Annotated in this window: 53 protein-coding genes (1 of these 53 only partly in view); 20 read left to right on the forward strand and 33 right to left on the reverse strand. The window is 45.0% G+C overall.

The annotated features are described in order from the left end of the window. The 4 genes from N482_RS12305 to N482_RS12320 all read right to left on the reverse strand — a co-directional run. Positions 1-1,519, reverse strand: the 5' portion of a protein-coding gene (locus tag N482_RS12305) for a type I polyketide synthase (RefSeq protein ID WP_063377316.1). 2,855 nt of this gene lie to the left of the window's left edge; 1,519 of the gene's 4,374 nt are visible here — the first part of the coding sequence; it begins with the start codon at positions 1,517-1,519; its stop codon lies beyond the left edge, outside the window. 2 nt (positions 1,520-1,521) lie between these two features. After that, complete coding sequence (locus N482_RS12310) at positions 1,522-6,777, reverse strand: non-ribosomal peptide synthetase (RefSeq protein WP_063377317.1); 5,256 nt, start codon at positions 6,775-6,777, stop codon at positions 1,522-1,524. A 172-nt stretch (positions 6,778-6,949) separates the two neighbouring features. After that, positions 6,950-7,162 carry an MbtH family protein gene (locus tag N482_RS12315; protein ID WP_063377318.1) on the reverse strand — a complete coding sequence of 71 codons (213 nt, stop codon included), beginning with the start codon at positions 7,160-7,162 and terminating at the stop codon, positions 6,950-6,952. Between the two features lie 56 nt (positions 7,163-7,218). Continuing rightward, complete coding sequence (locus tag N482_RS12320; RefSeq protein WP_063377319.1) at positions 7,219-9,651, reverse strand: penicillin acylase family protein; 2,433 nt, start codon at positions 9,649-9,651, stop codon at positions 7,219-7,221. 281 nt (positions 9,652-9,932) lie between these two features. Here N482_RS12320 and N482_RS12325 point away from each other — a divergent pair, with 281 nt between their 5' ends. Continuing rightward, positions 9,933-10,457: an RNA polymerase sigma factor gene (locus N482_RS12325; RefSeq protein ID WP_063377320.1), complete on the forward strand. Its 525-nt coding sequence runs from the start codon at positions 9,933-9,935 to the stop codon at positions 10,455-10,457. A gap of 7 nt (positions 10,458-10,464) precedes the next feature. Here the strand turns inward: N482_RS12325 and N482_RS12330 are convergent, their stop codons facing one another. Beyond that, on the reverse strand, positions 10,465-10,923 hold the full coding sequence (locus N482_RS12330) for a TerB family tellurite resistance protein (RefSeq protein WP_063377321.1): 459 nt from the start codon (positions 10,921-10,923) through the stop codon (positions 10,465-10,467). 83 nt (positions 10,924-11,006) lie between these two features. On the opposite strand from N482_RS12330, the gene N482_RS12335 reads away from it, so the two are divergent. Continuing rightward, on the forward strand, positions 11,007-11,372 hold the full coding sequence (locus tag N482_RS12335; RefSeq protein ID WP_063377322.1) for a hypothetical protein: 366 nt from the start codon (positions 11,007-11,009) through the stop codon (positions 11,370-11,372). A 52-nt stretch (positions 11,373-11,424) separates the two neighbouring features. Here the strand turns inward: N482_RS12335 and N482_RS12340 are convergent, their stop codons facing one another. The 6 genes from N482_RS12340 to fabR all read right to left on the reverse strand — a co-directional run bounded on the left by N482_RS12340 (position 11,425) and on the right by fabR (position 17,816). Next, positions 11,425-12,027, reverse strand: coding sequence for a hypothetical protein (locus tag N482_RS12340; RefSeq protein ID WP_063372447.1), 603 nt, complete (start codon positions 12,025-12,027; stop codon positions 11,425-11,427). A gap of 88 nt (positions 12,028-12,115) precedes the next feature. Further along, positions 12,116-12,715 (reverse strand): 3-isopropylmalate dehydratase small subunit, encoded by a 600-nt coding sequence (gene leuD / locus N482_RS12345; protein ID WP_063377323.1) that lies wholly within the window; start codon positions 12,713-12,715, stop codon positions 12,116-12,118. Further along, entirely contained in the window at positions 12,712-14,115 is a 1,404-nt protein-coding gene (leuC, locus tag N482_RS12350; protein WP_063377324.1) for a 3-isopropylmalate dehydratase large subunit, read from the reverse strand. The genes leuD and leuC overlap by 4 nt, the downstream gene beginning before the upstream one ends. 49 nt (positions 14,116-14,164) lie before the next feature. Then, positions 14,165-15,241, reverse strand: coding sequence for a 3-isopropylmalate dehydrogenase (gene leuB, locus N482_RS12355; protein ID WP_063377325.1), 1,077 nt, complete (start codon positions 15,239-15,241; stop codon positions 14,165-14,167). Then, positions 15,238-16,785 carry a 2-isopropylmalate synthase gene (leuA, locus tag N482_RS12360; RefSeq protein ID WP_063377326.1) on the reverse strand — a complete coding sequence of 516 codons (1,548 nt, stop codon included), beginning with the start codon at positions 16,783-16,785 and terminating at the stop codon, positions 15,238-15,240. The genes leuB and leuA overlap by 4 nt, the downstream gene beginning before the upstream one ends. 410 nt (positions 16,786-17,195) lie before the next feature. After that, positions 17,196-17,816: an HTH-type transcriptional repressor FabR gene (gene fabR, locus N482_RS12365; RefSeq protein WP_063377327.1), complete on the reverse strand. Its 621-nt coding sequence runs from the start codon at positions 17,814-17,816 to the stop codon at positions 17,196-17,198. A gap of 111 nt (positions 17,817-17,927) precedes the next feature. Between fabR and N482_RS12370 the strand changes: the two genes are divergently transcribed. Beyond that, a complete protein-coding gene (locus N482_RS12370; RefSeq protein WP_063377328.1) occupies positions 17,928-19,061 on the forward strand; it encodes an acyl-CoA desaturase in 1,134 nt (377 codons plus the stop codon). 44 nt (positions 19,062-19,105) lie between these two features. Further along, complete coding sequence (gene sthA / locus N482_RS12375; protein ID WP_063377329.1) at positions 19,106-20,542, forward strand: Si-specific NAD(P)(+) transhydrogenase; 1,437 nt, start codon at positions 19,106-19,108, stop codon at positions 20,540-20,542. Between the two features lie 47 nt (positions 20,543-20,589). On the opposite strand, the gene N482_RS12380 is transcribed toward sthA, so the two are convergent. Together N482_RS12380 and N482_RS12385 are read right to left on the reverse strand one after the other, a co-directional pair. After that, positions 20,590-21,837: a hypothetical protein gene (locus tag N482_RS12380; protein ID WP_231100855.1), complete on the reverse strand. Its 1,248-nt coding sequence runs from the start codon at positions 21,835-21,837 to the stop codon at positions 20,590-20,592. Further along, positions 21,830-22,537 carry a methylamine utilization protein gene (locus N482_RS12385; protein ID WP_231100856.1) on the reverse strand — a complete coding sequence of 236 codons (708 nt, stop codon included), beginning with the start codon at positions 22,535-22,537 and terminating at the stop codon, positions 21,830-21,832. Before N482_RS12385 ends, N482_RS12380 begins: the two co-directional genes overlap by 8 nt. 164 nt (positions 22,538-22,701) lie before the next feature. Between N482_RS12385 and N482_RS12390 the strand changes: the two genes are divergently transcribed. The 12 genes from N482_RS12390 (at position 22,702) to N482_RS12440 (ending at position 29,925) form a co-directional block, all read left to right on the forward strand. Beyond that, a complete protein-coding gene (locus N482_RS12390; protein ID WP_063377331.1) occupies positions 22,702-24,762 on the forward strand; it encodes a glycoside hydrolase family 97 protein in 2,061 nt (686 codons plus the stop codon). A gap of 325 nt (positions 24,763-25,087) precedes the next feature. Beyond that, entirely contained in the window at positions 25,088-26,578 is a 1,491-nt protein-coding gene (locus N482_RS12395) for an AraC family transcriptional regulator (RefSeq protein WP_063377332.1), read from the forward strand. Positions 26,579-26,672: 94 nt separating this feature from the next. Continuing rightward, the gene (locus N482_RS12400; RefSeq protein WP_063372458.1) at positions 26,673-26,891 is read left to right on the forward strand and encodes a RebB family R body protein; all 219 of its coding nucleotides are present in this window, start codon (positions 26,673-26,675) and stop codon (positions 26,889-26,891) included. 73 nt (positions 26,892-26,964) lie between these two features. Next, positions 26,965-27,249, forward strand: coding sequence for a RebB family R body protein (locus N482_RS12405; RefSeq protein WP_063372459.1), 285 nt, complete (start codon positions 26,965-26,967; stop codon positions 27,247-27,249). A 38-nt stretch (positions 27,250-27,287) separates the two neighbouring features. Then, a complete protein-coding gene (locus N482_RS12410; protein WP_023401227.1) occupies positions 27,288-27,554 on the forward strand; it encodes a RebB family R body protein in 267 nt (88 codons plus the stop codon). A gap of 52 nt (positions 27,555-27,606) precedes the next feature. After that, positions 27,607-27,876, forward strand: a complete 270-nt coding sequence (locus tag N482_RS12415) for a RebB family R body protein (RefSeq protein WP_063372460.1) — start codon at positions 27,607-27,609, stop codon at positions 27,874-27,876. Positions 27,877-27,978: 102 nt separating this feature from the next. Next, entirely contained in the window at positions 27,979-28,275 is a 297-nt protein-coding gene (locus tag N482_RS12420) for a hypothetical protein (protein WP_063372461.1), read from the forward strand. 151 nt (positions 28,276-28,426) lie between these two features. Beyond that, positions 28,427-28,807 (forward strand): RebB family R body protein, encoded by a 381-nt coding sequence (locus tag N482_RS12425; protein WP_063377333.1) that lies wholly within the window; start codon positions 28,427-28,429, stop codon positions 28,805-28,807. 5 nt (positions 28,808-28,812) lie between these two features. After that, on the forward strand, positions 28,813-29,055 hold the full coding sequence (locus tag N482_RS12430) for a hypothetical protein (RefSeq protein ID WP_063377334.1): 243 nt from the start codon (positions 28,813-28,815) through the stop codon (positions 29,053-29,055). 34 nt (positions 29,056-29,089) lie between these two features. After that, positions 29,090-29,371 carry a RebB family R body protein gene (locus tag N482_RS12435; RefSeq protein ID WP_063377335.1) on the forward strand — a complete coding sequence of 94 codons (282 nt, stop codon included), beginning with the start codon at positions 29,090-29,092 and terminating at the stop codon, positions 29,369-29,371. A 95-nt stretch (positions 29,372-29,466) separates the two neighbouring features. Then, positions 29,467-29,643, forward strand: coding sequence for a RebB family R body protein (locus N482_RS24345; protein ID WP_081227930.1), 177 nt, complete (start codon positions 29,467-29,469; stop codon positions 29,641-29,643). Positions 29,644-29,652: 9 nt separating this feature from the next. After that, the gene (locus tag N482_RS12440) at positions 29,653-29,925 is read left to right on the forward strand and encodes a hypothetical protein (protein ID WP_063377336.1); all 273 of its coding nucleotides are present in this window, start codon (positions 29,653-29,655) and stop codon (positions 29,923-29,925) included. On the opposite strand, the gene N482_RS12445 is transcribed toward N482_RS12440, so the two are convergent. Next, positions 29,915-30,355: a hypothetical protein gene (locus N482_RS12445; protein ID WP_063377337.1), complete on the reverse strand. Its 441-nt coding sequence runs from the start codon at positions 30,353-30,355 to the stop codon at positions 29,915-29,917. The two genes, N482_RS12440 and N482_RS12445, sit on opposite strands and share 11 nt — an antisense overlap. 81 nt (positions 30,356-30,436) lie before the next feature. Next, on the reverse strand, positions 30,437-31,621 hold the full coding sequence (locus tag N482_RS12450) for an MFS transporter (protein ID WP_063377338.1): 1,185 nt from the start codon (positions 31,619-31,621) through the stop codon (positions 30,437-30,439). Between the two features lie 74 nt (positions 31,622-31,695). On the opposite strand from N482_RS12450, the gene N482_RS12455 reads away from it, so the two are divergent. Then, entirely contained in the window at positions 31,696-32,502 is an 807-nt protein-coding gene (locus tag N482_RS12455) for an AraC family transcriptional regulator (protein WP_063377362.1), read from the forward strand. A gap of 11 nt (positions 32,503-32,513) precedes the next feature. On the opposite strand, the gene N482_RS12460 is transcribed toward N482_RS12455, so the two are convergent. Both N482_RS12460 and N482_RS12465 read right to left on the reverse strand, forming a co-directional pair. Then, the gene (locus N482_RS12460; protein WP_063377339.1) at positions 32,514-33,704 is read right to left on the reverse strand and encodes a hypothetical protein; all 1,191 of its coding nucleotides are present in this window, start codon (positions 33,702-33,704) and stop codon (positions 32,514-32,516) included. 277 nt (positions 33,705-33,981) lie between these two features. After that, positions 33,982-34,179 carry a hypothetical protein gene (locus tag N482_RS12465; protein WP_155730582.1) on the reverse strand — a complete coding sequence of 66 codons (198 nt, stop codon included), beginning with the start codon at positions 34,177-34,179 and terminating at the stop codon, positions 33,982-33,984. Positions 34,180-34,798: 619 nt separating this feature from the next. Here N482_RS12465 and N482_RS12470 point away from each other — a divergent pair. Together N482_RS12470 and N482_RS12475 are read left to right on the forward strand one after the other, a co-directional pair. Next, positions 34,799-36,157, forward strand: coding sequence for an erythromycin esterase family protein (locus N482_RS12470; RefSeq protein WP_063377341.1), 1,359 nt, complete (start codon positions 34,799-34,801; stop codon positions 36,155-36,157). Between the two features lie 207 nt (positions 36,158-36,364). Next, positions 36,365-37,681, forward strand: a complete 1,317-nt coding sequence (locus N482_RS12475; protein WP_063377342.1) for a trypsin-like serine protease — start codon at positions 36,365-36,367, stop codon at positions 37,679-37,681. A 54-nt stretch (positions 37,682-37,735) separates the two neighbouring features. On the opposite strand, the gene N482_RS12480 is transcribed toward N482_RS12475, so the two are convergent. From N482_RS12480 to N482_RS12500, 5 genes are all read right to left on the reverse strand, one after another. Further along, positions 37,736-39,355, reverse strand: coding sequence for a glycosyl hydrolase family 18 protein (locus N482_RS12480; RefSeq protein ID WP_063377343.1), 1,620 nt, complete (start codon positions 39,353-39,355; stop codon positions 37,736-37,738). Between the two features lie 436 nt (positions 39,356-39,791). Then, complete coding sequence (locus tag N482_RS12485) at positions 39,792-40,262, reverse strand: hypothetical protein (RefSeq protein WP_155730583.1); 471 nt, start codon at positions 40,260-40,262, stop codon at positions 39,792-39,794. A 197-nt stretch (positions 40,263-40,459) separates the two neighbouring features. Next, the gene (locus N482_RS12490; RefSeq protein WP_063377345.1) at positions 40,460-40,771 is read right to left on the reverse strand and encodes a hypothetical protein; all 312 of its coding nucleotides are present in this window, start codon (positions 40,769-40,771) and stop codon (positions 40,460-40,462) included. Between the two features lie 215 nt (positions 40,772-40,986). After that, the gene (locus N482_RS12495) at positions 40,987-41,787 is read right to left on the reverse strand and encodes a substrate-binding periplasmic protein (protein ID WP_081227931.1); all 801 of its coding nucleotides are present in this window, start codon (positions 41,785-41,787) and stop codon (positions 40,987-40,989) included. An 87-nt stretch (positions 41,788-41,874) separates the two neighbouring features. Beyond that, the gene (locus tag N482_RS12500; RefSeq protein ID WP_063377364.1) at positions 41,875-42,807 is read right to left on the reverse strand and encodes a class I SAM-dependent methyltransferase; all 933 of its coding nucleotides are present in this window, start codon (positions 42,805-42,807) and stop codon (positions 41,875-41,877) included. Between the two features lie 209 nt (positions 42,808-43,016). Here N482_RS12500 and N482_RS12505 point away from each other — a divergent pair, with 209 nt between their 5' ends. Next, the gene (locus N482_RS12505) at positions 43,017-43,670 is read left to right on the forward strand and encodes an XRE family transcriptional regulator (RefSeq protein ID WP_063377346.1); all 654 of its coding nucleotides are present in this window, start codon (positions 43,017-43,019) and stop codon (positions 43,668-43,670) included. Positions 43,671-43,723: 53 nt separating this feature from the next. Here the strand turns inward: N482_RS12505 and N482_RS12510 are convergent, their stop codons facing one another. The 11 genes from N482_RS12510 to N482_RS12560 form a co-directional block, all read right to left on the reverse strand. Next, the gene (locus tag N482_RS12510) at positions 43,724-44,260 is read right to left on the reverse strand and encodes a GNAT family N-acetyltransferase (RefSeq protein WP_231100858.1); all 537 of its coding nucleotides are present in this window, start codon (positions 44,258-44,260) and stop codon (positions 43,724-43,726) included. A 144-nt stretch (positions 44,261-44,404) separates the two neighbouring features. Then, positions 44,405-45,646, reverse strand: coding sequence for a DUF6765 family protein (locus tag N482_RS12515; protein ID WP_063377348.1), 1,242 nt, complete (start codon positions 45,644-45,646; stop codon positions 44,405-44,407). An 80-nt stretch (positions 45,647-45,726) separates the two neighbouring features. Further along, on the reverse strand, positions 45,727-46,437 hold the full coding sequence (locus N482_RS12520; protein WP_063377349.1) for a hypothetical protein: 711 nt from the start codon (positions 46,435-46,437) through the stop codon (positions 45,727-45,729). Between the two features lie 23 nt (positions 46,438-46,460). Beyond that, a complete protein-coding gene (locus N482_RS12525; RefSeq protein ID WP_063377350.1) occupies positions 46,461-47,831 on the reverse strand; it encodes a hypothetical protein in 1,371 nt (456 codons plus the stop codon). 129 nt (positions 47,832-47,960) lie between these two features. Further along, positions 47,961-48,275, reverse strand: coding sequence for a hypothetical protein (locus N482_RS12530; RefSeq protein WP_063377351.1), 315 nt, complete (start codon positions 48,273-48,275; stop codon positions 47,961-47,963). A 13-nt stretch (positions 48,276-48,288) separates the two neighbouring features. Next, entirely contained in the window at positions 48,289-48,741 is a 453-nt protein-coding gene (locus N482_RS12535) for a hypothetical protein (RefSeq protein WP_155730584.1), read from the reverse strand. Beyond that, positions 48,728-49,711: a hypothetical protein gene (locus N482_RS12540; RefSeq protein ID WP_063377353.1), complete on the reverse strand. Its 984-nt coding sequence runs from the start codon at positions 49,709-49,711 to the stop codon at positions 48,728-48,730. Before N482_RS12540 ends, N482_RS12535 begins: the two co-directional genes overlap by 14 nt. 105 nt (positions 49,712-49,816) lie before the next feature. Further along, positions 49,817-50,920 carry a hypothetical protein gene (locus N482_RS12545; RefSeq protein WP_063377354.1) on the reverse strand — a complete coding sequence of 368 codons (1,104 nt, stop codon included), beginning with the start codon at positions 50,918-50,920 and terminating at the stop codon, positions 49,817-49,819. Between the two features lie 27 nt (positions 50,921-50,947). Next, positions 50,948-51,772 carry a lamin tail domain-containing protein gene (locus tag N482_RS12550; RefSeq protein ID WP_063377355.1) on the reverse strand — a complete coding sequence of 275 codons (825 nt, stop codon included), beginning with the start codon at positions 51,770-51,772 and terminating at the stop codon, positions 50,948-50,950. A gap of 9 nt (positions 51,773-51,781) precedes the next feature. Beyond that, the gene (locus N482_RS12555) at positions 51,782-52,414 is read right to left on the reverse strand and encodes a glycoside hydrolase family 19 protein (protein ID WP_063377356.1); all 633 of its coding nucleotides are present in this window, start codon (positions 52,412-52,414) and stop codon (positions 51,782-51,784) included. 221 nt (positions 52,415-52,635) lie between these two features. Beyond that, on the reverse strand, positions 52,636-52,974 hold the full coding sequence (locus N482_RS12560; RefSeq protein ID WP_063377357.1) for a hypothetical protein: 339 nt from the start codon (positions 52,972-52,974) through the stop codon (positions 52,636-52,638). Between the last annotated feature and the right edge of the window lie 254 nt (positions 52,975-53,228).

Here is a 53,228-nt window from a genome sequence, read left to right on the forward strand (position 1 = left end):
GAAGTTGCTGTGCCTGCTCAGCACTATCGACCACCACCGCGTGACGAATTGCTTGCGCTGTACGGCTATGTTGCAGCTGTGCAGCAATCAATGATAATTGCGCTGGTGATTGTTGTAGTTTGATAGCCAATGCCTGACGCTGTGCTTCCAACGCAGCTTGACCACTGCCCGACAGGGGTAAAATGTGCCAAGGTGCGACATGACTATATTCCACCTTAGGTGCTACGTACTCTTCTAAGATGACATGGGCATTTGTGCCACCCATACCTAATGAGCTTACTGCTGCGCGGCGCACAGTGTCACTTTGCCAAGGCTTAAGTTCAGTATTTACGTAAAATGGGCTGTTCGCAAAGTCGATTTTGCTGTTTACGGGGGTGCTGTGCAAACTTGGCGGTAGCGTTTTGTGGCGCAATGCTTGAACAGCTTTGATAAGCCCAGTAACACCCGCTGCCGAGTCCAAGTGACCAATATTGGCCTTAATTGAACCAATGGCGATTTGCTGGTTGTCGCACTCCCCATATGCTCGGCTCAATGCCGCGATTTCAATGGGATCGCCAAGCGTTGTGCCCGTACCATGCGTTTCAATATACCCCACAGAGCTCGGTTCAATGTCAGCAAACTCAAGAGCCGCCTCAATAGCGCCCGCCTGACCTGTGACACTCGGTGCCGTGTAACCGACTTTTTCTTTACCATCGTTGTTGATAGCAGAGCCTTTGATCACCGCAAGAATATGATCGCCTTCTTCAATAGCATCTTCTACACGTTTTAACACCACCGCGGCGCTGCCACTGCCAATCAAAATCCCATCGGCCTGCTCACCAAACGCACTCAACTGCCCTGAGGGAGACAAGCTACCACCCGCTGGCGCATGATAGCCTTGCTCATTATTTAGATTGAGCCAGACGCCACCCGCAAGGGCCGAGTCACATTCATAGTTCTGCAAAGAACGACACGCCATATGCACAGCCACTAATGAGGTTGAACACGCCGTTTGCACCGTTACAGCAGGACCCGTTAGGTCTAGCTCGTAGCTGACACGCGTCGCCAATGAATCTTTATCATTACCATTGGTGAGCGCCAGCAAACTAGTGATATCCTGCTGGCTATCTGTCAGCAGGTTTTGTAATAGATAGGCGGGGACGCCGCATCCTGCAAACACCCCGGTAAAATTACTGCCATTGGTGGTGATGCCGGCATACTCAAGCGCATGCCAACAGGTTTGTAAAAAGACCCGCTGCTGAGGGTCAAGTTGCGCCGCTTCTTTTGGTGTGTAACCAAAAAATGCCGCATCAAACTGCGCCATGCTCGCAAACGGCACACCGCGTTTCACATAATCTGGGTGCGCTAAGTCTTCCTCGCTAACACCCACAGCGCGTAGATCCGCATCCGCTAAATCTTGCACGGCACACTTTCCGTCTCGTACATTTTGCCACAGCGCATCAACATCGTCGGCATCTGGGAAACGGCCCGCCATGCCCACAATGGCAATATCTAGTTCGCTATATTTGTTTTCTGACATTGTTATGATTCTCTTGCTTTTCTTTTACGCGCGGCAATCGCGCCCATGCCGCGTTTTTGTTTCGCGCCACTTGGTTTATTCGGTGTAACAGGCGCTGTATTTGATTGTGCACTGCCAAGTAGCGTCGCCAAACTGGCAATGCTTGGGTGCGCAAACAGCTCTGTCATTTGTAAATTGGGGTATTGCACTTTTAGCTCTTCATAAACGGCCATGAGTAACAAAGAGTGGCCGCCCACATCAAAGAAATTGGCATGACGGTCAATCTCTTGCATCTTTAAGTGTTTTTGCCAAATTTCAGCAATAGTACGTTCCGTGTCATTTTCTGCCAATGAAACAGACTGGCCGACACGCTCCACTTTTGGCAGCTGGCGGCGCTCCAATTTGCCACTGGCATTGATGGGTAGCTTTTCCATTACGACGATGTCACTTGGCACCATATAAGCTGGCATATGCTCGCTTAGCGCGCGTTTTAACATGTCAGCAAATGTTTGATCACTAAACTTGACGCTTTGAATATAGGCAATTAAACCTAAACCGTGACTTTGTTGCTCGGTGACTACCACCGCCGTATCAACATCCGGTAATTGACTTAGCTGCTGTTCAATTTCGCCAAGCTCAACTCTAAAGCCACGTACCTTCACTTGGTGATCGTTACGACCGTGATACATCAGGTCGCCACCTTGCCAGCTGACTAAATCGCCAGTGGCGTACATACGCGCGCCTGTGTCGCTAAACGGGTCGGCGATAAAGCGTGTCGCGGTCATTTCAGGCTGCGCCCAATAGCCACGGGCTAGAATGTCACCGCCCACGTAGAGCTGTCCCACATGACCATTAGGCACTATCTCGAGGTTGTCATCCAAAATATATAGCTGACGGCCAGCCAATGCGTGTCCAAGCGGCACAGACTGTTGTGCGTTATCACTAACATTCAAGTCTTGACACGGATGGATAGCGGCTTCCACCACGATTTCGGTTGGCCCGTAGGTATTGAGCAATCTCACCTGAGCAAGACCCGTATTTTGCCAATCTTGGATCCCAGCTAAAGACATGGCTTCACCGCCCGAATGGACCTGCCTTAATTTAGGAAGCTCAAGCGGTGTAAGCTGCGCTTTGCGTGCCCAACTCGCACTGATACTGCGCCAGTAGGCCGCACTTAAGTCCATAACCGCCACATGGTGTTTTTGTGCCTGCGCGTAGAGCGTGTCGGCATCCCACAGTGCATCACCACGCAGCAGTACTGCCGCTCCCACCGCCCATGTTGGGAACAATTGTTCAACAAACGCGTCAAAATTGGCCGTAGCAAATTGCAGCACGACGTCGTCGGCTTGTAAGTTTATAAAGCGTCTAGCCGAGTCAATGTAACGTGCTAATGCTCCCAACTCGATGGCCACACCTTTCGCTTTACCGGTCGAGCCTGAGGTGTAATTTAAATAGGCCGTTTGATTGTCGTGATAGTCCACGGCTGGCACTTTGGTATTTAGGTGCTGTTCACTCAACAAGGTTTGCGGTGACAAAAGTGCACCGTCAAAGGTCACGGGCAATGACGCTTCATCACTTAAGATGGCACCACACCCACTGTCTTGCTGCATATGTTGTAATTTGTCTGCGGGGAATTGTTTATCTAGAGGCAAATACGCCGCGCCTGCCTTTAAACACGCTAACGTACTTGCCAACATCAGCGGCTTTCTGCTTTGCATTACACCCACTACACACTCAGCACCAAACCCGTTGGCAATCAACCCATGGGCTATACGGTTTGAAGTCTGCTCTAACCATTCAAAGCTATAATACTGGTCGTTATAGATCACCGCCGTTCGCACTGGCGTTTGTTCAGCAATCTCGCTGATTTTTTGCAGCCAAGGCGTCGCTGGCAATATAATGTTTTCTCCACGCCCTTGCTGAGCAGATTCAACTTGCAGTGTGTGCAGCGCAAGGTTGCCAATAGCTTGTTTTGGGGCATTAACAATTTCATTTAATAGGGTATTAAAGGCACTCGTCACACTGTCAATATAATCGGCATCGTACAACGCTGCGTTGTATTGGAACTCCAACAACAACGCACCATCGTTTAATAACCGAGAGTCGATACTCAAATCAAATTGCGCTTGCTGTTGCAGTGCAGTGACCTGTTCAACCTCAACGCCCGGTAACTCAAGCGCTTGCTGTACGTCTTGTTCTAAGTGATTGAACATCACTTGGAATAACGGGTTTTGTCCCAGACTACGGTCAGGGTTCATCACCTCAACAAGTTTTTCGAAGGGTAAATCCTGATTTTTTTGCGCATCAATAGCGTGTGTTTTAGTAGACGATAACACCTCAACAAAACTTTGCTCCGCTGACAGTTCATTGCGCTGTACAAGCGTATTAATGAAAAAGCCCATCAGTGAGTGCAATTCAGAGAAACGGCGGTTCGCCACCGGTACACCAATGCGCGGTGTCCGCTTACCAGAGAAGCGATAGAAGAATACTTGTATGCTACTGAGCAACAGCATAAATAAGCTAGCACCGTATTGATGTGCCAAAGCCTGCAATTGTTCAACTTGTTGATAAGAAAGCTTTATCATCTGGCTTTGCATAGGGGCTGGCATGTCTGGTTGCCTTGGGTGTTGCGGCGCGAGCAGCTCTTCGTCATCGTTAGCCTGCAATTGCTGCTGCCAATACGTTAATTGTGCTTGGGCTTCTGAACTTGATAGCCATTGCTGTTGCCAGGCAGCAAAGTCACCATAATTCAAGGTATGAGCTATGTCGGGGAAGGGGTTTGTGTCAACTAGTGCCGCGTAATAATGGCTAATATCCGCCAACATCAAATCGAAGCTCCACGCGTCACTGGCGATATGGTGTATTACTAAAATCAGCTGAGCGCGATTGTCTGACAATTTAACCAGAGCAGCCCTAAAGTTATCTCCGCGCTCTAATTCAAAGGGTTGCTTGTAGAAGGTTTCAACCCATGCTTTTGCAGCGGCGTCTGAATCCGAGCTTTCACTAAAATCAGCCTGTTGCCAATTAAGCGTTTGTTCACTTAACTGCTGTTGCCACTGGCCTGATTCAGCTTTGCCATAGGCATGACGTAATACGGCCTGTTGCGCAAGGATATGTGCCACGGCGCTATGCAAATGCGTTTCACTGATCTCACCCTTAAGCGTCAAGCTGGCACCAATATGATAAGCGCTGCTCAGAGGTTCTAACTGCCATAAAAATAGCTGTCTTTGTTGCTGTGCACTCAGAGGATAAGCGGCTTTTTCTAGCGCAGGGATAAACGACTGTTTTTGCTTAGTTGCAACACTTTCACGCACCAACTGGCAAAAATCGCCAAATTTATGGGCAGCAAATACCGCCGTCGGCTCTATCTGGCAATTAAAGGCTTCTTGCACCTTTGCCAGCAGTAAAGCGGCTTTAATCGAGCTGCCACCCAAAGCAAAAAAGTCAGCTCCATCTCTATTAACTGGGTAGTGCAAAACGCTTTGCCACAATGCAGCTAAACGCTGTGCCACCTCATCCCATGTGTGCTGGTCGTCCCCACCATGACTCACTGACAGCTGTTGCAACTGTGACAGGTTAAATACCCCATAGGTTGCCAATTTCTTGGCTTGTAGTAATTTCAAACACGCGCTGCGCTGCAATTTACCACTGGAGGTTTTGGGTAACCCGCCTTGGTCCAGTAACACCACAAGTTCTGGGCAATGACCAAATTGCGCAATAATAAAATCTCTGACAATCAGTGCCGTTTGCTCTGCGGGCACTTCATTGCGATATACATTGGCGGTTTCAATCGCCACACCAATGCCTTCACCGCTTTGCTCACTCGGGACAGGGAAAGCAGACACGCGGCCCTGACGCACAAAGCTCAGTGTCCCTTCGATGGCACGTTCTATGTCTTGTGGGTAGACATTATGACCATTCATGATAATGAGGTCTTTTTGACGGCCTGATATAAACAACTGGTCGTCATGGATATAGCCCACATCGCCCGTTCTTAACCAGCGTTTGCCTTCATGCTCCACAAAAGTGTCTTGGGTTGCTTGCTCATTACGCCAGTAGCCCACCGCAATGCTTGGACCACTCGCCCAAATCTCGCCAATACTGCCCTGTGCAACTTCATCAAAACTGGTTGGACAGGTAATACGAATCTGGTGTTCGCTTGCAACAACGCCACAACCAACTTGATGAGTATATTCGCCACTATCGCGCATGTCTTTAGCGTGTTGTAATACTGCTTTGCCCGCTGCCAACTCACGAGTATCAAATGCCTCAATCACCGCACCTTGTGATGGTATGCTACCGGTGACATACAGGGTGCCTTCGGCGAGCCCATAACATGGGTAAAGCGCCGTTGGTTTAAACCCTTGCGCAGCATACTTTTGCGCAAAACTCAGCAAAGTATCGTGGCGAATTGGCTCTGCGCCAGAGAAAAACACCCGCAAACTGCTCAAGTCTAAATCTGCTACTTGCTTGTCTTTCACACGCTCGATACACAGACGATATGAAAAGTCAGGACCGCCACTCATGGTGGCTTTGTACTCAGATATCAGCTGCAACCATCGTGCAGGGCGCTCCATAAAGTACCTTGGAGAGCACAGTACGAGTTTATAGCCTGTGAATATTGGCTGCAGTAGGCCACCAATCAACCCCATATCATGGAACAGTGGTAGCCAGCTCACTAGCACATCATCTTGGGTAATATTCATTCCCTCAGCAATGGCTTTTTCGTTACCAAGCAAATTGCCATGACTTACCATGACGCCTTTAGGCTTCGCCGTCGACCCTGACGTGTACTGTAAAAACGCGATTTCTTCAGACTTGGTTGGGTGACGTTCAACCGTTTCATGCTGTTCGCAGAATTCATCAATCACCAGCATTTTGCTATCGCTGACCTGCTCAACAAGGGCTTCCACTGTCGAGGTAAATCGTGCCGTGGTTAGCACCACAGCTGCTTCTGAGTCTTCTGCAATACCTACTGTACGTGCGATATGCTGCGCCTTAGTCGACTCAGGTGGAAAGCTGGGAATGGCCGTCACACCAAGATACTGACATGCTAAAAAACTCGTCACATATTCAATACCGGTGTCCATTAAGATCAGCGCTCTATCGCCTGCCACCACATGATTTTTCAAATGGCTGGCAACCATCAAGCTCTGGGCATATAGCTCTCCAAAGCTCCATGGCGTCTGTGCTTTTTTATCCACACAGACTAGCGCGATGTTGTCCGGCTGCTGCGCAGCGTGTTGCGCTAAGTGATCCATGATGGTGATGGCGGTCATGATTTACTCCATGAAATTTATCTAGCAAATGCGCATACTGAGTTTAATTTTGGCTATTTTTTTGTATGATTACGCCAAGCTGATGCGCTTGATTAAATGGGTGCTGCCCACGATTCGGATTTATGAAATGAGGCGTTGAAAAAGAGCGACTTGCTAGACGCTCAATTGTCGCTTACACGTCTTGTTGAGCCATTGCGTTTCTGAGGCTCAAGGGACGCATATCTGTCCAATGTGTTTTAATATGCTCAAGACACGTAGCCTTGTCACCACTCACACCAGTGTCTTGCCAACCGCCGGGTACTGATTTGTAACTAGGCCACAAAGAGTACTGTTCTTCGTGATTAATGATCACTTTAAAAGTGCCGTTTTCGTTATCGAAACTCATCACATTTTTCCAAAAATTAGACTGTCGCCACTGTGACGCGCGACAGTCTAAGATTTTTAGTCTTTTTTCACAGTAAGTGTCATTTCGCTAATTTTGCCCTGCTTAATTTGCACATCGGTATACGGCAAATCAATCAGGCCTTTACCTGCCGCATAGTGGTCACTGGCATCGGTAAAGTGCGGCGAATTAGGGTTATTACTCTGTGAATAAGTCAATAAGCCGCGCGCCTGTGGCCCGTGCTCATTAAAGCCAACCACCATCATCCAGCTTGAACCATAGTTAACAGGGTAGCCATCGGTGCTCAGGCCCGTTCTTGTTGGCCAAGTTGGATCTAAGACTTCACGAATCGGCGCAGCCATGGTGGGGGCGAACGATGTTAAATCCATTGCATTGGTCGTGGAGAAAATATTGAAACCACCACTGTGGTGATCAGATCCAGGCCATGGGATGCGACGGTCGCCCTTCTGTAGATATTGCAACTCACCTAGTGTCGCATCAATGGCAAACCCGGCATTCTCTAGTTGCTTGCTCGCAGCAAGTAATTTAACTAGGGTCGACTTTTCTGCTTTGACAATACTGGGGGTAACCGCAGGGAACGCAGCATTAAACTGCACAACAAGGTCTTCGTCCGTTAGCAAGTTGAAGAATTCTTTAGCAAGGGGGGCCGATTTAGAATTGGCATTGAATTTACCATCCCACTTCGCAAATGCCTGACAAGCAGGGTTAACTGGCATGCTTAACGTGTCAGTTACTGCCAACGTTTGCCCTGCATACAATGCGCATGTTGCCATCACAGTCGGCTTGTATAGTTCAAATGAGGCGCTGGTCCCTGTCACTATGTTTTCCAGCTCATGACGGTCAAATTTGCCGTCTGCGCCACGGGCAAAGCGCATAAGGTTGATATTGTAACGGGTACGGCGTGTTTGTTTATAATCAACATGACCGTATAGCGGCGAATAACCACTGAGCTTGCTTTGTAAGTTAGTTAACCAGTAAGAGTTATTGGCATTTTGCACATAATCTTGACGACGCAGTTTAGGGGCACGCTCATATGGCACTTCTTGTTGAAATACCAACGCACTGCTTGTACCAGGAAGTACAGCCAGTTTGGTTTTTTTGTAAACCTCAGAGATTAACGGGTGACTGCGCAGTAGCTCCTCACCAACAGGGGTAACATCAGGTACGTTTGAATCGTCAATAAAGAACACCTCGCCAAGCTTGTCGGCCACTAGGGTATTATTAAACGCAAGGCCATCATGATTTTTGAAGGTATCGATAAAGTTGTCTAGATTTGTTGCACGGTTCATCGACAACCAATGATCGATACCGTCTAAGTTATCAATATTGGTATCGCGAACCACGTAGGCGTTTTTGCTATCCCATGGAAAGTTTTTCTGGTCCTCGATGACGTAACCGATTGGAGTTATAAAGTAATCTTTTTTCATGGTGTGTACACCCATCGGGGTAAGCACTTCAACATTGACTTGCTTTTTCTCGATATCAACCCACTGGCCATCAAACTTATATTGCAGTGGATTTTGCGGGTTCAACTCCAACTGATAAACCACTTCGTGCCTTGCCGCAGAATAAGTGTGCGTCCAAGCTAGGCCTTCATTAAAGCCGATATTTACGATGCCTGGTACGCCAATGACCGACGCCCCCATCGTGCTAAAGTCACCTTCAACACTGGCATGGTTAGCCCAAAAACGTAAGTTGCCGTTGAATGGGAAGTGCGGGTTTGCAAGCAGCAAGCCGCGGCCATTGCTCGTCACTTCATGACCCAATGCCCAACCATTCGAGCCCTGTGTTAACTGCTTAGGTTTATAATCAATATTACTCGCCATTAGCCATGGTTTTTCAGGTTGCGGCTCTTGCTTTGCAATCGTCGGTAGCCACTCATTACCTGTCCCAGGGTTAGCCTGTAAGATTTGGACTAATAAACGCCCAATGCTGTTTTGTGTTGCAGAAGCTAACACCGATGCAACCACATCAACACCATTGATTGGTTTTACCCATGCTTTGCCACTACAAGCCGGTGCCAACTCAGCTTTACCAGCCAGTACATCTTGCAGATATTGGTTATACCCAGCTGCGAACCCATCAGCCAAAGCGCGGGTATTCGCTGACAAATTGGCGTACTCACGGGCAACGCGACCATGTAAATCAATGATTTTGTAACCCAAATCTAAACTTACAAAAAAGTTATCCTGACCATTTTTGTGCGGCCCTAAGTACTTAGCACGCTCACCTCTGACACGAACATACCCATCCGCCAAGATACATGCATGATCTTGTGCTTGCGCGTAGGCATTACCATACCCTAGTCCATACAAAGATTTTGCCTGAATATGCGGGATGCCATGCTCTGTGCGCGTGATTTTAACATCTTCACTTAAGCTCTTGTTAGAGGCACTCGCTTGCGCGATGAAATGGCACCCAGAAATGGCAAATGCAGCCAATACAGGCACTACCGTAGATTTTAACTTCATAGCTTTCCTTAATTTTTTACGCTGTTAAAAATTCAAACCCGTGCAGACATGACGGATATAAACAGAAAAAAAAAACTGAAAGTAACGCACCAAATTGTTGTCAAAAACAGAACAAAGGTAAGTAAAAAGAAAGCGAGTTTAAATACAGGTTAATGACAGTTTAATTAGCAAAGGCGCACAAAGTACTTGACTGCTAATGCAAGATCAAAATAACATAATAGTGATAATTATTATCATTCTCTATTACGGAAAAACATTCAGGACAAATAGGAGTAAAAACAGTGCAGCAGCTCTGTGTTAAGTGGTCAAAAGTTATTGCTGAAAATGAAGCTAAGTTATTGGCTTATTTGAACAACATTTTGCGCTGCCCTTATCTAGCCGAGGACGCATTACAGGACACATTCATTCGTTTATCTGGGATGTCAAAATGTCAGGATTGCCAAGTTAAGAATAGCAAGAGTTACTGTTATCAGGTCGCAAGGAATATCGCCATTGATATGATCCGCAAACAAAATAGAGAATCTCTTGTTGATTTAGAGTCTGTCCAAACAGAACAATTTGACGACGAAAGCTCAAACATTGAAGAAAAGTACATTGATGCACAGCTGTCAGATAAGGTAAATAATACCATTGGTAAACTCTCGCAGCGCCACCAAAATGTCGTTAGTTTCTACCGTGATGGTCGCCTAAAGCAAAAAGAAATCGCCAAGATGTATCATATTTCTCCGACGTTAGTGAACTTTATGATCAAAGAAGCCATTCAGTCTTGTCAAAACGAATTGCAAGCCGGTGCCGTTGCACACTGATGGCGACTTAATCAGCTAGACCTAGCGCGTCTTTGGCGCGCAGTTTAGCCGAAATAAAATCACCATGGGCAACATACATTAACCCCGCAATTTTGCGCACAGTGTAGTCTTCTTGCGGGTCTAACTGACCATCCGAAAATGCCACCATCCACATCAGCTCAATCACTTCGATGCGTGCTAGCTCGTCGGTATGTTCGTTGACAACTTTGATAAAGCGATGAAGGTCAATTGCCGTATCTACCAGCTGCTGTGCCTCTGAGCGAATTAATTCACTGCTTTGCGCACTTAACTGACATTGACGTTGAAGAAGTCTGGCTACCATCTCTAGCTCTTGTGGCATAATCTCATTGTCTGCACGCATCACTTCAACCAGAAGCGCGGCCAGTGCTGTTGCAAAGCTCATAGAAGCTTGTTCTTCATGAGAATTATTTAAACTGGCTAAAAACTCTTTAACTCGTTCTAACAATTGTCGCTCCTTTTGATACACTTGAAGTATCATTCAAACAGTGGTTTTAATTCATACGACCCAAGCATTTTAAGGTTTCATACATGCTTAAAAGTGTTTTCACCCTGCTGATGTTTATCTCTGCCATGCTACTCAGCGCCTGTCAATTTACACCCGGAAAAATTGGTGTCTCAGAAAAATACTATGACTTTGATCATAAAGTGCATTACGAACAAATAAAGTATAGCGATGACCATTACTATTTGAAGATAAAGTCCGACTCTTACAATCATTTTTTGCAACAAAGTGTGTTTTTATTACGTCATAGCCAATCACTCTGCCAAGGTCTGAAACCGCAACTATTATTGCAAGGAGGTGTACAAAAATTTGATCGGCTGCCTACAACTCCACGTGCCTATGAACCAGACTTAAGCGTTGAAGTTACCTGCATTAAAGGCGACGAAGAATAATCAATGCGACGAGCGCACTTCAGTTAAGTGCGCTAATAAATTAAGTCTGACCCTAGTCTTTATAACCCCAAGGTGCTTTTGGCGCTTTAACCGGTTTCGTCAAATCAAAGTCGACTCTAAATTCACGTCCTTCACGTACTAATCGATAAGTAAACTTGTCGTCATAGATAAACATTTGCCAAGTATTACCTATTGATTGAGGGATCTCTTGTGCGATAAATAGCTCTTTTGAATACTGATCGGCAGGGAATGACTGTACCGTGTCAAAGCCTGCATCTACAGTGTGACCGCCGTACATCGTTGACGCGTCGTCGCTACCATCTTTATGACGGTGGTCGTGCTTTAAACTTAATCCACTGCCAGTTTTGGTGATGATCCACGTGCGCGATGCATCTTTCCCAACATGGAATGGCACTTGTAGCTCGCGCTCATTGCAACGGCGAACATGCATCACTAGTCGTGCTTCACTAAATGAACTTGGACCTTGGTTATCAACCGTCACTTTACCTTCGTAAGCTTTACCACAGTGCGCTTTAATTTTATCAAAAAACGCATCATGAGTCGGGATTGATACCAGTGGTGCTGGTCGAGCAATAGCCGTGCTACTCGCAACTAAGGTTGCCGCAGCCATAAGAGAAGCAGAGAACTTATTCATTGAAGTGTTCCTAAATATGAAAAGCCAAAGGCTAAATGGCCTTTGGCTTAATGGCAAAAAAATGCGATGGTTGCAGCGTCAGTTAAGATTACTGCCAAGGCCTAACGGCTGATAGTTGTTGCTCAAATGCGTCGATATGCTGGTTAAGTTGTTCTGTTTCACCGATAAAGTCCAACCCGCTTAACAATCTGGCTTTTATATCTGGGCGCACCGAAAATGGAATTGGTGCAAATTGATCGCTAATAATTTGTTGGCTTTCAAGATCAATCTCGACATGCACCTGCTCATGCTGTTCACACACGGCAAATAAGCTATCTAACGTTTGCGTATCCAGTGCAATACACAGCATTTGATTGTTACCGCAGTTATTGAAAAAAATATCAGCAAAGCTTTCCGCCAAAATAACCGTAAAGCCATATTGCTTTAATGCCCATGGCGCATGCTCGCGCGACGAGCCACAGCCAAAATTATCACGGGTTAATAAAACCGTAGCTCCTTGATAGCGCGGATAATTTAAAACAAACTCTGGATCTGCGTCTCCGCTATCCAAATAGCGCCAATCATAAAATAGCGCCTCATCAAACCCATCTCGGCTGGTCGAGGTCAAAAACTGCTTTGGAATAATCTGGTCGGTATCCACATTGTTTTTATCCAAAGGTGCCATTAATCCAGTGTGATAAATACTCATGCTTGCACTCCTCGGATATCAGTAAAACGTCCTGCAATCGCCGCAGCAGCTGCCATGGCGGGGCTCACTAAGTGGGTACGTCCACCTCGCCCTTGACGGCCTTCAAAATTTCGATTTGAAGTCGAGGCACAGCGTTTTCCTGCACCAAGTCTATCGTCATTCATGGCTAGACACATCGAGCACCCTGGCTCTCGCCACTCAAACCCTGCTGCGACAAAAATATCGGCTAACCCTTCCTCTTCAGCTTGTTGTTTAACCAAGCCAGAACCTGGCACGATCAAGGCTTCTACACCGTCGGCTACTGTTTGACCTTTTACAATCTCTGCTGCTGCGCGTAAATCTTCAATACGGCTATTGGTACAAGAGCCAATAAATACCGTATCCACTTTGGCATCAGATAGCTTTTGTCCAGCTTCAAGGCCCATATATTTCAAGGCAGAGCGCATCGAGTCAGCTTTGATTAAGTCCTGTTCTTTATCAGGATCTGGGATCGGTTCATCAATGCCAATCACCTGCTCTGGGCTTGTACCCCAAGTAACTTGTGGCTGAATATCTTCAGCGGCCATTTCAACCACTCGGTCAAACTTTGCACCTTCATCTGAGTGGAGTGTTTTCCAGTAGGCGACAGCCTGAACAAACTCTTCGCCTTTAGGCGCGAACGAACGTCCCTCTAGGTATGCGTAAGTCGTTTCATCTGGTGCAATTAAACCTGCTTTAGCTCCCATTTCAATGCTCATATTGCACAGCGTCATGCGAGACTCCATTGACAAAGATTCTATAGCACTGCCACAAAACTCAGCCACATAACCAGTGCCACCAGCAGTACCCAACTCACCAATAACCGCCATAATTAGGTCTTTTGCGGTGACGGTTGGGCGCAATTGACCATTTATTTGGATTTTTAGAGATTTAGCTTTTTTCTGCTGCAACGTTTGGGTTGCCAATACATGCTCAACTTCTGAAGTACCTATACCATGCGCCAATGCCCCAAAAGCGCCATGAGTTGAAGTGTGACTATCTCCACAAACAATTGTTGTGCCCGGCAAGGTGATACCCTGCTCAGGACCCATAACATGCACAATCCCTTGATTTATGGACTCTAAATCGTACAGTCGAACACCAAACTCTTGGCAATTTTGCGCCAATGCTTGAAGCTGGTTTTTACTCACTTCACTGGCGGCATCAATCGAGCGGCTTTTTGTCGATACATTATGATCCATCGTCGCAAAGGTTTTTTCTGGACAACGCACTGGGCGGTTCTTTTCACGCAGCCCTGAAAATGCCTGTGGAGAAGTCACCTCATGGACTAAGTGTCTGTCCACATAAAGTAAGTCGGTTTGCTCGTTAATTTTGGCAACCACATGGGCTTGCCATATTTTGTCGTATAAAGTTTGTGCCACTTGCTACATCCTTCCTTTAAACGCTAAATCACTCATTCATGGTTCGTTACTAGATGCGATTCACAATCGCTTGAGCAACATCAAGGGTCGTATAAGCCGCTTGCGGGTAAATATCTGGCGTACCAATCCCCTGCGCCACAGCTTCAGCTACCGCTTTTTCGATACGTCTAGCGGCTTCGTCCTCGCCCAGCGAATACCGTAACATCAACGCTGCACTCAAAATTTGAGCTATTGGGTTCGCGATCCCCTGTCCTGCAATATCAGGGGCCGAACCACCCGCGGGCTCATATAAACCAAAACCAGATTGATTCAAACTAGCAGAAGGTAACAGCCCCATCGAGCCGGTGATCATGGCGCATTCGTCCGATAAAATGTCACCAAACAAGTTGTCACACAGCAACACATCAAATTGACTTGGTTGTTTCACCAGTTGCATGGCTGCGTTATCAATATAAATATGATCTAGTGTGACATCAGGGTACTCATTGCTCACTTCAACAACTACTTCACGCCATAATACGCTAGACGCCAAGACGTTAGACTTATCCACCGATGTCACATGATTACTGCGTAACCTTGCTGCTTCAAAGGCAAATCGTGCAATGCGTTCAATCTCTTTACGACTATATTTTTGCGTATCAAACGCATACTCTTCTTCGCCACTACCATCACGCCCTTTGTCACCGAAGTAAATACCACCTGTCAGTTCTCGAACACATAAAATATCAAAGCCCTGAGCACTAATATCGGCACGCAGTGGTGACGCAGCACTTAATGCAGGAAGTAGTTGTGCAGGTCTAAGGTTGCAAAACAAGCCAAAGTGCTTACGTAGTGGCAGCAATGACGCGCGTTCAGGTTGTTGTTCTGGAGGTAAATCAGCCCACTTAGGGCCACCTACTGAGCCGAACAAAATCGCATCTGCGGCTTCGCATGCAGCTAACGTCTGGGCAGGTAGAGCTTGTCCAAACTCGTCAATCGCAGCACCGCCAATAGCCTGTTGCACCATATCTAAGTTAAACGAAAACTCTTCACTGACTCGCTTTAACACCAGCTCTGCGGCTGCCATTACTTCAGGGCCAATGCCATCCCCCGCTAGAACCGCGACCTGATAACTTTTCTGACTCATCCTGCTTTCCTTTGTTGCTTTAGATCCGACACTTTACGTGCCCTATCAATTAAGTTGTATACACGTATAATTGCTCTCACTGATGCTTCGACAACGTCAGCAGCTAGACCCGCACCGTGATATTGGCGGCCATCAAATTTAGCAATGATATTTACTTGGCCCAGTGAGCTTGCACCTTGGCCTGTTGCTTCTAAGTTGTATTCAATCACTTCAACCGCTTGCCCTGTTATGCGCTCAATAGCTAAAAACGCGGCTTCAACTGGACCGTTGCCCGTGGCCGCTTCTTGGCACAACTCATCGCCTAAACTCATGCCTACAGTTGCACTGGCAATAGATTGAGAGTTAGATGATGCGTTTACAAATTGCAGCTGATAAAACTCATCCTGCTCAGCTAACTTGTTGAAATGGATCATGGCTTCAAGGTCATAGTCGTAAACGGTTCCCTTTTGATCTGCCAACTCAAGAAAACTGGTATAGAGCTGATCCATATCGTAATCTTCGGCTTGATAACCCAATTCAGACAGGCGATGTTCAATAACATGACGCCCCGAACGAGACGTCATATTAAGTTGATTGTTTGGTACACCCACCGTTTCAGGTGCCATAATTTCATAGGTATTTTGCGCTTTTAAAACACCGTCTTGGTGAATACCTGAGCTGTGTGCAAACGCATTCTCTCCAACAATGGCCTTATTGGGTTGTACTGGCATATTACATATTGTTGCAACCTGCCTTGATGCACGATAAATCTCTTCACTGCGGATATCAGTGTGTACCTTCAAGTGGTCCTGACGCATTTGCATGATCATAGCCACTTCTTCTAGCGAGCAATTGCCTGCGCGCTCACCAATACCATTGATGGTACATTCAATTTGTCTTGCACCAGCTTGCACCGCAGCAATAGAGTTCGCCACAGCTAAGCCTAAATCGTTATGACAGTGCACACTCAAGCGAGCTTTATCAATATTCGTGACATTGTTGCGCAAGTGGTGAATAATCGCTGCGTATTCATCTGGTGTGGTGTAACCCACCGTATCAGGAATATTGATGGTTGTTGCACCCGCACTAATAGCACGGTCTACGACTTTACATAAATCATCGAAAGGGGTTCGCCCCGCATCTTCACAAGAAAACTCAACATCACCGGTATACTGAAGTGCTTGCTTTATCGATCGCTCTGCCATTTCGATGACATCGTCTAAAGACTTGCGCAGCTTGTGTTTTAAATGCAATGGACTGGTCGCAATAAAAGTATGGATGCGTGGTTGGTCCGCACCTTTTAAAGCCAGGCCACAGGCCTCAATATCTTTTGGCATCGCACGAGCTAGCCCGCAAATAGCTGGACCTTTGACCTCATTAGCAATGCGCTGTACCGCTCTAAAATCCGCAGGGCTAGATACTGGAAAACCAACTTCCATCACATCAACATTGAGTCGACTGATGGTGTGCGCTAATTGAATCTTGTCTTCTTCGGTTAGGCTGGCTTTTAAAGCCTGCTCGCCATCTCTTAATGTTGTATCAAAAATCCAGACCTTGTCCTGCATTCCTATTTCCTCGCGCAAAATAAAAAACCCCGCTCGATGGCGGGGTTTGCTATTTGGTTGCTCACGACACGCAACTAAGCCCCGCCCTTACTTAAAGTAAGCAGTAAGAGGTTAAGCAAAATTGACAGTAGCGTGATGTTTTTCATTTGAGCAATCATACCTGTTAATGAATTGACTATGTTGTAACACGTGAAAAAACAACAAATCAAGCATAATCTTTTCACTTCAACGCGATAAAACAGGATTAAAAAGAAAATAAAATCCACTTATTAAATATATATTAAATTTTATTTCCAATTACGTTCCTTCTTTTAGATTCTAATTAGGCTAATGTCCGGCATCACGTGGTTAAAAATTGTGGACGAAAAAAAACCGCCATTAGACGGTTTTTTAGTCAAACAAAGAACAAACTATAAGCTTTTGTCAGACTCTTTTTGATACCCAGACGCCCCTTTGGCGATGTAACGCAATTGCCATATTAAGCGTTCGGTTAGCTCTTCCCGCTGTTGTAGATCTAGGTCAAGCGCTTCAGCGCCTGAGCTAAATACAATGATGACCATAGCTTCAGCTTGCATGTATGCATGATGCGCTTCTACTTTTGTTTCTGATTCCAGGTAATGCGCTAATTCCAGAATAAAGTGTTTAATTTCACGTGCAACGGCGGCGCGAAAGGCAGGCGACGTGCCTGAGCGCTCTCTTAACAGCAACCGAAACTGGTTGCTAGACGTTTCGATAAATTCCATGAAGGTCAGTACAGAAGTATTAATCACGCTGCCTCCACTCGCAATACGACGTCTGGCCTGACGCATTAGTTGGCGTAGCGTTAAGCCAGCTTCGTCCACTAAGGTAAGGCCAAGTTCATTCATATCTTTAAAGTGACGGTAAAAAGAAGTTGGCGCAATACCCGCCTCACGTGCAACCTCACGTAAACTCAGATTTGAAAAACTGTGTTCCGCACTCAGTTGGTTAAATGCCGCCTCAATTAGCGCCTGTCGCGTTTTTTGCTTTTGTTGTGCACGCACACCCGACATGAATGCCCCCTACTAAATTCGCTCTATTGTGCTCTTTGGGCAGTCTAATACTTGACGGCGCAAGAATGAAATACTATTTTAGCGTACAAGTGTACGCTGAGATTTTATAAAATGAATAAACCGCCGATTATTTGGACTAATGTAATATTTTTTAGTCTGTCGTTTTTAGCCGCCGTCACCCTCGTCCCATGGTATGGGTTTGAGTATGGTTATACCCTGACCCACTGGGTCGCCTTTATTGCCTGCATGTTCTACGCAGGTATGTCTATTACCGCAGGCTACCATCGTCTCTGGGCGCATAAAGCCTATGAAACACATCCAATAATCCAAGTCTTTTTTGCTTTAGGTGGCGCATTTGCCCTGCAAAATAGTATTTTGCACTGGAGTAGTGATCACAGAGTTCATCATGGTCAGGTTGACGACCCTGTTAAAGATCCCTATGCGGCAACACGTGGTTTTTGGTATAGCCATATTGGTTGGATGCTAAGAGACTATCAAGGCGACAACTACGGCGACTACAGTAACGCTCGAGATCTACATCGTAATAAAATCGTAATGTGGCAACACAAACATTATTTAAAACTGGTTCTGCTAACCAACATTGGTATCCCTCTTCTATTGGGCCTAGCACTTGGCGATATATTCGGCATGCTGCTACTTGCAGGTGTGCTACGTTTAGTCCTAAGCCAACATTTCACCTTTTTTATTAACTCTTTGGCACACATCTGGGGCAGCCGTCCATACACTGAAAAAAATACGGCCAGAGACAATGGTTTCTTGGCATTGCTAACATATGGCGAGGGGTATCATAACTTCCACCATATTTTTGCCAGTGACTATCGCAATGGCATTCGTTGGTACCATTACGACCCAACCAAGTGGATGATCCGCGCCCTAGCCTACCTTGGTTTAGCAAAAAAACTAAAACGTACACCTGTCGAGCGTATTGAAAAAGCCAAGGCAGAAACGCTTCTGAACAAAACAAAAGTTACCTTAGCAAAATTGCCTTTAGCTCAAGATAAGCTTACATTGTTACAACAAGAATATGATTTACTTCTGAAAAAGCTTCAGTACTTCTGTGCAATACAAAAGCAAGTACTGGAAGCGAAAAAGCATGCCGTGTTAGAACAATGCGAGCAATCTGCACTCCACAAACAATATTTGGAGTTAGAACAAGCTTGGCATACACAAAAACAGGCGTGGTTAGCACTTAACTCGAGGCTGTTAAAAGGCGCAGCAAGTTAGCCCCACGCTGCCTACGGCCTCCCAATAGCAAGTAAGGCGAGGCCGTGACAAAATCAAAAGACAAACCAACAGACACTCCCGCAAAGTCATATCAATATGACGCCATCATCATCGGTACTGGCCCAGGTGGCGAAGGCGCTGCCATGAATTTGTCAAAAAGCCAGAAAAAAGTAGCCGTGATCGAAAAGCAAACTGCGGTCGGTGGGGGCTGTGTTCATTGGGGAACGATACCATCAAAAGCGCTTAGGCACTCAGTAAGCCGCCTTATTGAATATAAGGCCAACCCGCTTTATCGATTTACAGAGCGCCCTAAACGGCTCACGTTTCAAGATATTTTAAATCATGCCAGCGATGTTATTGGCAAACAGTCTTCACTGCGTTCAAGCTTCTACGATCGTAATCGCATTCATTTATACCAAGGTGAAGCCTGTTTTGTTGATGCCAATACGATTCGAGTTACACACCTTGATGGCTCACACGACACCCTCACAGCTCACACTATCGTTATCGCGACAGGTTCGCGACCTTATCGCCCGCCGGGGATCGACTTTGACCACCCTCGAGTGTATGACAGTGACACGATTTTAAAGCTAGAACATAATCCGCAGCGCGTTATTGTCTATGGTGCGGGGGTGATAGGCTGTGAATATGCTTCGATATTCAAAGGGTTGGGGGCTAAGGTCGATCTAATCAATACCCGCGACAGACTATTGTCGTTTATGGATGATGAAATTTCTGATGCACTCAGCTACCACTTCTGGAATAGCGGCATCGTGATCCGTCATAACGAAGAATATGCGAAAGTAGAAACCTCTGACAAAGGCGTGATTTTACACCTACAGTCGGGTAAAAAAGTCAAAGCGGATTGTATTCTTTGGGCTAATGGCCGAACGGGTAATACAGACAGTTTAAACCTTGAAGCCGTGGGATTAAAAGCAGACGGTCGAGGACAGCTACGCGTCAATGAATACTACCAAACTGAAGTAAATAATATCTATGCAGTGGGTGATGTGATTGGATATCCAAGTCTCGCGAGTGCCGCATTTGATCAAGGTCGAATTGCAGCAAATGCCATCGCCAATGGGCAGTGTGACGATCGCTTAATTACCGATATTCCAACGGGTATCTATACAATTCCAGAAATGAGTTCAGTGGGTAAAACTGAGCAAGAGCTAACCGCCGCTAAAATTCCTTACGAAGTGGGTCGCGCTCAATTTAAGCATCTCGCGCGAGCACAAATCGCCAGTACAGAAGTCGGCAGTTTAAAAATCTTATTTCACACCAAAACCAAAGAAATACTGGGCATTCACTGCTTTGGCGAGCGTGCGTCAGAGATTGTCCACATTGGCCAAGCCATCATGGAGCAAAAAGGGGAAGGTAATAACGTTGAATACTTTGTCAACACAACTTTCAACTACCCCACAATGGCAGAAGCCTATCGTGTTGCTGCGCTCAATGGCCTAAATAGGCTATGTGACTAGCCCCCTTGAAGTGAAGCTGTAAGGCTGCGATTTAACGTAGCCTTGTTTTAAAAGCGATATTCACCACTCACTCGCCACAGTTGCTCAATTTGCCTTGTCGGAAAGTTACCATCGATACGATTAGCCACCTTGGTTTCTAAATATTGAAATTCAGCACCAAGCCGCCAACTATCCGTGATACGCCACTTAAAGGTTGTGGTAATTGCCCCACCATCACTTGCATTGGGGTCAAAAGCCCAGTGGTCCAAGTCTTTTACTTTGAATTGCTCAATACGCCCACTTAAACGGAATTTCTGCCAGCGATGTGTTAACAACACAAACTGACTATCAAAATCATTATCAACACCTCGCGATCTGCCCATTGCAGTATTCCCTGACATGACCTGTGCTATCAAATGGGTTTGGCGTGTAATTTTGAACTTATATGCCAAGCTCCAAAACTTAGTGTCCCATGCATATTGACCCGTATCGTAGTTTACTATTGCGGGATCACCGTTATTGTCATACCAATACGCCCGCAATGAATGACGGTTTTGATAACTCCAATGGGCCCCGAGATAGTACCCTATGCGCCCGTCAATTTCTGTGAAAGGCTCTATTTGCCATGCTTGGCCACTGAGTTGAGGTGTCATAAATCCAGCAGTAGGGCGCAGCTTCAGAGATTCATTAAATACCGATTGCCTATCGTGAGAGGAAAAACCGCGCCAAGACAGTGCGGCACCGGTTGGATCATTCCCTTTGAAGACCCCTGCAAACCACTGCCAATTATGCTCACTGGGCTTGCTCAATCGCTTGCCACTGCGCTTTAGGCTGGCCTCAAGGCCAAAAATTCTGAGCTCTTCACCCAACCACGTATTCAACGCCGAATAATTGTAATTGTAAGGTGAAGACCAACCAATATCGGGGTTTTCTAAAGACATTTTGGGATAGAACCCGCCAACACGTAGCTGGGGTTGATATGCCCCTTTGCTCACCGGTTTATATTGTGCATAAAGCTCCGTAAAACCCACTTTACTCTCTGGATCTGGGACATACTGAACCACACTATGCGCCGACCAACTGCTGCTCAAATCAAAGCGAGAGTCGAGTACAGCTCGACTCAGATTCAAGCGATTATCACCTGCACCAAATCGATTGACCGAAGCACCTCGCTCGTACCAAGACGCATACTCACTGGCTGACTGCCAGCTTGCTTGTATATAGCCTTTATGTTGCGAACCCTGACCGTAGGCCAACGCACTCGCACTCAGCGCGCCACTCAATAGACAGGCTGATAATACTTGGGATCTATTCATAGTCGTCAAATTCATCTGAAAAATCTTCCTTTGGTTTGAACAACGACTGATTAAGTTGGTATGTCAGCGTTTGATTAGTTTTAAGTTTTACCATTTTCATCGATTCTGGCTGATCTAAATTAGCAAACCCCTCATGCCATACGTTGATTGTCACGTCTTGAGCAAGTGGTTTGGCCAAAGTAACTTCAGCCACTCCCTTATCATCCGTTATCGCAAAATGAGTTGAATCAACAACCAAAATGTATCCCAACATCCAATCATGGATGTTACACCCCAGCTCAACAACCCCAGTATTAGCAAAAGTAAGTGCCTGCGGATTATCTCGATATAATTTAAATTCAAAAGGTTGCGCTGCTGAAAAGGAATAAACGTGATGTAAAATTGAATCATAATTCGGAAAAGAAACCTGAGCCCCTTTTGGTACCACCAAAATATGCGGCGTAAACGATCTGTCTCGCTGCCCCATTTTATAGTCTAATTGCGTTACCGCACTTTGCTTGGTTAATTGAACTCCCTCAAACCACACAACCGCCCCATTCACTGGTTGACCGCTTTCATCGGTCACGTTGATGGTAACGGCCTTAGCAGCCATACTCGTAGCCCCTACCACCGAGAATACCCCCCCCAATGCCAATGCTGATAACGCTCGCCTTTTCCTGTTTTGCTTTGTTGGTATTTTTACTTGCTGTTGACGCTGCATATAACGCTGTCCTTATCAGGTCTAATTTTTCATTTGAGTATAGACCGGACGACGTAAATAATGCATTCATCGCATTTTAAATTTGAATACGTATGCAAGCCATTTAGAGCCTATTGAATTGCCCTTAAGCTAGATGTAACTAATTGCACAAAGAGAATAACAAAATGCGTTACCCAAGCTCACTCAACCTTGTGGTTAGCCTGACCACGGGGCTTTTCGCACTCAATATGACTGCCCATGCAGCCAGTTTCAGTGTTCAATCACCAGATAAACAACTCACCTTCACCATCAGCGATGATCATACGCAACCCAAGTATCAAGTTGCTTTTCAAGGTCAAACGATTATAAATCCATCGTCACTGGGTTTTGATTTTGCTCGCGCTCCATCCATGCGCGATAATATGTATATCAGCAGTACCGAGCGAGCCAGCCAAAACAGTACTTGGCAGCAACCTTGGGGTGAAGCCAGAGAAGTCACCGATCATCACAACGAATTACTCGTCACTTTTGCAGATAAAACCGCCAAAGCTACTCAGTACAGTGTTCGTATTCGTGTCTTTGATGATGGGTTGGGGTTCCGCTACGAAGTCAACCAAGACAACGCACGATATATTACTCGTGAACTCACCGAGTTTAGTATTAAAGATAGTGACAAAAGCCAAGCTTGGTGGATCCCCGCCAGAGGCTGGAATCGCTACGAATATACTTACAATACAACCTCATTACATGAAGCTGCTCACGTACATACGCCGTTTACTTTTAAAAACAATCAGGGTGTACATATGAGTATTCACGAGGCGGCACTTGTGGACTATGCAGGCATGACATTAAACCAGCGCAGACCGGGCACCTTCGTCAGCGATTTAACGCCTTGGTCTGACGGTATAGCGGTTAAAACCAACGGTCAGTTTAAAACGCCTTGGCGTACCCTTCAAGTCGGTGATCAAGCTACTGATTTGCTGAACTCTCACCTTATTCTCAACCTGAATGAACCTAATAAACTAGGCGATGTATCTTGGGTCCAACCTGGGAAGTACACAGGTATTTGGTGGGGCATGCATATCGGCAATCACACGTGGGGCAGTGGTAAAAAGCATGGTGCGACCACTGAGCGCACTAAAACATACCTCAGCTTTGCGGCAGAGCATGGCTTTGATGGTGTGTTAGTTGAAGGTTGGAACGTCGGCTGGGATGGCGATTGGTTTTTCAATGGAGATGTATTCAGTTTTACCGAAGCCTACCCTGATTTCGACATTAACGACATTAAGACGCATGCGGACAAAGTTGGCGCGCGTCTGATTGGCCATCATGAAACATCTGGCAATGTCAGTAACTATCGAAAGCAAATGAATGCCGCCTTTAAACTGTATGAGCAAGCTGGTGTCACTCAGGTAAAAACTGGCTATGTTGCAGACGGTGGCAATATCAAACGCATTGATGAGCGCGGCCATGCAAGATTCGAGTGGCATGACGGACAGTTCATGGTGAACGAGTATTTAGGCAACATCAAGCTAGCTGCAAAGTATAAAATTAGTATTAACACTCATGAGCCAATCAAGGATACTGGCCTGCGTCGTACTTATCCCAATTGGCTTACCCGTGAGGGTGCGAGAGGCCAAGAGTTCAATGCTTGGGGCACGCCTCCTAATCCACCAGAACACACACCAATGCTAGCCTTTACACGCATGCTATCCGGTCCAATGGATTTTACCCCAGGCATTTTTGATATGGGCTTCAATGGACTTGGTGATAAAACCAATAGACCGCAAACAACGCTGGCAAAACAACTTGCCCTCTATGTTGTGCTTTATAGCCCTGTTCAAATGGCCGCGGACTTACCTGAAAATTATCTTGCAAGGCCAGATGCATTTCAGTTTATTAAAGATGTGCCAACGGATTGGGAGCACAGTATCGCTCTTGCTGGAGAAGTCGGGGACTACGTTGTATTTGCTCGTAAAGAGCGTGAGCGCGGAAAGTATGCAGGCAAAGATTGGTATTTAGGCGCAATTACCGATGCAGATGCACGCACACTCATTGTCGAATTGGACTTTTTGTCATCTGGCCAACGCTACGAAGCACAAATCTATCAAGATGGTGACAACGCCAATTGGCAGCAAAACCCGTATGCACTGGAAGTTAAAAAACAAATAGTGACACACAAAGACACACTATCACTCAACTTAGCGGCCAGTGGTGGAACCGCTATCCGCTTCAAGGCGCTATAGGCTTCACCTTAAGAAAAGGCTTCAACTCATACGCCTTTTCTTTACAAACTTCTCGTTACGAACTAAACCTATTTAGGCACTGCCTAACCATCTCGCTATCGAAACAACCACTTAATAACACGTTAAATTAACCTCCACGTAATAATACGTAATCAATAGTTCGTAAGTTACCCCGATTGAAAACGAGAAAAATTACTTAAGTTGTATCCACGGCCTTAAATCACCTTGTTTATAAATTTCCAAATATGTAAGAAGCGAATTATTGTGCTTTTTACTTTGAAAGGATTTTCGCTAGACAAAAGTTAATATTGCTTTGGAGTCAACGATGAATGAATCAACACTAAGCGCTATCTCACCATCAGATGCGATAGAAAACCAATTACCCCTCACCCAATCACTTACTCGCTATCTCAATGCGAGATGCTCGGAACATACTCTTAGGCAATTGTCTTTGGAGGTCGAGGATCAGACTCAACAGTTAAAAACGCATATTGTTTTTAATCAAGAAAACAGCTTGGCCAGTAACAGCCAACAAAGTTACCCCATTGTGTATCAAAGAAAACGTATCGGGGCTTTAAATTTACTAACCAAAAGTAGCCTGCCAAGCCCAACACAATCAGAACTAACACAGCTTTCTAGTCAAATAGGTATACTGGTTACACGCAATGCAATTCAGGCACTATCGAGCAGATATCTTGGGAAAAAAGCATCGCTGCAAGGCTATAGTGATCAAATATTAAATTTGGAAAAAACCATTGAGCGGATCGCCGCTAAATTATGCCCAGTCTATATCCAAGCTGAGTCAGGTAGCGAGGTTGTCGATGTCGCCTGCTCGATCCACTTTAGTAGCTATGCCAAGCATCACCCATTCTATGAAATAGACTGTGCCAGTTGCAACGAGGAAGATTTTGCCAAAAAATTAAGTCATGTAAACACGGCGATGAATCAAGGGTGTATTTTCTTCAGTCACATTGATGCACTCTCTTTGACACAACAAAAATACCTGCTCGAGCAACTAACAACACAAAGTAAAAATAGTGCAAGCTATACCAGTAAAATAGACTTACAACGTATTCGTATTATCAGCGCCAGCGAATCAGACATTCAATCACTGGTTGACCAAGCGCGATTCTTGCCTAGCCTTTGGCAAAAATTAAATTTCTTTAGTTTGCAGATCCCACCATTACGCGATCGGCCTGACGATATCCATACACTGGTGGAACAACTCTCAGAGATTTATCAATTGTCGCCACAGCAACAGTTAACCGAACAAGCGAAATCGGTCTTAAAAAACTATCGTTGGCCAAACAACATCGCTGAGTTGGAAAAAGTGCTACTACGCACTTTTACGCTGGCACAAGAAAATGACATCAGTGAACAAACCTTAGTCAATATCTATCCAGAGCTTGCTAAAACAACGGCATTTACACAAAACCCACAACATTGCGTAGAGTATTTATTGGTCGGTGATATGGCACCATTTAACAAGTACCATCCTAGCCTACAAAAGGCTCTGTCATATATTCTCGACCACTGGCAGCGAGATATTTCACTTAAAGAACTAGCTGCCAACGCTTATGTCAGCTCTTCACACCTTTCATATTTATTTAAACGCGCATTGCAGCGCAGCTTTAAACAAATCCTCGCTGAATTTAGGATCCGTAAAGCTTGTCAGCTAATAGAGCAAAACCCTAACTTGAGGATCACCGATCTGTGTATGGAAGTTGGGTTTGGGGATCTCAGTCACTTCGAGAAAATCTTTCGCCGCTATACCCAAATGTCTCCTCGGGAATATAAAAAGCGTCAACAGCCTTAACTGCCAAATTTACCCCTACTTTTCAATATATTGAGCCGATTAATTGCGGCACTAAATATCTAAACTGGCTGTATTGAAAACGACGGGTTACAAGATGGCAGACATTGAAGCACTGAAGCAACTGAACGAATTGGTAGCGCAGCAAGCACCAGGCCTCTCTAGAGACATGTTATTGCAAGCTACCGCCCAGTCTTTAGGCAATGCTGCCCACAACGCGACGCTCGCACAACATCAACACAATGCCATTATCAAAACCAATACGGCACTGGCAAGTGAGATGTTACTGAGCATGGGCCCTAAGGCATCGAAATAGTTTTTTGCCAGCGGTTTTGGCTAAAAAAGTCGGTCTTTGAAGACCAATAACTAACCAATAGAAGGAAAATACTATGGCAGCAGCACCAAGTGCGGCAGGTGGTGTAAACGGCCAAGTGACAGACTCTGTCACTCAGGTAAACACCAGTGTCACAGGTTCAACACCTGCATCAAGTACGGGCAATCTACTTCTGTCAACAAGTCATGCATTAGGCACCGCAGCGCTGAATGCAACGACGGGCAATCAGCAAGCAGGTATTACAATGCAAGCGGCGACAGTGCAAGGCATTAACTCACTTATGTCAACTGGCACAGCCGTTGTTGGACGTGGCAGTGCAGAAATTCTTAGCAAAGGCTAATTCAGCCAATTAATTAACTATTTAATGAGGAAAATATCATGGCAGATACAGTAAACGCAGCAATCACTGATTCAGTTACTCAAGTAAACACAAAAGTAGTTGGTGAAACACCAGCAATGGCAATGGGCAACCTATTAATGTCTACAAGCCAAGCTTTAAGTAACGCTGCTCACAACGCGACATCAGCGCAACAACAAGCTCAAATCACAATGCAAGCAGCAACTGTACAAGGTGTTAACTCACTGATGTCTATCGGTAGTTCAGTGGTTGGCCGTAGTGCTGAAGGCATTATCGAGAAAGGCTAATAGCTTACTCGCTAAACATATATCCACTTAACTAAATTAACAGGAGTCAATCATGGCAGATACAGTTAATGCACAAGTAACGGATTCAGTTACGCAGGTGAATACCAAGGTCGTTGGTGAAACACCAGCAATGGCGATGGGTAACCTGCTCATGTCTACCAGCCAAGCATTAGGTACCGCAGCACATAATGCAACAGCTGCACAGCAGCAAGCTGCTATTACGATGCAAGCTGCGACCGTTCAAGGCGTAAACTCACTTATGTCAATCGGTACTTCAGTCATCGGCCGTAGTGCAGAAGACATCATAGAGCCTGATGCTTAATCAAATTTGGATTTGTTGATTAAAGGATACTGATCCACTATCCCAACCAAGCTCTTAGTGACCGAATCACTGCTAAGAGCTTTTTACTGTTTGGAGTTACATATGGAAAATCTAAATAGCGCACCCGATGCTGCGGAATCTGCAGTACAAAGTGCACAACAATCGATCGCACAATCCACCGCATTGGCACTGTCAGATGCAACTGATAACTTACGCAACCTCAACACATTGAGCACAACTGCAATTGGTGTCGCACTGTCTCAATATATAGAAACTGGCGATGATAAGTTTTCAAAAATCATTGAAGATGCACAATCTATTGTGAGCCGAGGTGCGGATAACTTCAGTGCCGTAGGAGAAAAAATTGCCACTGTCCTACATGAAAATCAAGACGAATAGCAGCCTTGGGGGCACGCCCCCAAAATCCTAGAAAAGCCCGAATCAAATCTAACTTTACCCGATTTTTAAACGGTTAACCTCCGTATTCTAGTTGCAACGATTGCTCAGTTGTTGAGCGACTAACCAGTTTGAATTTAACGAGGACTTAATCATGAATGAGCAAGACAAAGACAGCGTGCCGTTTTCGCAACAAGCGACCAGCATGACCGAAACCACTTTAGCAGAAACGCTCGGGCTATCTATGCATAATGCCGTAACCAGTCAACAGCATGCTCAAATGACGACCGCGGCTTCAATCACCAATGCTTGCGCCAGGTTGCTAAAAACGCCTAACCCAACTCAGGCAGCTGAAAAAGATAAAGAAAAACCGCAAGAAGCGGCTGATGAAGCCATGGTAGCAGAACCCGTTGAACCGGAGCCAAGCAAACAAGAGAAGAAGCCCCGTTTCAACCTATTTCGCTTTGGTAAAAACAAGCAGTCAGCACCAAAAGAAGCACCAATCAAGCCCGATGAACCAACCGATACGGAGTGAACACCATGGCTTCACTTGCCAAATATAGCGCTCTTTATGAAGAGCATATGGCGCAAATCCAAGCGCTCTCTGAAAAGCAAGAGCAAGAAGTAGCAGACTTACTGGCAGAAAATGATCAACGACTCGAATCTCTAGCGCCATTTTCTAACGCTCAGAGTGTTAACCTAGAAGTTACCAAGCAGTTAGAAGCCGTCGAGGAGCAGATCAGCGATGTACTTAACGAAATTAATAGCCAGCTCATTGGCTAAACCGCCCATACATTTAACTTAAAAGGAAATAGCAATGGCTAAAGACCCAACTGTAAACAAGCAAATTACCGACTCGATCACTCAAGTCAATACCAAAGTACTTGCGGATAACCCATCAATGGCGATGGGAAATCTCTTCGCCTCAATGGGCGCAGCACTATCAAATGCTGGCCACAATGCAAGCAATGCACAACAGCAAGCGGCAATCACTGTGCAAGCTGCTACGATTCAAGGCGTTAACGCCTTGGGAGCGGTTGGTAGTGCCGTACTTGGACGCGCCGCATCAGCCATAACAGACAAAGATGATGGCCAATAAATCATCCTATTGTGCAGAGGCGTATACCGCCTCTGTTTGAGCATTTGTATTCCACTTAATTGGCGTTTCGCCTTACTTTTAAGAGGTAATAACCCATGTCAGATAAAAATGGACCCAGTGTCGAAGAGATCATCTCACAATTAAGTGACTCTGCGCTTGCCGACACAGTGGGGTTAATGATGCAGAATGCGGTGACAGCACAACAAAGTGCACAGACCTATACATCGGCATCCATCTCCTCAGCCTGTGCACTGATCCTTGCACAAGGTTGATAACTTACCATGGCAGACAAAACTGCAGCGCTCATCAAAGCCCAACAAGCAGTGGCACAGTCAACATCCATGGCTGTGCAAGACGCGACCGACAACTTGCGAAACTTAAGCACAATTGCCACCACAGCCATTGGTGTTGCTCTATCGCAATTGCTTGCAACCGGTGATCCCAAGTACGTCAAAGTCATCGAAGAGGCACAAAAAGCAATGACCAAAGGGACAGAGAACTTTTCCGATGTAGGCACAAAGGCAGCGAAAATCTTAAAAGATTTTACCCCTTAATATATTCGCTGTTTTTGTACCACTCCTTATTCATATATCGATAGTGGCTGAGTAATTTAGAGCGCTTACCAACAGCTCTTAACCCCACAATTAAATGATCAACGCAGTTGTACTTGGCAATATCGTAATGCACCGATTTGCCTTGATTTAACTTGAAAAACAATTTGTCGACCTGCGCAACAGACATTCTTTTCGCCACCAGCTCTCGCGCATACACTTTTACTCTTTTCGGTATGGGCTCGGAGCAAAACCCTGTAAACCCAAACCCATAAGCAAACCAGCGCCCATCGAGATTATTACGCAACACTAAGCTGGCATGACGACGATAAAGAGGATGATTATTTGGCAGCCCCAATGCATCTGTTGCAAGGCTGATTCGAATGTAAGTAAAAACCATAAAGGTCTCAACAGGGTGTAAAGATGTGAACATGGACCACCTGGTTAGCTAACTACCTAATTAGACTAACCATTTGGTCCACTTTTAACTCGCTGAAATAAATGATGAATTGGGTTAAACTTGGGATGCTTGCGCGTTATTCACTTTGCGCAAGTGAGGGGTAATAAACTGACTCAAAATCAGTGAACAAGCTGCTAAAGCTGCACCAAAATAAAACACCAAAGACTGATCATATAGCCACACAACACCAAAACTGGCTGGAATGAAAACCGCCGCAATATGATTAATCGTAAAGCTCACACCTGCGGTTGCTGCAATGTCTTCTGGTTTCGCTATTTTTTGAAAATAGGTTTTCAGTGCAATTGCCATTGCAAAGAAGATATGATCAATCACATACAGTACTGCGGCCAAATTTGCAGATTCCACAACGGCATAGCCTACAAATACACCTATCAAGCCGATGTACTCCACCGTCAATGCTTTCTGCTCACCGATACGCCCTATCCAACTGCCGATTTTGGGCGCTAGAAAAATATTAATCACGTGATTAAGCATGTATAACGCGGTAATTTCCGCAACATCATAGCCAAACTTTTCAACCATTAAAAATCCGGCAAAAACCATAAATATTTGCCTGCGAGCGCCGGAGAAAAATACCAACATATAGTACAAGCTGTACTCTTTTCGTAGGATTAACTTCTTATTTTGCGGTGCAGATTCAATAAATTGCGGATGTGTAAAGGCTAGAAACATGGTCACCAATAGGCCTGCCCCACCAATCAATAAATACATCCATACATAATCACTGTGAAACACACTAAAACCAAGCCAAATTACGGCAAAGGTTACCAATGCCGCCATAGACTTCACTGACAATAGCTGGCCTAACTTTTCAGCTGCTTCATCCTTTTTAAACCACTGTAAACTTAACGATTGATTGATCGTTTCAAAATAATGAAAGCCGATGGACATCAAAACGGTAGTCGCATACAAGCCGTATATCGTTGGGAATAGGCCCGTTACTGCCACTCCAATAGAAAGCAAACACAGACTAATAACGGCAAATGTTTGCTCTTTGAGAACCAACAAAATAAACACGGCTGTAAATGCAAGAAAACCAGGGATCTCACGCAAAGACTGTAACATTCCCATATTAGCACCTGTAAAGGCGGCAGCCTCTACAGCAAAGTTGTTTAGCATTGCTGTCCATCCTGCAAATGCCATAGCCATTACGATGGTGGTCAGTACCAAGAAACTCATTGGGGTGGGCGAAAACTGCCAAAAACGTCGTTTGTTCATTCACTATCCTAAGCACATTGAGAGAAAAGCCTGATTAGTATATGCTCAATTTTTGTTGGCCAAAATTCAAATACATGACAGAAAATTTATCAAAACAGACAAATCAATCTTGGCAGCATGTGAAGTCTCGCTTTAAGCGTACCTCTTTAGACAGGCCCGTTTTCCCGCGCGCGTCAACGATGCCTGAGTGGGAACATGTGGAAGAGCACAGCCACGCTTGGGGGCAACTGACCTATATCAACAATGGCGTGATGACCATTTTTACCCCGCAAGGGACGTTTGTGATCCCACCCCAACAAGCACTTTGGATCCCGCCCAATGTCGCACACGAAACCTACTGCCGATACGGCGGCCACTTTCGCAGTGTCTATATTGATCAAAAATATGAGTCCTTGTTAGGTAGTACCGCCAAATCTCTGGTCGTCAGTGATCTGCTCAAAGCGATGATTTTGGAGATATGTACATGGCCAGAAGACTACCCTCTAGATGATAAAACTCAGCGTTTTATAGACGTGTTTGTCGACAGGCTAGAAATCGCCCCAACCAGCGACTTCTTCATCCCCAGTGCACAAGACCCCCGTCTGCACCCCATTGTATCAGAATTGTATGCTAACCCTGGGAGCTCACTCACGCTGGAACAGTGGGGCCAACAAGTGGGCGCATCTAGTCGAACGCTAAATCGACTGTTTCACAAAAATTTTGCAATGGGCTTTAGTCAATGGAAACAAAAGTTAAGGGCGCTGCGCGCCGTTGAAATGCTCAATGCCGGCCAGTCGCAACAAATCATTGCACAGCAACTTGGTTTTGAGTCAAGTAGTGCCTTCAACAGCGCCTTTAAAAAGGTATTTGGTGTGCCTCCCAAGCAGTACTCCAAACTATAATGGTGACCGATTTACCAGTGTAATACGGTACGCAGTGTCATCACATTTTGCCAATTGGCGACAACACCGGGCTCGTCGCTATTGACGGCACCATCGTGCCACTGCGCCGCGACCGTGGTATGCAAGTTTTCTGACCAGTCATATTTTACGTAGCATTCAACCATACGCGTCACAGCCGTTTGGCCACCTGACGACTCATTCCCTATAAAACTTGCCCCAGCGGCAAGCGTGAATGCTTGGTGGTTGTACTGCCCTGAAAGGCTCGCGAAATGGGTCTTATCCAACGCCTCATCGTCTTCTGTTTGTTGATAACTGCCACTGTGACCTAAGCGACTATGCAACTGAACCTTGCCTATTTCTTTGTAAAGTGCACTGTATACCCCGTGTCGCTTTGTATCACTGTTATGCCAACTCCCAAAGGTCAAGGTCATGTTTTTTGCGAGCTGTCTTTGCCCTTCCAGTGTGGCAAATACCCCATCTGCACCATTTATCTGGTTAAATGTATCCGCGTAGTTTCCTTGATTGTCGGCCAACCCTTTGGCGCTCGACAATAACAAACGCCAACGCCACTGGTCACCTGAAGTCGCCCCTTGGTAACGCAGTGCAGGCGCATAATCAGGAAAGTCGATGCTAGGGTTATTTACAAATCCAGCAGTCATAAACTGCCCAACTTCATCGTTGGCCACATCATTGGTATCAACCAGCATGCTCACTTCGGCAAGACCCAGCAGAACCTGTTGCTCACTGCTGGGCAACGCGTATTGCCAATATAATGAAGATAATTGAGCGCGACTGGTTCCGCGACCATCTTCCGTTGTCGCGGCGTCTTCATTAGTATTGCCAAGCCAGGATGAAACGCCCCCCTCACTCGGGTTTCGACTGTGCTCAAGCCACATAAACCAAGTATGCGCGGCACGTGTTATGGTACTTTCAAAGTCAATGGAATAGAGCCGCTCTCGCTCTACATCCAACGAACTCCCTTCTAACGAGACACTATGCGCACTCGGCGCAAACTGGTCGCTTAACAATACTGAACCGCTAGACTCATAGTTAAATGGGCTACTACTCGCAGCAGCATGTACCGCGTAAAGGTTTATTCCGATCGCCATCAACCACACGCTGACTTTAGCTGTTTTCCAATGCACTTTACTTCTCACTATTTTGTTTTGTGATAAAGAAAAGTTACCAATTTGAAAGCTCAAAAACTGAGCCAAATCGATGTAATATCAAGGGAAACACAGCCAGAATTAAACGTTTTGTGTATCGAAGGTGGTGTTATAAAAGCTGTCGGTAGTCTTCGCTGATGATAAAGCCACGTTGTTGATGCAACCTTGGTAGCTGTGCAAGCAACTGTGGCTTTCCTACTTAATTTACGGACTGTGCCGTTATAGTTGTCACGTCAGAGTTAGATGTGCGACGACTTCTGTATCACTGGTTGGTTTCATGCTGGCATGCAATAACCAATGAGCATCTCCGTGTTCAAAAGACCAAGTCAGTGCACCTCTGTCTCCAGCCAGCGGTCGTCATCTGCTGCTCATTATTGATAACAGATTGACACCCTCGTCCACCAACAATAACCAGCGTATGCAACTCCATACAGTTGGCTACGTTATCATCAGCCAATGTTCGCAACCCACTTTCCGAACGCACAGGTAACGTATCGTTTGTCAGCGTCACTAACTCATAGCCCACCTCAGGCGCTAGTAAATCGTTGGCAACTGCAAACGCATCTAATGGCCCAGCAAGATCAACCGTTTAAAATTCATGATAGATATAAAAACCCACCTTATGTGACATAAAGTACCTCCTTTGAGTTAGAGCATATCCTAGTACTGGCAAGCCCTTAAGGACTTACGCTTATCTAAAAAGGACATATATTGCAGTGAGTTTAGTGTTGTTTGTATGAGCGTTTTAGGTGTTTTACTTTGCGTGGTTAGATAAACAACATTCTAAATATGAAATAACTAATTAAATCTACTCTATTAAAAATGTATTAACGCCCCTAACCCCACCCTTAAAACCTCACTAAAGTTGCTATAAACTAAATAATACAAGCGCTATCACGACAATAAAGCAAACCTCTGGCATCTTCATTACGGCAAAAAACACATACAAACAGCCCACAATCATGGAGCTTCATCCTCACAAAACTATTTTTGTTTTTGCATCACTGAAAGGTGATTTTAAAAACAACACGTAACCAAACTAACTTATTTTACCCACCATCTCTTACTGGTAAGTGTCTAACAAAAAGGCTAATTTGTTTCTTTAATAAATACAAAGAAGGAACGCCCATATGCACCACGACCAAACCAAAAATACGTTGAAATTCTCTAAAGCCATCACTTTTTGCTTCGCGACTCTAATTACAGGTTGTGGTTCTGGCAGTTCAGGCCCATCGACGCCCCAAACATCCAACCCTATACAACCAGATACTGGGAACAACGCGAACTATGTGTCTTTTATTAGAGACAATCATGTCTCTATCGCAAACTTGACCAATACAGAGGACTTTCATGACCTCAGATCACTTGATACTTATTTCAGTGGGCCGAGATTAATTCAATTAGGGGAAAGCAGTCACGGCTCAAAACAGATGAATCAAATAAAGAATCGCTTGACCCAATATTTGCATCAGTATCACGACTTTAATACCATTGCTTTTGAAAGCTCTACATTTGCTTGTACTAACGCACTAGATATAAAGCCAGATATCTCCAGTAGAGAGCTTATGGGCGCGTGTATTTTTGGCATCTGGATGACAGAATCTGTGCTTGATTTATTTGACTATATTGTCGCGTCACAGAATACTGAGCGCCCGCTAAAATTGGCTGGTTTTGATGTCCAGCGCTCAGGTAGTTTTGATGGCACCCACCACTATCAAACTTTCCTCTCTGACGCGCTTACCAGACAACCAGCCCAATTCGAACTTGACTTAGAGACACTGGTAACAACCGTGGCGACGCTCAGTGAACGGGATAGAGACTGCTTTAGGGACTATAGTCAATCAGGCTGTGATTACATTGGGCAGCAATTGCCTGATACAAAAGCGACGCTTGATAAACTCGTAGACCACTTTGTAAATCAGGTCACTCCTGAACCAATGACACTACTCGTTACCCGTTCAATGCGACGCATGATGGATATGATAGAAGCCAGTTATGAAGATGGAATAAGTGCCGGTATTCGCGCAAGAGATCGCGGTATGGCTGACAACTTTATTGATTTAGCAGACTCTGTATTAAGCAACGAAAAAATCATTATTTGGGCACATAATTTCCACATAGCAGAACATTACCCCAGCGCAGCAACACCACAAAAACACATGGGCGCACATCTTGCGGATCATTACGGGGAAGATCTCTACACTGTCGCACTCTATATGTTGTCTGGCGAGAATGCATCGAATTCCAGACAACGTACGGGTGTTACGCCACATGCGCCTAATTCACTTGAGTCGTTGGCTGATGAGGCCACTGACTCGATTGCGTTTTTACCTCTGAATAAACAAGATCAAGCTGGCACCGCTGATGACTGGTTGTTCATAGAAACAACAGCCAAAGAGTGGGGCACTCGCGAGACTAATGTGGTTTTAGCAAACGTTTATGACGCCATCATATTACTACCGACTTCAAGCATGCCCGACTATTTATAGCCATATTTAAAAAGCACAAAAAGTAAACAATCTTTTACAAGAAACTTAGATAAATACACTAAGTTTCTTATCAAGGCCAATACTATCAATTGGTTAAAAAAAATAACACTGGAACGATTGAAATCATTTCAATTACATTTTATACACATTGAGCAACATTTGATTGTATCTTTAGGTTTTCTAACAAGTGAATATAAAAGGTACAACATGAAAGGAACTACACACTCTCTAAAAGGCGCCATACGACACACATTGCTGGCCACAAGTATTGCGGCCAGTGCATCCGTTATGGCAATTGGAGACTTAGACACTGCAATTGTCGGTGGTAACCCAGCCAATACTGCGGACTGGCCATTCTATACACAAATTTTGAGTGCTAATGGCACCACGGCTTTTTGTGGCGGTAGCTACATTGGTGATGGCTATGTCTTAACGGCTGCACACTGTGTCCGCAACAAATCGGCACAGTCGTTAAACGTTAAAGTCGCTGGGTTTATCCTAGCGGGTAATGACGGTGACCGAATTAGCGTTGAGCAGGTTCACTCCCACCCACAATATAACAACCAAACATTACACAATGACGTTGCAGTTTTAAAACTATCTAGGCTTCCTAACGTTGGCTCAAGCGTCACGTTAGCCCAGTCTTCAATCGATTATTACGCGCGTGAAGGTGACATGCTTTCGGTTGCAGGCTTGGGCCGATTACAAGAAGGTGGCATACGTCCAACTAACCTGTATGAAGTAGATGTACCACTGGTTTCTGATGCTGTATGTCGTCAATCAGGAGGCCATTATAGTAATGTCGGCGCTAGCGAGTTTTGTGCAGGTTACCCACAGGGACAGAAAGATTCTTGTAGTGGTGACAGTGGTGGCCCTATCGTGATCCAATCTGGCGGGCAAACAGTGCAGCTTGGTGTAGTAAGCTGGGGGGTTGGCTGTGCAAGGCCTGATAAATATGGCGTATATGCTGACGTAGCGGCTCTAGACCAATGGATCGCATCAGTAAAAGACGGTTCTGTACCTGTAAGTGTTGGCTATCAAGAGCAGCAAACTTTAGCGGACTTCGTAATCGGCGATAGAGTGAAACATACCTTTACGGTCACCAATACTGGCAGTCCAACATTTACGTTTAATCAACTTAACTTAGCCACTGTAGGTGTTGCAGAGGGACTCGTCACAACAGCAGATACTTGCTCTGCAAGTACATTGACACAGAACAAGAGCTGTAAAGTAAGCGTTGAGTTTAGTGCAGCGACAATCGGCCTTGCTCAGGTGAGTATGACCTTCAAAGTAGATGGCAGTAACACCACTTATGTAGCGCGCGTATTTGCTACCGCTACCGATGGTTCTAACGTTTGTACAGGTACGTGGAAAAAAGATGCTGACTACACGCGCTCAGATCACGTGACATACCGCGGAACAGAGTATGAAGCGAAGTATTGGACACGTGGTGACGTGCCTAGTGAGTCAGGATTATATGGCCCTTGGAAAGTTATTGGTGCAGATCCAACTTGTACAAAATAGCTTTCTAATCTAATCAAAATGGCCGCTTACTTCTGCGGCCATTTTACGTTTCTCTTAAAACTTACAAATCAGCTGCCAACTTTGGTCACTACCCGGCACTGAGCGCGTCCACCAATTTGCTTCATAAACAGCTTGTTGATAGCGAATACGCTGACCACCCGATGCATGGTCACCATTGGGCCACACAGGATGTGCCACATACTGGCTCGGATCGACTTGTATATCGACGCATTTCGTTGGCTCATTTGGACCACCACTCCCATCACATTGATAGCTCGGTGTCAGGCCTTGTGCCACTTCCCATTTTGCAGTCAATAGAGATGCAGGTCCCGGTGTATCATGAGACAACTCCCAATTCATTATGCCGCCTGCGGTATCCAGTGCCAATTGCGTTTTAGCACGAATGGTCGGGATCCCATTGTAATAAGATGTACCATCCGTATCGCGGCACGCATTTGCTGCATCTTGTGCGATCAAGGTGCGGTATGCTTGCCAAGTAGGACGCGAATAAAATGGCACGCCCAGCACTGTTTTTCCTTTGCTCAACCCTCTACCTTGCCAATATGCTATTGAGTCTAAAGCATATTGATAGTTTGCATGATCGCCGTTATTAGCGTCATATGCCATGAGATTTAAGAAATCTACGTCACTGAAAACGGACTCTAAAACCCCGCCCCCTGTGTAGCCAAGTGCAACTACAGCCGCAGTTAAGAATTTGCCTTTTGCTTTTAGCTCAACACTGAGCTCATTCATCAGCACAGCATAGTTATTCGCAGAACTCCCAGGATCAGGATACTCCCAATCCATGTCGACACCATCTAGTTGATACTGTTCGACAAATGCCATCAGGTTACGAATAAATGTCGCCCGCCCTTGGGCTGAACTCGCAAACGTTTCAAAGGCACTATCGTCACCGCCATTCCAGCCCCCTACGGCAATACCCACTTTTACCCCTGCCGCCTGAGCAGCACTCACCAGCTGCTGCATTTTGGCCAAGTTCTCAAGTGGCTGTAATGAACCATCCGCATTGGGTAATAAAAACGAGTAATTGATATGTGTCAGCTTATCAAACTGGATATCTGCTACTTGTCCTTGCCAGCTAGGAAAATAACCAACGATTTTAAATCCACTTGGCGGCACAATAATGTCATCAACGACAACTGAAATACTTCGTGTGCCAGTGCTGGCACGTCCACCAATGTCATCTACTACTTCAGCTTCGACGATATGCTCACCCAACCCCGTTGCTGTCCATGTTGTTTCATATGGCGCGACGGTATCCGTCGCAATCACTGCCCCGTCAACTTTAAATTCAACATACTGAATTGAGATATTACTCGGATGCGAAGCCGTGGCACTAAATACCACAGGTGATGAGAGAATGTGGCGACTTTGCGCCAATGGTGTATTTAAGCCAATAATTGGCAAAGGCGTCCCAGTCGGATCACACCGCCCTTCATTGCGCCATACATTGCCGGGACTTGAGTACTGCGCAGGGACTTGATTTTGCGTCCACCATTTGGCTGTATACTTAAACGCGTCATGCTTAATTTCCATGCCACCGGTGTAAACCTGATTTGATTGCCAATCAGTGAGTTGAGCGCAGTCCACCGCCATTACCGAAGCACTTACCGCGCTCAGCGCAGCGAGTACTGCTAAATATGTTTTTTTCATACCTTTATTCCATGTTGTTAGCCAGCAATTAAAGGCAGGCTTTGGCTGGCTGTTATTCAATTGTAAACCTGCCTTAGACCAGACTAACAAACTGTATAAAAATCACTCAACCAAATATCAGCCATTTAACATGAAAGATTATAAAGTTAGGCCTCTTCTCAAGACGTTTAGATATCTTGAGTTATAGACAAGGCCATCATAGTTAACAAATGACGAGTTCCCTCAAGCTACTCCTTTTACAAGCCCAATCTTTTCATAGGGCATCTTCTAATACTCAGATAACAGTTCTGATAAAATGAGTTAAAATAGTGAGACGGTTTTTAATTAATCAGTAAATGTTAGGCATATTTTGCTCTGCATTTAATCCTAATCAAATTAGCCTGAGGAAGTTGTGTACCCAATCCACTCCCACCCTTTAAAGGTAAAAATTTTCAAGCTAACTCCTATTATTTCGTGCCACGTGTGTATTACCGTCGGCCAGTTTGATTCGAGTATCGCCCACCACTAATTCAGTTTCTTGCTTCATCAGCTCTGCCAATTGACTATTCATGTATTTGGCCAGTGCCACAAAGTCTTGAGTGGCCTCTGCACCTTTATCAAATTGACGTATTTTCTCTACCATTTCTTGTTGAAAGCGTCGCTCTTCAAAGGCCAATTTAAGCTCCTTTTCAATTTCAAGTTGGCGCCTTCTTTCTGAGCGCTCACGCTCCCGAACTAAGTAAGATTCATCTGGCTCCTGTATCAATGAAGCCTCTTTTATTACCATTATTAGCGCCATTACTACGGGGGCTATCATGCCTACAACGGGTGTAAACGCTTCAACATTTAAGTAGTAACCAGATAAACAGGTGATCAGTACTAAAATGACCGTCGTAGGCATTGCCCACTTACCCACGAGTACCGTCACAATATCTTGCAGTTGGCGCTCAACTTCATAATTGATTGGCGGTGAAGTTCGCTCTGATTTGTAAGATGGATAACGCTCAATCAGCGACTCGCTATGTGATTTTGATGATTGAGTTTACTGCGTATCACTATGTTCTGAAATCTCTGTGGAAGACTTGTCTTGCTCTGACATAGCGACTCCTCAGTGCTAAGTATGACTCAGATCCGATACTTTTCTGACAGCTTTAATCCAAAATTCGCCAGCACCATCAGCCCAATTAACCAGCGATACCAAACTGGTAAATGCTCTAACAAGTTGAACGCCGTGATGATAAATTCCGAAGACAGAGGAATAAATAACAGTACACATGGTAGAATTAGAATGACATACAACCAGTCAATCGTTTGGTTAGATGGGGTGCCCTCTAGCTGTCGGATCCGAGCATTCACTTTGGCATTGCGCACACGCTTGTGATTGTGCAGTGACTCCAAAGCAAAATCATAAAAGAGTTGTAAAAATCGGTTTCGCATATCTAAACGCTCCTTGAAATACACTTACTTGCTAGGCGAACGAAGACAGCTTTAGTGCAATGTAAATACACGACGTCACACGCGCCTAACGTAGGTTCTTCTACAATTTTAAATGCAAATAAATGTCTGAGACTCGGGGCATATTATGAGCGACTCGGTGTCCCCTCATAAGATACACTGCGCTACGGTATATTTGTTAGTAAGCAGCCTTGTTATTACTGTGCTTTTGTTTGCTGTCGATAACGCTCTACCATCGCCTGAATACGCGGCTGTAAAGCCTCAATTTCATTGTTAATACGCTGGCGTTGTAACTTGTTAAACTTTTCTTTTCTCAATAAAAAGTGTACTTCATTATCGTGAATTGGATAGGACCACCTATAAATGGGCGTGTCACTCCATTTGCGACTTAAATAATTGCCGATAATTTCATCTTCGACAATAAAATCAACACGCTGCTTGTTGAGCAATTCAATGCGCCTTTGAATGCTTGAAATACCAATAAACTGGCCAGTGAAACGCTCATTGCGGGCAAGTGCTTTTACCTCTTCACCATAATAAGATCCAATACTGAGACCCACTGTTACCCCAGTACTAAGCAAAGACATCAAGGATAATACCGGCTGAGATTGCTGTTTCAGAGCGAATAGCCGCATGCGCTCTTTTCTATATGGAATTGAATAGTGGCCCCATTGTTTGCGCTTGAAGGTGTAACTGACCATAAGTACGACATCTACAACACCTTTCGTAAGCTGCGCAAAACTACGTGCCGCTGAGGGTAGCCGGATAAACTCTATACACATATTGGCGCGCTCAAATACCAATCTAGCTATATCAATATCGAGCCCTTCTGCGACACCAGCTTCGTTTACACTGGTTAAAGGTGGCCAACCAGCGACTACGCCCACTTTGGCATGTAAACTACATGGCGGTAAGGCTGGCTTTTGCACTGACTGCAAAGCCAGTGCTTGCCCACAATTCCCAAGTAGAATCAAGCAAGTAAAATAAAGTATGCGCACTGGTGCCTACATTTAGATTAAACCGTTATTTAAGTGTAGCCGTTAAATCATTTCTCACTAGTACATATACAAATGCGAGATTTGTTATCAGGCTTGATTTTCAAACACTAAACATTTCAATCCCCCCTGAGGGTCACTATCTCTAAACTCAGGTGGATTTTCCAAACGCTCAACAAACGCGACTGATGGTGACTCGCGGTGCATTTCATCAATCAAAAACTGACTTTGTAAAGCCGGGTCATTTACACACGCTAGTACTTTAGCGTCTTGGCTTAATAATTCGGGTAAACGGCGCAAAATACGCTGATAATCTTTTGTCAGTGCAAAGCTGCCCTTTTGAAACGTAGGAGGGTCGATGATCACCAAATCATACGGACCCATTTTCCGAAGTTTGCCCCACGATTTAAATAAGTCATGCCCCAAAAAAGAAATTGCTTCCAAACTATGTTGGTTTAGCTGGTGATTTCGACGTCCTTGCTTAAGTGCGGCTTTCGCCATATCTAGATTGACCACTTGCTTTGCACCACCAGCTATGGCTGCAACGGAAAACCCGCAAGTATATGCAAAGAGATTGAGCACTTTCTTATTTTCGCTGTGCGCTTTGACCCAAGTACGACCATTACGCATATCTAAAAACAGCCCACTATTTTGCTTGGCACCTAAAGAAAGCTCAAATTGCAGACCATTTTCGTTGACCACAGGATGAGTTTCGAGCGTGCCATACAGCACCTCCACTTGATGATCTACACGATACCTATGCTGAATAAACACGCATTGGACGGCCCGATTACCAATATGAGTTTGCATAAAATCTTGCATACAAGCACGCAATGCTTCTAGCCAACATTCATCTTGCTCTTTGAATACTGTGCACATAATTTGGCCTGATAGCCAATCTATTGTTAAATGCTCCAGTGACGGGTAACAGCGACCACGACCGTGGAAGAGGCGCTTAATCTCACATGGAAGCGCACTCAACTGAGAGAAAACCTGATGCACAGGTGAAAAGTCAAATTGCATAACCAACATCGTTTTATTTTTGAATTGACGCAATTGTACTTAACTCAGTACGAAAGCCAATTAGAAATGGTTTTACGATTTAAAACTATTTTTGACGTCCAACCCAATATCAGGTCAATTTCTCGCCACTTGTACGACTTTTGCTGTACACCAGACGTTGGTATGCGTAATCTTGCGCCTTTGTCATTTTAAAGCTGAGAACAAAGTTTATGAGTACCGCATTTTCCCGTCGCTTTATTACCCTAGTCGAGCAGTTTGCTGGGGGTAACAAACGCCAATTCGCCGAATTAACGGGTAAATCCCCTTCTCATATCTATCGTATTTGTCAGGGCTTTGGCCGACCTTCTATGGCATACCTAGAGCACTTATATAGTTTGTTTGCTATTGATTTAAACTGGCTGTTAACAGGTGTGCAAGCCGCTGAATCACATCGCCAGCACAGTCAAGGAGATCTATTAGTAGTGCCCAAGTTAGATATTGAGGCCAGTGCAGGCTTTGGTGCTATCAATGGCGGTGAAGAGATCACTGAACAATTTGCGCTCAATAAACGTTGGCTGCAATCTCAACTAGGCGTTCACAGTGAGCGTTTGGCGTTTGTTTCTGTACGCGGTGATAGTATGCTGCCAACCTTGCAACATGGCGATATGGTACTGGTCGATATGAGCCAACAGCAACCCTCTAAATCGGGAGTTTATATCATCCAAACGCAAGATGGTCTAATGGCGAAACGTTTGCAGCAGAAGCCTGATCATATCGCCGTCATCAGCGATAATAGCGATTATCCAAGCTGGCAAATCACTTCAGACAATGCGCAGCAGCACGGCGTTGCTGGTCGTATTGTCTGGTGCGGCCGTAGCTTATAAAAGCCTTGCTGAGATCACCAATTCAACTATTGCTGATATAAAGAATAGCATGACTAGGCCAGTTTGAGCTGATAACGCACAATGTTGTCAGCTTTTTCAAAACAAGGTTTAAATCCCATGCGCTCAAGTAAGCGTTGTGAAGCTTGGTTAAAGGTATAAACATGTGCTAGCACATGTTTAACCCCAGTGCTTTTTAAGCGCACTAATATTGAATTCAGGGCCCAACTCATCACGCCCAAGCCGCGAAAAGGTTCAGCAAGCCAATAGCTCAATTGAGCCATGTCACAGACATGAATGCTAGTCAGGCGACTAAATGCCACACTGCCAACTAATCCATGCACCTCATGCCGAATTGCAAAGCGCTGTTGCTGACTACCAGCGGCCATAATAAAGCGCTCGGCTTGTGACACGTCTTCAAATATTTCAATCCCTAAACTACGACACGTTTGCGGCGACATCCGATTGCATAACATTGCCGCATCCTTCACTTTTAATGTGCCAAGTGAAAGTGGCCACAACCCTGGTAAACTCCGCGGCTTTACGAAGCGTCTTTTCGCGCTTCTTGCAAATTGTTGCAGTGGCGACATCATTACAGCCACAAATCTACCAAAGCCCGAAAACTAGGGCTAAGTGCGTACAAGGTTAACAGAATTAGCCAAACAATCATGATTACATCTAAAAGTCGCATTCTCTTCTCCAATCCATCGTCTCGACAGCACGACGTTGACTGACATCTAACGCCACATATCCAAATTGCCAAGCGTTTGACGAGTATTAAAGGCGCTAAGCTCATGGTGGCAAAACTGCCTTGCGAGCCAGTCACAGTGATATTCAGCTGCTTTATTGAATAGAAACCACGCGGAGCGTTTAAATCCAGCCAAATCATCTATTAACTTAAGGTGACTAACTTTACCCGCAATTAATGCTTGCTCGTAAAGGTGATCCTGTCGTAATGCAACCCCATACAAGCATGTGATATGTTGATCAGGTAGGTACTGTGCAACCAGTCGCGCCCAGTCATCCCCGTAGCAATGGCGGTGTCCACTATCTTGATAGCTGTACAACAGGCATTCAACCTGCCTGATAGCCTTTGCCACCTCAGTTGGCAGATTGCCCTCAAGCCAGTTACCGATATGCTTAAGCGGTACCTTGTTTAACCAACTCTGCAACGCATAACAGGTTGCCCGAAAAGCCTTGATTTGCGCTTTAATTGGATCTGCTTCCCCAAGCCATGTGTTTTGATAAACATACAATCGACAGCCAAATAAAGGTAAAGACAAGCGCTTAATGTGGGCATCATAGTGGCGTTTATAAATCACATCATTGAGCATTTTTCTAGCAAATGCGCTATCTGCTATACAATTCAGCTTAACCGGGTTATCTGAGCGCGCTTGGCTCACATGACCTTGCATCAGTCCCTGTTGCTCAGACTCACCGGCAACTGGCGATAATTCACCCATTCCGACTACTTGACGGTCTATTTCAGGATTCCCCGATGCATAGCTAAACGCTTTATTGTGTAAACGCTTACTAAAATGACGCTTGAACTCTCCCCCATGTTGCCAGTCAATATCCGTGAGCGGATTGTAGTAGCACCTTGTAACATTGCTGCCTTGGCATACAACCGTGGGCTTATGGTACTTCATCAATTGAGTTGTACACCCCAACTCATATGCTACAGGCATTTTCATGTGTGGCTTTCGCTCAACTTTTACATCACTCTCATTCACATCGTCGAAAGCAGGTAATAATTGAAACGCTAAGTTGCAGTAGTGCTCACCAAGCTCGCTCTTCGTATCAGCGGTTGCAATAGGCGTAAAACGATAATCTTTATAGTATAAAGCATGGGGAATATTGCCTGTCGTTTGGCGCGTAGCGCAATGCGTGTAATAAGCGAGTTCTTGTGCACGCTGCGCTTTCATCCCCACGGTCAATGCAGCCAAATAAGTGCCATAGTAGTGAAAAAGCGGATCCATGAAGGTACTCCTTTTACCTGAAACCTACCCCTTTCGATCTAGCTGTTGCAAGACCGAAAAGGGCATTGAATACCAACACATTACTGATTAGCTTGATGTGTCAGCGCCGGTGTGTGGTTACCTTCATTGTGTAACGTTTCTACAAATCGATTAAGTATTTGATCTGCGGCTTCCCTATCGATAGGTGGCTCACCAATATAGTTGTCTATATCATCACGGATATGACCCTCATTCATGTTGTCCTTTGCTCGCTGCGTCACAATCGCATTAATTGCCTGACAAAATGCAGAAGCTTCTGTTTTACAGTAAATTCTGTGCTGTTGAGCAATTTGTTGACCTTGCTCATAACGAGGCGCGCTATAGGCCACAGTATGAGGCTGCACTTTGGGATCTCCTCCCACCAAGGAATCGCAAGAGAAAAGCACAAAATCGCTTGAACGGTGGATGTCCATAATGTCATTACACATTGGCAAATCCCCCTCAATACCTAAGTTGTAATCACAAAAGAGAATATCAATACCTTTCAATAAACTGGACACCATTGTATTAAAGCCCTGTTGCACAGCCGTAGGGACTGAGTCGCAGCAGGGTAACATAGCAAATTCTCTTGAGTGCACGGTAAATGCGTCTTTCCATTTTGCCAAAAGCTCAGGCGTATCCTTACCATCTTTGTCTTTATACGCAATTTTATAGCCATTATCGAACTTTTCCTCGACATCCAATTGATCCGAAATTAGCGCGATTTTACGCCCATCACTTGCAATGCCTGAACGAAATACGAGGTTGGTCATACCATTCTGCTCCGTAGTTGTGGTTATGTTGATGCATCTATCCTATGGAGAATATCGCCGGAATAATTGGGGGAATCAGGTAAAGACTGCTGTAAAAACATGAACTCCAGTAATGGCATAGTTAAATAGGGCTGCCACCGGCTTTTCATTCGTACATATTGTGTGGCTAAGTGAGTGCCGGCACCACTCGGTATCGCGAATAGCGTCACCTCGACAGGCTTACGCCAATCAATTGAGCTTACAATATGCGAAACTCCGGACCAAGGTGCAGACATCACCAAGCTTGATAGTCGCGCACATAATATAGGGTTTGTCATTTGCCTGATCAGCACCCAGTACGACGTAGAATATTGTGCCGATAGAGTATCTATAAATGCCTCAGGTCTCCCTTCAAATTGAAAGTGGTTTATGACCTCCATGACTGGTAGCACACATTCGGCGAGCTGTGCCTCGTTAATTAAGCTTTCACCCCCATGACAAATACACCCGAACAAAAACTGCTCTGTCGATATTGTACTGACACTGGTACCGTATTGGCCTTTAAGTAATCGCAATAGGTGCTCAAGCGGCTGTCGGGAAGCCCATCTCGCCAACGTTTTTGGTGAATGCCATAAGGTTGCCCAAGTGTTCAGCTTGAGTGATTGCTTTTGCAACTGCCTGTCTAGCGCGACTATAAAACCACGTTGATCAACGGATTTATCAGCATGCCCACCAAATCTTACGAGTAAATTAGCAGCATGTGGAGATTTCACCCCTTGGCGATGTGTACACGGCTTGGGATAAGCAGCACTGGGATTTTCCCAAAATAGCAATTCCCCATCACCACAGTGCGCTTCATTATCCGTTTTTTTGGGTAGCGGGTAGTCATCAGATTTAGCAGAAGCAGCCTCATACTGGGGCTGTGCCGCAGAGATAGACGTATCAATATCAGCTTCTGTACTGTGATGGGGCTCAGGTTCAGATACCACTTGCGTATCTGTGGACGCAGGAACGGCAACTTCTTGAGGTAACCCAGTTAACATCATGGGCACTTGCTGAAGGTAAAAAATATAAGGGTTTTTTCCTGGCTCAAACTCCGCGACTGGAGAGTCTGCGTCTGCAACGTTTAGGGCTTCCGCTGAAGCGTCTTTGTGACGCATTGTGGGCTGACTTTCTTCGTTAACATCGATAGTTTGTGACTCACAGTCAAAGATCGCAAACTTGTCACTTTTCGCTGATGGTGTATCAGCGGGGGACGATAACTGCTCATCAGCTATTTCGTCTAGATGTGTCCCTTTAAGCGGTTGCGAAACTAGCTGGTTAGTTTGAGGTTTTGCACCGACATGAAAATAATAATTATATGGTTTTAATATCCTGACGCGCCGCCAACGAATACGTCTTTTCGCTCTGCTCATGACTATTCTCCACGATTAAATAGGATGAGCATAAACGCCTTTCAGCAGCACTAATCGGTTAATTAAACGATAGTTTAGGGGAGAAAAAAGAAGGTGCGTCCTTACACCTTCTTGACAACAAGTTCGCGTTTATAACGCTCCTTTTAAGGTGCTTACAAGACCATCCACAACGCCATTCACGGCCTTTTGTATCGCAGCCGTTGCAGCAATTTCGAGCGTAATCAATTGCGCTTCAATCACTTTTTGTTCGCGTGCCAGCTCCTGTTTAAGCTCAGCTTCGTCAATTTCTCCACTCAAAAAGGCTGAGCTTAACTCTGCTATGCTTTGTTGTTTCTCGGCAAATGCTTTACCCAATTCCCCTGCAAACGCGCTCCCTACTTCTCCCAACTCGCCCATCACTTGGCCGCTAACATCTTGCAATGTTTTTGCAATATCAAATTCCATCAATCATCTCCTACTATGCTTTGCTTTCTTCACCTCGGATCATTGCTAACATCACCCGCTGATACTCAGAGCGACGACGTTTAATAATGAAATCCGAAATGCTGTCTTTGGTTTTGTGTGCCAACTTACCCTGCTGCCATAACTCCAGCAAAATTTCTACTTGCTTCACGGTCAACTCATTGAGCTCTCGCACTTTTTGCCTTTGTAATAAGGCGTTAATTTCAACTTCAATATTGGTATAGCCGCTGGTGTAATGTGAAAACTTACGTTTAGTAGGCGTGACATTGGACATATGCAGATAGAAGCCATCTATCTTCTTCATTAGACTCAACATCTGATTTTGCGACGCGCGGTCATATTCTGACACTAAGTGCAATGAACAACCCAACTGGGTGCTTAAAATCAACAGCGCCGCAAGTCTTACTCCAACTTTTATCCATGCTTTCACCATCTCACTTTTCCTCATGTGCACTCATGACTTCTTTCAAATAATCAGCAAGCATTTGTTGAATTTTGGACACGGGCATATTTGGCTCTAAGGCCAACTTACTCTGAATAGCGACGATCCCCTGGCTCCAAATGGTAATTTGATCTAATTCTTGCTTTCGAAATTGATTCTCAAGATTCTGCTTTAATACTTGAGGGTCTTCTGGAATATTTGGCGAAATAAACGACTGAACAGTCTCTACAATACGGTCGAGGATTTTATACACTAAGTTCGCCGAAAAACCGCCAACGAGTGCCATCGTGATCCTAAGTGCAGCATGGCTTACAGGCGCCCCGCCAGTTTCACTGCTTGCGGCACTGGCTACAGCATCTAAGTTAACGGGGATCAATTGAGTTAAAATAATCCCAGCGATTAAACCCACTACAAAACGCACCCAATAAGAGCTTTCATATTTCGGGTCGTAGACACCTGCTGTCACATAACTATTGGCTTTAAACAAGGCTGCGAATGAAGCCCCTATGGCCGCAGACGCCAGCAGAATAGCCTGAACATACAATAGCCGTGTGCCTTCCATATCGAACATACTCGCCACCATATTTTCATTATTGATATAGCTCGACAAACTTAACGCTATGAGCGCAACCAATGACATAATGGCAACGACCATCATCTTTCTGATTAACGGTACACGACCAAGAAATAACAATAAACTCCCTTTTTTAGTCTCCACAGACATCAGCCAAATAGTCTCTGGCTTGGCTGGGGAAACCAGTTCAGTCAGTCGGTTATGTACTTGAGTCAACGCCTTTATTTCCAGCTGATCACAACCATGACCTGACATAGCATCGAGCTTCACCATAATCGACTCAGGCACCTTGATCCCTTTATGAAATGAAAACTCCGCCATGGCTTTACACTGGGCTAAAATGGCTGAAAATTCGTGATCTCCCCTAAGCGGGTTATCAACGGTTCCCTGCTCCGCTTCCATATTTATCTCCTGTAGAATTGATATACCTAAGTTACTCAATCAAACACAAAGATAATTGGCTTTTTTTATTAATTTTACCGTCAAATAGCGCACTTTAGATATCAGTTAGTCTATTTTATTGCGATCTACTGGTGCTTGATTCTTTACATTATTGGCCAAAGCATTACGCAGTTTGTCAATGGCCTGATCCATAATCGCAAACAGCACATCGACGTTGTAGCCCATTAAGAATGCCATAGCCATCGGTGACAACGACGCTAACCCAGATAGCTCTTGAGGATTTAAAAACCACCCAATAATCATACCGCCAAGTGCACCTAGCGTTAGCCGCAAACGATAACGGATTTCACTGTCTGAGGTAAATGTAATGGCCTTAATCTCTTTTAAGAGATCCCTTAAAACAAAAATAAATGCACCAAGTAACCCGTATAATAACGGCAAAATATAACCTTGCAGCACTTCCAAAACTGATTGAGCAAATAGCATGTTTTCAAACAATTGAAGGCGGGCCTTAAGCCGCGTCTCTGCTAAATGTAAGTTGTCCAAATCCGTCGCATTGGCTTGCTCTCTCTCAAGACGGCGCAACTCTACATCTAACTTTTCTTTGCTGTAAGGCGGAATATCACTTTTAAACGTGAGCCCGAACAACCACACTCTATTCCAAACCTTAAGCAAATTGTAATTAGCATCTAGCCGCTGACCAACCTCTTCGTAGCTTTGCTGTATTAGGTCATACTCCGCGCTGTCGGGTGTGGCTTTAGACGCCTTCAACTGCCACTCATTACGGGTCTCGTACAGTGCGTTTAAGTCATGTGCTAACGCGTGACCAAATAGGTAGTAAACCTGCGCAAACAACAAACACAGTAGCGCAACCAAGGTATAACGCCGATACCATGCGACTGCCCGCTCAGCTTGGCTTGGCTTGTCGCATTCCGCACGCGAAATAGCTTGAATACTTTCCATCGAAACAGGAGACACCGCCTTTGCTAGCTGGTCATAGCTATGTAAAACATCCGCTTCATCCTGTGGGCTCCATTGCTTTTTTTGCAGCTTATATTTGGCATTGATCATCACCTCCGCCAATTCTGGGGCGAGGCTGACTTGACCATTTTTGGCCATATAGGATATCAGCTGCTGCCCCTCTTGAATGACTTGTGCAATGTCAGCCGATACCTCAATTGAGTTGGATTGTTTTTTATTTATCATCATCGTATTGGGGGGGGACCCCCCTTCTTTTCACCATTGATATTCACTAATACAGGCGTTTTGATTGTCGTACAGTGACGCTTTTCCTCCATCGTTGGACCAAAGCGCTCTTTGACTCTCAAAATTATGCCCGCCAGTGCTCGGGTGATACTGATTGGTATAAACGCGCACGACACCTTGCGGTTTGATAAAAGAACCATTTGGAAATTCGAATTGTTGTCCTTTATTGCCCCGGATCTGCCAAAGTGATATATCAATCACCGAGTGACTCAAATTGGCAACCTCTACAAATTCGTCTCCCTCTTTCTTGACCTCTAAACCATCAAAGTTTACAAGACTCACCTCGAGATGCTCACGCGCTGCGTCACCATATAGCCAAGTGCTTACCAACGCACCATTACAATCATGTAATGCCCCTTTATCCCCTTTGTTGTTCCATATTGGGCGCTTACTATCAAAGCTCAATGTACTACCCAGATAGGTTTCAATTCGCAGCGTTTCATGTGGATAAATTAACGTGTCCTTGGCAAAAACAAAGGTTTGATACTCATCGCCTGCTGTAATTTTCCAGCCACTCAAATCGATAATGGCCGGTCCAAGGTTTTTAATCTCGATGTATTCATCTTGATAATTAAGCGCACTGATCTGTACTTGGTGTGGGGCCAATAGTTCAAAGCACGTGTGCCACCAAACATTCATTACCGATAAGTCGTTAGGGGCTTTACCACTTTGCAGCCAGCTGTTTGCCGTGTCAGAAATCATTTTCTCAATACGAGGCCAACACACGTCTGCACCTTTTAGCGCATTAAAGTGACTACTTAACTCCACAAGCGACATTTTACTAATTGCATCCATATTGGTTCCTTATGCGATCTCTAAAAATTGTTTTGCTCGATTTAACAGTGCCGTGCGATCTTCAAGGCCATTTGTTCCGCCATTGATGCGCTTGGTGATTTTCAATAAGTCATCTTGATCCGCAAGTGAATTCAAGTTGCAACTTTGCCAGTAGTGGCAAGCGCTTTGAATGGCAATTGTGGCATCATCACTGACTAAATCGGGATTGCTCGTTAAATCTAAACCAAGCGCTTCCCCACAACGGGTATAATTGTCTTTGCCAGTCAACTGAATGAGACCACGACCGCGATAACGCCAACCATCGCCAGATGCCTCATCACCATTACCCATGCGATCAGCGTAAACTCGGTTAGCTATTTTTTCTGGCTGACGAGCATACTCGCTCGCTACATCATCATTTGGGAAATACTTGCCAAATACCGCCCTCAACGCCTTTTGGCTGTAGTTTAAATTCTCGCGATTGTAATTTAAATACCCACTTTCATGGGCAATTTGGGCCACGAAATGCGCAATACGCAACGGGGTATTTATTTCAAATGTTGGCAGTACTTCATTCAAAGCCGTTACATATTTTTCTATGTTTGCTGTTTTTGCTTGCGGCATTATTTCAGCCAACAATTCTAGAGTCAGTGATTTAGCCATGATTTTCTCTCCTAGTATGAATAAGTCCTATCATGACAAACCCACAAACCAGCAACTGAGTTGAAAGTAGGTTTAATACGGGGGAAAACACTAAACATGCTTTATTTTATGCTTAGATTATTTGTTGTATGTGGGGGTTAAAGTGAATGCTCGCCAGTGCTGAGCAAAGCTGATAATATCCAAGAAGTGTTTCACTAACGCGAAGTATATTACCTCATAAACTACATCGGAGTCTCGATATATACGTGCCTCAGATCTTCTGATCCTGTTGCTAGTGTGCACTTATCCAAGCCTCTTATGCCCACTGTTTTACCACTCATTTGTGCGGCCATCAAAATAGAAAGTATATTTTTCCCTTCTGGAGTAGTGCCATCGAATGTATATTTCCAGCTACTATCTTTGGCACACGATTCAGAGTGAGGCGTGCCATTTAGCATTACTTGACAAACGGGGGAAACAGTTTCTACATGACACACAACCTGTTTAATCGTGCCTCGATACTCACTGGCTAAGCCGGTAAACGAAATTGTAAAAAGTGCAGCAATAAGTAAACGTTTCATAGCCCAGAACCATTTAAATTTTAAAAATGCAATAATACATGATAAAGAAGAAAAAACTGCCAGACAAAGTTAATAAGTGCAAAACAGGTATTCTAGGACGGGAACACAGAAAGCAGAATCAAAAGCAGAGTCTCATGTATAACTTTTACGCTATTTAGGTCGGGTCATAGGCATAAAAAAAGCCGCTCATTGAGCGGCTTTTTAATATTCGTATTATCGAATTAGTTAACTTGTAACTATTACTCGATGATTGA

It is taken from the genome of Pseudoalteromonas luteoviolacea NCIMB 1942, from assembly GCF_001625595.1.
GTDB classification, from domain to species: Bacteria; Pseudomonadota; Gammaproteobacteria; order Enterobacterales; family Alteromonadaceae; genus Pseudoalteromonas; species Pseudoalteromonas luteoviolacea_A.

What these genes read in the sequence shown, in the direction of transcription:
- N482_RS12535 (WP_155730584.1), bottom strand. Translation starts at nt 48,741, where the DNA reads ATGAGGAAAAGTGAGATGGTGAAAGCATGGATAAAAGTTGGAGTAAGA.
- N482_RS12440 (WP_063377336.1), top strand. Translation starts at nt 29,653, where the DNA reads ATGGCAGACAAAACTGCAGCGCTCATCAAAGCCCAACAAGCAGTGGCA.
- N482_RS12385 (WP_231100856.1), bottom strand. Translation starts at nt 22,537, where the DNA reads ATGCAGCGTCAACAGCAAGTAAAAATACCAACAAAGCAAAACAGGAAA.
- N482_RS12380 (WP_231100855.1), bottom strand. Translation starts at nt 21,837, where the DNA reads ATGAATAGATCCCAAGTATTATCAGCCTGTCTATTGAGTGGCGCGCTG.
- N482_RS12445 (WP_063377337.1), bottom strand. Translation starts at nt 30,355, where the DNA reads ATGTTCACATCTTTACACCCTGTTGAGACCTTTATGGTTTTTACTTAC.
- N482_RS12525 (WP_063377350.1), bottom strand. Translation starts at nt 47,831, where the DNA reads ATGAGCAGAGCGAAAAGACGTATTCGTTGGCGGCGCGTCAGGATATTA.
- leuA (WP_063377326.1), bottom strand. Translation starts at nt 16,785, where the DNA reads ATGCAGGACAAGGTCTGGATTTTTGATACAACATTAAGAGATGGCGAG.
- N482_RS12475 (WP_063377342.1), top strand. Translation starts at nt 36,365, where the DNA reads ATGAAAGGAACTACACACTCTCTAAAAGGCGCCATACGACACACATTG.
- N482_RS12420 (WP_063372461.1), top strand. Translation starts at nt 27,979, where the DNA reads ATGGAAAATCTAAATAGCGCACCCGATGCTGCGGAATCTGCAGTACAA.
- N482_RS12335 (WP_063377322.1), top strand. Translation starts at nt 11,007, where the DNA reads ATGCTTAAAAGTGTTTTCACCCTGCTGATGTTTATCTCTGCCATGCTA.
- N482_RS12430 (WP_063377334.1), top strand. Translation starts at nt 28,813, where the DNA reads ATGGCTTCACTTGCCAAATATAGCGCTCTTTATGAAGAGCATATGGCG.
- N482_RS12560 (WP_063377357.1), bottom strand. Translation starts at nt 52,974, where the DNA reads ATGAAACGTTTACTTATTGCTGCACTTTTTACAATTTCGTTTACCGGC.
- N482_RS12370 (WP_063377328.1), top strand. Translation starts at nt 17,928, where the DNA reads ATGAATAAACCGCCGATTATTTGGACTAATGTAATATTTTTTAGTCTG.
- N482_RS12410 (WP_023401227.1), top strand. Translation starts at nt 27,288, where the DNA reads ATGGCAGATACAGTAAACGCAGCAATCACTGATTCAGTTACTCAAGTA.
- N482_RS12545 (WP_063377354.1), bottom strand. Translation starts at nt 50,920, where the DNA reads ATGATGATAAATAAAAAACAATCCAACTCAATTGAGGTATCGGCTGAC.
- N482_RS12425 (WP_063377333.1), top strand. Translation starts at nt 28,427, where the DNA reads ATGAATGAGCAAGACAAAGACAGCGTGCCGTTTTCGCAACAAGCGACC.
- fabR (WP_063377327.1), bottom strand. Translation starts at nt 17,816, where the DNA reads ATGTCGGGTGTGCGTGCACAACAAAAGCAAAAAACGCGACAGGCGCTA.
- N482_RS12435 (WP_063377335.1), top strand. Translation starts at nt 29,090, where the DNA reads ATGGCTAAAGACCCAACTGTAAACAAGCAAATTACCGACTCGATCACT.
- N482_RS12340 (WP_063372447.1), bottom strand. Translation starts at nt 12,027, where the DNA reads ATGAATAAGTTCTCTGCTTCTCTTATGGCTGCGGCAACCTTAGTTGCG.
- N482_RS12470 (WP_063377341.1), top strand. Translation starts at nt 34,799, where the DNA reads ATGCACCACGACCAAACCAAAAATACGTTGAAATTCTCTAAAGCCATC.
- N482_RS12390 (WP_063377331.1), top strand. Translation starts at nt 22,702, where the DNA reads ATGCGTTACCCAAGCTCACTCAACCTTGTGGTTAGCCTGACCACGGGG.
- N482_RS12540 (WP_063377353.1), bottom strand. Translation starts at nt 49,711, where the DNA reads ATGGAAGCGGAGCAGGGAACCGTTGATAACCCGCTTAGGGGAGATCAC.
- N482_RS12450 (WP_063377338.1), bottom strand. Translation starts at nt 31,621, where the DNA reads ATGAACAAACGACGTTTTTGGCAGTTTTCGCCCACCCCAATGAGTTTC.
- leuD (WP_063377323.1), bottom strand. Translation starts at nt 12,715, where the DNA reads ATGAGTATTTATCACACTGGATTAATGGCACCTTTGGATAAAAACAAT.
- N482_RS24345 (WP_081227930.1), top strand. Translation starts at nt 29,467, where the DNA reads ATGTCAGATAAAAATGGACCCAGTGTCGAAGAGATCATCTCACAATTA.
- N482_RS12320 (WP_063377319.1), bottom strand. Translation starts at nt 9,651, where the DNA reads ATGAAGTTAAAATCTACGGTAGTGCCTGTATTGGCTGCATTTGCCATT.
- leuB (WP_063377325.1), bottom strand. Translation starts at nt 15,241, where the DNA reads ATGAGTCAGAAAAGTTATCAGGTCGCGGTTCTAGCGGGGGATGGCATT.
- N482_RS12455 (WP_063377362.1), top strand. Translation starts at nt 31,696, where the DNA reads ATGACAGAAAATTTATCAAAACAGACAAATCAATCTTGGCAGCATGTG.
- N482_RS12315 (WP_063377318.1), bottom strand. Translation starts at nt 7,162, where the DNA reads ATGAGTTTCGATAACGAAAACGGCACTTTTAAAGTGATCATTAATCAC.
- N482_RS12500 (WP_063377364.1), bottom strand. Translation starts at nt 42,807, where the DNA reads ATGCAATTTGACTTTTCACCTGTGCATCAGGTTTTCTCTCAGTTGAGT.
- N482_RS12505 (WP_063377346.1), top strand. Translation starts at nt 43,017, where the DNA reads ATGAGTACCGCATTTTCCCGTCGCTTTATTACCCTAGTCGAGCAGTTT.
- N482_RS12490 (WP_063377345.1), bottom strand. Translation starts at nt 40,771, where the DNA reads ATGCGAAACCGATTTTTACAACTCTTTTATGATTTTGCTTTGGAGTCA.
- N482_RS12520 (WP_063377349.1), bottom strand. Translation starts at nt 46,437, where the DNA reads ATGACCAACCTCGTATTTCGTTCAGGCATTGCAAGTGATGGGCGTAAA.
- N482_RS12415 (WP_063372460.1), top strand. Translation starts at nt 27,607, where the DNA reads ATGGCAGATACAGTTAATGCACAAGTAACGGATTCAGTTACGCAGGTG.
- N482_RS12510 (WP_231100858.1), bottom strand. Translation starts at nt 44,260, where the DNA reads ATGATGTCGCCACTGCAACAATTTGCAAGAAGCGCGAAAAGACGCTTC.
- N482_RS12530 (WP_063377351.1), bottom strand. Translation starts at nt 48,275, where the DNA reads ATGGAATTTGATATTGCAAAAACATTGCAAGATGTTAGCGGCCAAGTG.
- N482_RS12550 (WP_063377355.1), bottom strand. Translation starts at nt 51,772, where the DNA reads ATGGATGCAATTAGTAAAATGTCGCTTGTGGAGTTAAGTAGTCACTTT.
- N482_RS12310 (WP_063377317.1), bottom strand. Translation starts at nt 6,777, where the DNA reads ATGACCGCCATCACCATCATGGATCACTTAGCGCAACACGCTGCGCAG.
- N482_RS12480 (WP_063377343.1), bottom strand. Translation starts at nt 39,355, where the DNA reads ATGAAAAAAACATATTTAGCAGTACTCGCTGCGCTGAGCGCGGTAAGT.
- N482_RS12515 (WP_063377348.1), bottom strand. Translation starts at nt 45,646, where the DNA reads ATGGATCCGCTTTTTCACTACTATGGCACTTATTTGGCTGCATTGACC.
- N482_RS12405 (WP_063372459.1), top strand. Translation starts at nt 26,965, where the DNA reads ATGGCAGCAGCACCAAGTGCGGCAGGTGGTGTAAACGGCCAAGTGACA.
- N482_RS12395 (WP_063377332.1), top strand. Translation starts at nt 25,088, where the DNA reads ATGAATGAATCAACACTAAGCGCTATCTCACCATCAGATGCGATAGAA.
- N482_RS12400 (WP_063372458.1), top strand. Translation starts at nt 26,673, where the DNA reads ATGGCAGACATTGAAGCACTGAAGCAACTGAACGAATTGGTAGCGCAG.
- N482_RS12555 (WP_063377356.1), bottom strand. Translation starts at nt 52,414, where the DNA reads ATGGCTAAATCACTGACTCTAGAATTGTTGGCTGAAATAATGCCGCAA.